This window comes from Vibrio sp. R10-SG3-ISO10 (assembly GCF_059834185.1).
In genome coordinates this window covers 1-57,671 of record NZ_JCBDHG010000007.1, presented here as the reverse complement: position 1 = coordinate 57,671, position 57,671 = coordinate 1, and the positions used below count along the sequence as shown (strand labels likewise).

The following is a 57,671-nucleotide window of genomic DNA, read 5'->3' as shown; positions in this document are numbered from 1 at the left end:
ATCGAGCAGTTTATTTGCATCCAACCAATTTTCATCTTGCGAAGTGAGTGACCACTTATCGCCGTCAATAGATAGCGTAAGCACAGGGAGAGGCGTGTCATTACGCTGACCATTAAGTAAAATCGACAAGCGCAAGATACGTATCAAACCGACGATGTGTTTCTTCTTAAACAGGGTAAACTCTTCCATCTCATGCAGTTTGAGTGCTTTTCTTTGAAAACGAACCAACATGGCTAACACGCGTTGTTGCTCGCGGTTAAAGCCTGGCATGTATGTATTACGGAGAATGTAAGCGGAATGACGGTGAAAAGCCTGTAAGCTGATGCTTAAACCCACCTCATGTAGCAGTGCGCTCCACTCTAATAAGTCGAACAGCTCTGAGCTTTTTTTGATGCCGAGATCTTTATGGACTTGCTGCAAAAATTCGGTCGCTTGGCCTTTGATTTTTGCAGCGTGCTCTAAGTCTACAAGATGTTTATTGGCGAGGTTCTCAGTGGTTCGCATACGAATATCAGAACGTTTAAAGCTGTCTTCCATTTCAAACAGTAGACCTTCACGTAATGCGCCCTCTGAAAAGTGTATCTCAGTAACTTTGAGGCTGTTTACTATCGCGGATAAGATAGCAACGCCGGCAGCAAAGACGGGTTTGCGTTCTGGGGTGAGCCCACCAAGCTCGATCTCTTCGATTGTTTCCCAATCGCACAAGACACTGATGAGTTTATCGAGACGTTTGCCAGTGATAAGCCCATCCTCGAAACCTAACCCAATCAATACCTCTCGAATCGCTTTGATGGTCCCCGATGAACCAAAAGCAATATCCCAACCTCTCTTCTTGTAGCGATAGGCCAAAGACTCCATCTTCTGCTCGGCGGCGAGCATGGCTTTAGCGAAATTCTTTTTCGATAGTTTACCGTTAGCGAAGAAACGTTTGGTGTAACTGACACAGCCCATCTGTTTACTGTTGATCAGTTCTGGCTCAAAGCCACCGCCAATAATCATTTCGGTACTACCACCACCAATATCGACCACTAGTTTTGAGTCTGATTCGGGTTGGGTGTGAGCCACACCAAGGTAAATTAAGCGCGCCTCTTCAATGCCGGGAATAATTTCAATCGGAAAAGGGAGGACTTCCCGAGCGCGCTGCAAAAAGATATGTGCATTATTGGCTTGGCGAAGCGTGTGAGTTGCTGCAATACGAACGTTTTGTTGGTCAAAGCCTTGTAAGCGCTCAGCAAAAATTGCAAGGCATTCTAATCCGCGTTCAATAGCGGCATTGTCTAGGTTTTTTTGTGCGTCGAGACCAGCAGCTAGCCGAACTCGCTGCTTATGGCGACTGACAAGTTGTAAGTCTTGGTCAATGACTTTTGCTACCACCATATGGAAGCTATTGGAGCCCAAATCTATAGCGGCAACGTCACGAATGTCCGAGGTCATGTTGTATTAACGGCTCTTTACGTTTCTGATTCTTAGTTTGTTTTTCTATATTTTTAAGATAGTCGTAAATGGCAATTTGTGAGCGAACTTTCTTACGGTTTCCGCGCGCTACGTAGCTATTACTCATTTCTTTATCGATCCATCTCGCCTTCACTGTATCGGTAAAGTGGATGTTAATGATATCAATAATGCGCTGTTTAAGACGTTCGTCACGAATAGGGGCTGCGACCTCAATGCGATGGTCAATATTACGTGTCATCCAATCTGCTGAAGAAATGTAAACCTGTGGGTCACCGTTATTGTGAGTAATCATAACCCTTGGATGCTCTAAGAATCGATCAACAATACTGATGATCTTGATGTTGTCACTAACGCCTTCGACTCCAGGAACTAAAGAGCACATCCCGCGAATGATCATGCGAATGTTGACCCCAGCTCCACTGGCTTCGTAGAGTTTATTGACTAAGCCTTTGTCGACTAAGTTATTGGCTTTGAGGGTGAACTCTGCTTTTAGGCCTTGTTCTGCGTTGGCAATTTCATCGTCAATTAAACGATAGAGTTGTTTGCGAGAGTTGCGTGGTGAGACGATCAAGTGGTGGAATTTTATCGGCCGATAAGGGTTCTCAATGTAGTTGAAGACCCCACGAACTTCGTTGGTGAGCTCTGAGTCCGCGGTAAGCAGAGAAAAGTCGGTATAGATTCGCGCATTTTTTTCGTGAAAATTACCGGTTCCAATGTGCGCGTAGCGAACAATCTCATCATTTTCTCGGCGGCTAATCAGCAATAGTTTGGAGTGAATCTTAAGCCCCGGAACACCAAATATGACATGAACTCCGGCTTCGGTGAGTACTTTTGACCACTCGATATTCGCCTCTTCATCAAAGCGCGCTTGCAGCTCAACGACAACGGTCACTGCTTTGCCATTGTGAACAGCATCAATTAGCGAGTTCATTAGGCGTGAGTCTTTAGCAACACGATAGATATTGATCTTAATACTCAGTACCTTAGGGTCGAACGAAGCTTGGCGGACCCATTCACTGATATGCTCAAAAGTGTGGTAGGGGTAGTGCAACAAGATGTCCTGCGCCTTGATGGCGTCAAATTTATTGGCATATCCGTAAAAGTCGGCGCATGCCATCGGTGGTAAAGGTTTGTTTTCTAAGTAGTCTCTTCCTACGTTAGGAAAGTCGATAAAGTCTTTAAAGTTATGGTAACGACCGCCTGGAATTAAGCTGTCATAATTGGATACTTTGAGTTTTTTGCACAGAAAGTCGAGCATATCTTGCGGCATTTCTCGCTCGTAGATAAACCTGACAGGCATCGCGGTTAAACGTTGGTTTACCCCTTCAGACATTTGCTCAATTAAGCTGTGTTCGACTTCATAATTAAGATCGTATTCAGCATCGCGTGTCATCTTCATCGCATAGCCGTTGAGCTCGTCATATTCGAAGAATCCACTGAACAACTCATCTAAGCAATAACGAATGATATTATCGAGTAAGATGATCGTTTTGCGATGCTTGCGCTTTTGCTCAGGAACCATCACAAAGCGAGGCAGGTGATCGGTTGGGACTTCTATCAATGCATATTGACTTTGTTCACCGCTGCGCAAATTAACCGCAATGTAGGCATATTCATCTTTCAGAAATTGCAGCACATCAATATCATCACGCATCATTAATGGGGTAATGTGAGGCAGTACTTGTTTGCGGAAGTATTTTTTTACCCAGTTTTGTTGAGTTTCGTTGAGCTGGGTTTCATTGACTAAAAAGATTCTATGCCTTGCCATATCACGGATAAGCTCAGCGTATAGCTCGTCAAAACGTTCATTGAGTCTTAGCGCTTTGGTCTGCATCTTGGTTAACAAGTGTTTGGAATTATCGTTGATCCCACGTTCTTGGTTGATCAGGATGCGACGCTTCACATCCGCAAAGCGAACTTTATAAAACTCATCTAAGTTATTGGAAAATATGCCAAGAAAACGGATCCTTTCGATTATAGGTACGCTTTTATCTGCGGCTTCTTGTAAGACACGCTCATTGAAAGAGAGCCAACTTAATTCTTTTTCAATATACAGTTTCTCTGCGCTCATGATCTCACCCTTAACCGAAATGACGAAGTAAATTACTGAGAAAACTCTCAGATGAATAGCAACTTAAGGTGCTGAGATGACAGTTTTATTGCAAATTTTTATTGCATTGTTTTCAGTTGTTTATTGCGATCTGTAATATAATTGTCACCTAATAGAAATATTATACCCTCGGACGAAAATAGGTAAGAGAAACAGATGGGCCAAGCAGAATTCTCATTGCGAGAGCGAGATCAAAAGCGACTAATCAAAGATCGATTAGTTCGACTCGCTGTATCTGCTGGTGGCGTGGGTGTGTTGGCAGCGCTGGTTCTGATCTTCGTCTACCTTGCCATGATGGTATTGCCACTGTTTAGTGATGCGAAGATAACCCCCAATGTTCGTTCAGTTCCCGTTTCAGTTTCTCAGCCCATCGCTTTAGGGGTGGATGATGTGGGTGAAAGCGCTTTTGTCATTTCAGCACAAGGCAAGATAGATTTTTGGTCACTCACGCATCCGACTCGCCAACCGGTATTATCTCAGCAGATTGGTCAGCCTAATGACTTGTTTGCTCAATCACTGGCATCCGATGGGCTATATGGCTTTGCTACGCCAGAAGGGCAAGTACAAATCATCAAGCCAAACTTAGACTCTGAAATGAATCAAGGCGTTAGAGTTTTAACCCCGAGTGTCACTGAACTCAAGCGACCGTTTGATTTACGTACTGATAAGCACAAGTTAGTTAAATTTGCTTTTGCTACCCAAGACAGTATGGCGTTGGCGGGTTGGTATGATGATGGTTTTGTCAGAGTTCGTTGGCTAGAGCAGGAGCAAGCCCACCATTTTACCTTTGCAGAGCCGTTACCAGAGTTAGAACAATTAATATTGACGCCTGATGGAAACACGCTGTATTTGCGCTCTGGCTCTGAACTTATCATCGCGCTAAAAAACGAAAATCGATTTGAGGTACGTGAGGTGGTGGATTTGAGCCAAGGTCGCTCAGAACACGCTGTTACCGATATTGATTTGTTGCCGGGAGCATACTCTGTTTTGGTGACCCACCAAGACGGTCTTGTTTCTCAATGGTTTGATGTTCTGACAGATGGAGAACGATACTTAACTCATATTCGCCAGTTCAAGCTTGCTTCCGAGCTCCAGTTCCTATTGCCTGATACCTACCGTAAAGGGTTCTACAGTTTTTATATTAATGGCACTGTTCAAAGTCATTACACCACCAGTGAAAAGTTGGTGATGTTCGAGCGTGCCTACACTAAAGCCCCGTTGCTAGCGGCGATGTCGAATAACGAATCGTATTTATTAGCTGTCGATAACAATACATTAAATCTCGCAGTGATTGATAACCCGTTCCCAGAAGTTTCTCTTTCCTCGCTTTGGCAGAAAGTTTGGTATGAAGGCTATCCAGAACCCGAGTTTGTTTGGCAAACCACGTCCGCTAGCGATGAATTTGAGGCTAAGTTCAGTTTAATCCCAATCGCATTTGGAACCTTGAAAGCTGCGGCGTTCGCCATGTTATTCGCGATTCCTATCGCGGTTTTAGGTGCCATTTACACAGCCTACTTTATGACGCCGAAAATGCGCAGGGTAGTCAAACCTTCTATTGAACTGATGGAAGCGCTACCTACGGTTATCATAGGTTTCCTCGCTGGATTATGGTTTGCGCCGATTGTAGAAAGCCATCTAGCAGCGGTCGTCGCCCTGATGCTGTTTTTACCACTATCAACGATAATGGTGGGGTTTGTTTGGCATAGTGCTTCAAAGCAATGGTCTGGGCAGCTTTCAAATGGTTGGCATGCTGCGATTTTGATGCCAATTATTGTGGTTATTACTGTGGTGATCTTGTCGCAGAGTGGCAACATTGAAGCCTTATTCTTTAATGGTGATGTCAGGGTTTATCTAGCTGAACACGGCATCGATTTTGATCAACGTAATGCGCTAGTAGTTGGTTTTGCGATGGGATTTGCGGTTATCCCCACGATCTTCACTATTGCAGAAGATGCTATTTTCTCAGTACCTAAGCATTTGTCTGATGGTTCACTCGCTTTAGGGGCGACGCCATGGCAAACGCTGATTCATGTTGTTCTATTAACAGCCAGTCCAGGTATCTTTTCTGCGATTATGATGGGACTCGGACGTGCGGTGGGTGAAACCATGATTGTGTTAATGGCAACAGGTAACACCCCTATTATGGATTGGAACATCCTTGAAGGGATGCGTACTCTATCCGCTACGATTGCGGTAGAAATGCCAGAGTCAGCAGTCGGTAGCTCTCACTATCGAATCTTGTTCTTAGCAGCCTTGTTGTTGCTAGTTTTTACCTTTGCGGTTAACTCTTTAGCTGAGTGGGTACGTGAGCGTTTACGCGCTAAGTATCGCTCGCTGTAAATCAGAATTATTAGGAAACCTTCTAAGTGTTTAAGTGGTTAAAGTCAGGCTCTCCTTGGATATGGTTAACGGGCGGTGCAGTCAGTATCAGCTTGTTGTCTGTGTTAGGGCTTTTGCTGCTTATTGGCTGGAAAGGGCTTTCTTACTTCTGGCCTGCCCCCTTGTATCAGTGGCAAACAAAGCAAGGCGACATTCTGGTTGGTCAAGTCTACTCGCAAGAGTACGTCCCTATCAGTCACTTGCGAGAGATGGATATTGAACTGCCGCATGACGTGGTAGAAAAAGGTCTGGTAAAGCGAGTGAGCATCAAGGTTGCCAACCGCGACTTATACTCTTCTGACTTTGTGTCGCTGTTAGAAATTGACCTTGATGAGCCAACGAAACCAGAAAACTGGGCGGTTATAGAGCGAACTCGTGGTGGGGATTTTTACGGTCATCCGGTTGGATACATGCATGCGGATGGACGTGTAAGTAGCGATATTCTTCAAGACTACACGCAAGGAATCGCATTTGCTGAAAACTTGCGAGACGAGATCGAAAATCTCATTGAGCGCGATGTGAGAGTGATTAATGCTCAAGCTGAGCGATTAAGGTTGGAGAGGAAAAAACGTAGCCTGAATGGCACGCTGGATGATGATTTCATTGCTTTGTATCAAAGCCAGAGTAACAAGTACACAGAGGCGTTAGCGGCAACAGAAGCTGAGTTAGACCGATTGCGTAACCAGTTGGTGAACCAAGGTTTGCTGGTTGAAGATATGACTGGTCAGCAGGTAACGATTCCGCTGAGTGAGATTCTGGATTTATGGTACCCGAACCAAATGAACCTAGTAGAGAAAACTGCTAGATGGGGTAAGCAGGCGTGGAAGTTCTTATCCGATGATCCTCGCGAGTCTAACTCTGAGGGCGGTGTGTTCCCTGCGATGTTTGGTACAGTGCTACTGGTGCTGATCATGTCGGTTATCGTGATGCCACTCGGTGTGATTGCGGCTATCTATCTTCACGAATACGCTAAGAACAATGCGTTCACCCGCTTAATTCGAGTGGCAGTGATTAATCTGGCAGGTGTGCCTTCCATTGTGTACGGTGTATTTGGACTAGGGTTCTTTGTTTACACGCTAGGCGGCTCAATCGACTCGCTATTCTATGCAGAGAAACTGCCAACCCCGACCTTTGGTACTCCCGGTCTGTTATGGTCAGCATTAACGCTTGCAGTGCTAACGCTTCCGGTGGTGATTGTGGCTACCGAAGAAGGCTTAACTCGAATTCCGAGCTCAGTTCGTCACGGTTCTTTGGCGTTAGGTGCGACTCAGTTTGAGACCATGTGGCGAATTGTCTTGCCAATGGCGAGCCCGGCGATTATTACGGGTTTGATTCTTGCGGTCGCGCGTGCGGCGGGTGAGGTGGCTCCGTTAATGTTAGTCGGTGCAGTGAAATTGGCCTCGAGCTTGCCTGTCGATAGCCAGTTTCCGTTTTTGCATTTAGAGCGTAAGTTCATGCATTTAGGTTTCCATATCTATGATGTTGGCTTCCAAACCACTAATATTGAAACAGCAAGACCTTTGGTTTACGCCACGTCATTTTTACTTGTAACTGTGATTGTTGGCCTGAACTTAACCGCGATCAGTATTCGTAATAATTTGCGCGAGAAGTACCGAACTCTAGGACAAGATTAACCATGTTTTCAGTCAATCAAACACTCGGCTACCAGACCCCCTTAGATGTGAATAATCTGAGCGATGAGCAAACCGCAATTGCTATCGAAGGGTTAAACTTGTACTACCAGAACAGTCAGGCATTAAGTGATATTTCAATGCGAATTCCAAAAGGGCAGGTTACCGCTTTTATCGGTCCGTCTGGTTGTGGGAAGTCGACATTGCTTCGCTGTATTAACCGTATGAACGACCTTGTTGATGGCTGTCGTGTTGAAGGCAAGGTTAAGCTACATGGTAAAAATGTTTACCATCCAAAAGTCGATGTTGCTACGCTTCGTCGCCGAGTAGGAATGGTGTTCCAGCGCCCGAATCCATTTCCTAAGTCCATCTACGAAAATGTGGTGTATGGCTTGCGTCTGCAAGGAATCAAAAATAGCCGTGCTCTCGATGATGCTGTCGAGCGTTCATTGCGTGCTTCTGCGCTATGGGATGAAGTTAAAGATCGCTTACATGAAAATGCATTTGGATTGTCAGGTGGTCAACAGCAACGTTTGGTTATCGCGCGTGCAATAGCGATTGAGCCTGAGGTACTGTTGCTTGATGAACCTACCTCAGCACTTGATCCTATTTCCACTTTAACCATTGAAGAGCTGATCAACGACCTGAAAACCAAATATACTGTAGTTATCGTTACCCATAACATGCAGCAGGCAGCGCGAGTGAGCGATCACACAGCCTTTATCCATATGGGTAAGTTGATCGAGTACTCAGATACCGACTCAATTTTTACGTCGCCATTGAAAAAACAGACTGAAGATTATATTACGGGTCGATACGGCTAACTCGTCGTATTAGAATTTTTACTTATCCATTGGGAGATTAACGTTAACTATGAATTTTGGACGCCACATATCAGGTCAGTTTAATGTCGAGTTAGAGTCGATCCGAACCCACGTATTGACGATGGGTGGTTTGGTCGAGCAGCAGTTGTCGTTTGCGATGCAGGCGCTACACAAAGAAGACATCGAACTGGCGAGAAAAGTGGTGCGCGATGATCATAAAGTTAACGCGATGGAAGTCTCAATCGATGAAGCCTGCACTCGTATCATTGCCAAACGTCAGCCGACAGCTAAAGATTTGCGCCTGATTATGGCAATCATCAAAACGATTACCGATTTAGAACGCATTGGTGATGTTGCAACCAAAATTGCTTATGTGGCGATAGAAAGTCCGTCTTCAAAAGAGCGCCAGTTCCATGTTTCATTAGAACCGCTTTGCCGTCAAGCAATTAGCATGCTGCACCAAGTGCTCGATGCCTTTGCACGTATGGATGTTGACGCGGCAGCAGAAGTATACAAACTCGACGATAAGATTGATGCTGAGTACGAAGCGGTGATCCGCCAGTTGATGACCTATATGATGGAAGACCCGAAAAATATTCCCAATATTCTTCAGGTCATGTGGTCTGCTCGCGCGATAGAGCGAGTTGGAGATCGTTGCCAGAATATCTGTGAGTACATCATCTACTTTGTCAAAGGCAAAGACGTTCGCCACTTGGGTGAACAAAGCATTGATGATGCACTTCGCTAGAAGTGCAAGATCACCCCAGTTGATAGAGTGGCTGACCAGTTTGAACTAAGCAGAGTTTTATTCTTGTCGATATAGTTGAAATCGCCACCTAGTCTAAAGCCAATATTGTCAGTGGCAAAAATGACCCAAGCCGCTGAAAAGCTTGCCCCAGAACCTTCAGCATACCGAGTTTCATTCGAGAAGATATTATCTCGACTACCTTCGTATTCAACCAAGCCGGCTTCGAGTTGTAGACCAAACTTAACCGGTTGTTCCATAAAGTGGTATTGCCCACCAATTCGGTAAGTTTTTAGCCTATCCTTATCCCACAAAATCTCTGCTGATGTGTGTGAATAACTCAAATACAGCGCATCAAGACCCAGTACATCTGTCACCCCAAGTTGCAGGCCACCACCGGATAGGCCAGCATCAAGGTAAGGTCCCATTTTGATTTCTGGTGAAATATGTAACCCAGTTGCTGAGGCAGTAAATGGCGTTAAAAGGGTGAGCGCTAAAAGGTGTTTTTTCATTGTTTGAAGACCATTGTCAAAGTGATTACCGCTTTCCTTGAAATAATTCTGTCCTGAGGTCGCTATCCTATGGATTATTTTTAATAAGAACCAATTAATGGCCCTTATATCTTCAATAATCAAATCTTATCAAGTTGCTTTTATTTGAATGAGAATGTTCCATTGATGGAAAATGTCACGTTTGAGTTTGTAAGCCCATAGTAGGTGCCGTTAGGATCAAAGACACTGACTTTGACGTAGGGGAAAAACTTGAATATTGAATGCATTGATCCAAGTGAAAGCTCCCAGACGTTTGCGTGACCCTGATTAAAATCTTCCATATCGGACTGATCAATCGCCATGTAGTGCTCATATTTCGCAGCAACGTAGACATGCTCAAAGTAACGAGTTGCGCCTACGTATGCCGAGTATTTGTTAACATCATCAACCGTTAACCATGTAAAACCATTACGAATATATTCAGCGGTTGCGCCAACTTTAAGAGAAGTGTGTTCCAAATACCGCGTCACTGAAAGATCGATTTGGTGGCTTGTTGTTTTGACACCATCAATGCCAACTTCATGCATCAACCAATCGTCGTACAGCCCATATTCATAGTAGGCATCCATCCGCCATTGGTGATTAAAGTTGTGGCGATATCCAGTACCTACACCGAGCCAGCCATCGGTATCAGCACCAACAAACAGAAATGAGTTATCGGTCAAAGAGGCATAGAGACCAAGTTCAAAGAAGTCCTTTTCAATAGAGACAGTCACGTCGGCATATGACGCTGCGCTTAACATGGTCGCTAAGCAGGCTATTGAAAGTTTTTTCATAGTCGGAAACTTAAATGAGAGCCCTTAAGAAATAAGGGCTCTGAAAAGGGAAGGTTAGCCGTTTAGACGAGAACGTAGAGCGTCACGGACCTTGTTGCGATCGATAGAGTTGATCGCTGGTGATACTTCTGGGTTTGTGTCTACGCCAAAGCTTGGATCAACAGGCTCAGGACGGTCGACTGGTGAATCTAAGCCCCATTCTGGCGTGTCACCCATATCTGGTGTTGGGCGATCAGGTGCGTTATCCACTGGCGGTTGAGTCGGTACAGCGACGCCGAAGTCAGGATCTGTTGGCTCTGGTCGGTCTGGTGCATTACCCATATCTAGCCCCCAGTCAGGAGTATCACCCATATCTGGTGTCGGACGGTCTGGTGCATTATCAACTGGTGGTTGAGATGGTACTGCAACGCCAAAACCAGGATCGACAGGCTCAGGACGGCTAGGTAGGTTACCGGTATCTAAGCCCCACTCTGGAGAGTTATCAATGTCAGGAATAGTTGGCGATTGAGAGTCACCGGCAACACCACCTGACGAAGAACAACCAGCAAGCACCAATGAACCTGCCACTACTAAAGCGATAAGAGATTTTTTCATAATTGACTACCTTAAAGTCTGACAAATTTTAGACTGGCGAGATAAATGTGATTACTGCCAGGTGTTATTGAGCTGCCAGTTCCTTAGGCGAGGGCGAAGAGAATCTAAGGCTTGAGACGAACGTAAATAGCTGCGTCAAAGCAACACCCATCAGCAAATTCCGATGCTGAGCAAAACTGCTGGTGGCTATTATTGTTAATAAGCACTGCTTCATCTAATGGAATGAGCTTATATCAAAGATAAGTAATGCTTATTACTTTTGGTCAGACTGCTAGAATGGATTCGCTTTTATTGACTTGATGGTTGAGTGCGGTCTGTATTTCACTGTGTAGCCAGTGGATGAGAGGGTTGTTGCGATTCTTTATGTGATACTGGCTGAACACGGGCATGGATTTGTCTTGCTCGTCCATCACAATATCGATCGCGCGAAGATTAGGGTAGAGGTCAATCGGGAATAGATTAGAGTGCGGCATAAACATATCTGTGTGTTGTACTACATCGATGATTGCCATGATTAACTCTGATCGGAACGCGACTCTGGTTTTCAGGCCACGATTTTTCATCATCTGTTCAGCGACGCTAAAACTGTCATTCCAACCTGGTGTTATTGATGATGCGATTTCATAGCCGTCAAAGTCTTCTAAGTTTGCTATCGGACCTTTAATAGGGTGTCCTTGGCGGACAAAAACTCTGCCTTTTAGCTCAATAAGAGGCTTTAAGTAAATTTCTTTTGGGGCGCTAATATCGTAATTGACGCCAAATAGTATCTCCCCTTTACTGATGCTTGATAACGTATTATGCGTCCAACCGACGAGTTCGATGTCTGCTTGCGGTGCGTGCTCTCGCAACTGATGAAACAAGGTTCCCGATAAGCAAGCGAGAACCATAGGCGAGAGTGCAATTTTTAACTTGGTATCGATCATTTTAGGATCGAATTCTTGAGATCTGTTCAGTGCTGTAGCCAATCCATCTAAATGGGGAGTTATAGCTTCTGCTAGTTCTATAGAAAATGAGGTAGGCTCTAACCCAGAAGACACTTTGACAAACAAATCATCATTGAAATGATTACGCAGTTTTTTAAGTGACTGGCTGATCGCAGGCTGAGAGACGAATAGACGCTGAGAAGCCTTGCGCATATTGAGTTCTTGAGATAAAACCAGAAAGGTTCTCAGTAGGTTTAAATCTAAGTTGGAAAACAGATCTTTTGCCATGTGCGGATAACCTTAATACTTTTGCGAAACAAAGGTTTGTTCTTCAAGTGGAGCTCGAATATAACCTTCTTTGTTGAGCTCTGGTAGTTCGATCTCTGGGTAGGTAATATCCTGATACTCAATTTGTTCAAGTAGATGGCTAATGCAGTTTAGGCGAGCACGTTTTTTATCATCTGAAGGGACTACCCACCATGGGCACTGCTTGGTGTCTGTATAGGCAAACATCTTATCTTTGGCCTCAGAGTATTCAGCCCAGCGGTTGCGCGATTCTAAGTCCATTGGGCTGAACTTCCAGCGCTTGATGGGAGTTTTGATTCGCTCTAAAAAGCGTTTTTCCTGTTCTTCATCGGAGACGGAAAACCAATATTTGAGCAAGATGATGCCAGAACGCTGCAACATACGCTCAAATTCAGGGCAAGATCGCAGAAATTCATCGTACTGCTCATCAGAGCAAAAGCCCATCACCTTTTCAACACCCGCTCGGTTGTACCAACTACGGTCAAAAAGGACTATTTCACCAGCGGCAGGTAGGTGTGCAACGTAACGTTGGAAGTACCACTGGGTTTTCTCTTTTTCAGTAGGGGCGGGTAATGCAGCGATTCTACAAATGCGAGGGTTGAGTTTTTCTGTGATGCGTTTAATAACGCCACCTTTGCCAGCGGCGTCACGTCCTTCAAAGATCACAACGACTTTGAGGCCTTCCTGTTTTACCCACTCTTGCAGCTTTACCAACTCAATTTGAAGGCGTTGAAGTTCCTTTTCGTAAAACTTCTTATCCAGTTTGCTCTTAGCCATAGCGCACTCCTTTGTTATCAAAAGGTTAGCACTTGTGGAGTAGGGATGAGAGTTTTATCACTGAGAACTGAGAGCCTCTACGACCTTTTCGATGGCAGAGCTATTGGTCACTGGAATCATGAAATCGTCGATGTTCTGATTACCCATTTTGGCTTCTTCGCTGATGTTAGTCATATAGCTTGAGCGGGCACTCTTACCTGATAGATGAACTTCTCTGACGCCAGTGTGTTGAACGATGCTTTGAACATTGTCGGCTGTTAGTCCAGCACCGGCCATGATTGAGATTCTACCGTCAGCCACTTTGACCATCTGTTGCAGAACCTCTTTTCCTTGTCCTACATTGGCAGCCAAACCTGAAGTGAGGATACGCTCGCAGCCTAATGAAATTATCTGTTCAAGAGCTTGCTGCCAGTTGCTGCTTTGGTCAATGGCACGGTGGAACGTGATACCTAAATTATACAACTTGGCGCGTTGAGTCAGCTGTTCGGCTAACCGCATATCGATATGTCCATCGGCACTCAGCACCCCCAGCACTACGCCTGCTAATCCCGCCTCTGCTGCCGCTTCGATATCGAGTAACATTGCCTCAATATCATCTTGGTCGTACAAGAAGTCGCCTTGCCTTGGGCGAATCATAGCGTAGACAGGGATAGGGGATATTTGAGCTGCTTTTTTCATAAAACCAAAGCTGGGCGTTAATCCACCAAGCGCTAGAGATGAGCATAGCTCGATGCGTGTTGCGCCACCTGTAATCGCATTATGCAGTGATTCAAGATTATCGATACAAACTTCAACGTGGTACTTCATAAGTAAAGCTCTCTGAGGATAAAGTTGGCGTTATTTTAGCAGTCGAAGAGAAAGATATTAGGGTAAAGGTCGAAGATTTGATTTCCTCAAAAATGAGTGGGAGAAAATAAAAAACCTCAGCATGAGCTGAGGTTTAAGATCTTGAGCAGGAGCTAGATTAAGCTGCGTCGTCTTGTGCTGGTTCAGCGTCTTCGACTGCTTCAACCTTTTTAGGCTTCTTAGGTGCAGGTTTGCGTTTTGCACCCAGTGCGTAGAGCACTTCTTCTTTGTTTTGCGCTAGGAACATAGCCAAGTCTTCTTTCTTGCCTTCGTCTTCTAGCAGTTCACTTTTACCTAGTAGCTCAAAAAGCTCATCAGCCATATCAAGCATCTTGTCATATGCGTCAGCTTCCGCTTTAGAGGTAAAAGTCATTTTCTCTTCTCCGTTGCGTTCTACCACGTACTTGACGATTACAGCCATGGTTGGTCCTCTAACTCAAATTATCAAAAATATTTACTGTCTGTTTATACAGCTTATTGATGGCAAAGTCTAGGTAGCACAGGCGATCATGAGGTTGAGATCGGCAAAAATTTGATAACGCTCTGTTCGTTATTGAGAAGATAACGGTAAGCAGAACTGGAAAAGGTGTTCCGCCGCTATCTTGGCAACACTTTCTAGCATCTCTGGCGGAGGATTATCTATCGAGTGAATCTGCAATCCATCGAGCATGGTCACAGCATAATGTGTCATGACTTGAATGTCGGCATTTTGCACGAGTTGACCATCATTGGCGGCTCTTTCAAAACGATTTTGAATGAGCTGAATGAATTCTGCACGCATCTTCAAAGCGGATATTTTAACCACACTAGATTCATCGCTACAGGCCAGAGAACTCTGGATCATCAAGCAACCTTTGTTCTTCTCGTTGCTGCATTTTGCTTCGGCAGTTCGGGAAAAAATAGTCTCAATCACATCGCGAATTTGAGGCTGCTCCAATGCACTAAAGAATGGTGCGCCTTCACGATTCTTATACATCTCTACCGCTTGAAAATAGAGTTGCTCTTTATTGCCAAACGTTGCGTACATACTTGGTTTGTTGATACCCATCGCTTGGGTGAGATCTTTGAGTGACGCGCCGTCGTAACCTTGTGTCCAAAAGACATCCAAGGCTTTCTCTAGAGCGATTTCTTTATCAAAGCTTTTTGGGCGACCACAGGTTAAACGGACCATAACTTTATTCAACAACTTCTCAAATATAACACTCAAATGGTAAATCGCAGGCCGTGCGTTGTCCATATCGCAAATGTATTCATTTGGTAAATTTAACTTGATCAATGTCAAAAGTTAGGATTATTATACCGATCGGTACAAAATCAATGTAAGGATAGCGAGATGGTAGGTAAACACCTTAAAACACCCCTTCTACTTATCTCAATTGCAGCACCTTTGGTGTTGTCGGGATGTCAGGATTCACATGCAGAAGTGACTCAGTCTGCACCACCACCGCCAGGTGTTGAGGTGGCAGAAGTGCTGGTTGAAACCATCACTGAGCTTGATGAATATACGGGGCGTTTAGAATCACCTCAGACTGTATCGGTGATTCCGCGAGTGTCGGGCTATGTTGAACAAGTGCATTTTGAAGAAGGCACCATGGTTGAAGAAGGCGACGTTCTTTTCTCCATTGATGACCGAGCATTTGTTGCAGAGGTCGAGCGACTTGAAGCGGAACTGAGCAGCGCTAAAGCCAGTTACAACCAATCGATCAAAGATCACCAGCGCGCGCTTAAGCTCAATAAGAACAACGCTATTTCGCAAGAAACGGTGGATGCACGTTTTACCGCTAAGCAGCGCAGTGCGGCGAGTGTTGCTGCGATTAAAGCTTCGCTATCTCAAGCCAAATTAGATTTAGCCTTTACCAAAGTCACTGCGCCGATCACAGGCAAAGTCTCTAGGGCTGATATTACTGAGGGCAACTATGTATCAGCAGGTGATACTCAGTTAACTACGTTAGTGTCGACTGCTCATATGTACGCTTACTTCGATGTTGATGAAGTGACTTTCCTTAAGTACCAGAAGTTGAACAAGCTTAAAGCGGGTGAAGGTTACGCGAAGCAGCTAGTACAGCTTGGTTTAGCGAATGACGCGGCTTACCCACGAGTAGGGCACATCGACTTTGTTGATAACGCAATCAATCAAGCAACAGGAACAATTCGAGTTCGTGCTGTCTTCGACAATAAAGATCAGTCTTTATGGCCTGGTATGTTCGCGAAACTGCGTATTACTGGTTCAAGCAGCTACGAAGGTGTGTTGATAGATAATCGTGCAGTGGGCACAGACCTCAACAATAAGTACGTGTTGGTTCTTGATGAGAACAATATCGTTCAGTATCGCGCGGTTTCGCTAGGTGAAAAACTCAATGGTTTACGCATTGTGGCGGATGGCTTATTGCCGGGCGATAAAGTTGTGGTGAATGGTCTGCAACGTGTGCGTGCCAACATGCCAGTGACACCAAGTGAAGTCACGATGGCGAACGAATTGACCTTATCAATGTTGCGTGACCAACAAGATCTGATTGACCAACAGCGCCAATCTCTTACTACAGCGGCATTAAACGAGAAGGGATAACGGGATGTTTTCTCAGTATTTTATTCGTAGGCCGATATTTGCATCGGTCCTGTCGATACTCATTTTTATCGCAGGCGCACTGTCAGTGTGGCAGCTGCCTATCACTGAGTATCCAGAAGTTGTGCCTCCTACGGTCGTTGTTACGGCAACCTACCCAGGCGCAAACCCTAAAGTCATAGCCGATACAGTTGCATCTCCTCTCGAAGAGGAAATTAATGGTGTCGAAGATATGTTGTACATGTCTTCGCAAGCTACCTCAGATGGGATGATGACCTTAACGGTAACCTTTGAAATTGGGACTGACGCTGACAAAGCACAAACCTTAGTGCAAAGTCGCGTTGACCGCGCATTACCAAGGTTGCCAGAAGAGGTTCAGCGTTTAGGTGTGGTTACCGAGAAGTCTTCACCTGACTTGACCATGGTGGTTCACCTTTACTCTCCAGATGAACGCTACGATTTGCTCTACTTGGCAAACTATGCGGCGCTTAACGTGCGTGATGAAATAACCCGTATTGAAGGTGTTGGCGCGGTGCGTGTATTTGGTGGCGGCGAGTACAGCATGCGTATCTGGCTTGACCCTAATAAGGTCGCTGCACTGGGCTTAAACCCTACCGAAATCATTGCAGCAGTACGCGAGCAAAACCAACAAGCAGCGGCTGGTAGCCTAGGCGCGCAGCCAAGCGGAAATTCTGACTTCCAATTGCTCATCAATGTGAAAGGTCGTCTCACTGATGTTGAAGAGTTTGAAAACATCATCATCAAAGTTGGTGAAAACGGTCAGGTTAACCGCTTGAAAGATGTTGCTCGAATTGAGCTTGGTGCCGAAACCTACTCGCTACGTTCACTATTGGATAACCAAGATGCGGTAGCGATCGGTGTTTTCCAAGCTTCTGGTTCGAACGCGATTCAGATTTCTGAAGATGTTCGTAGCAAGATGGCTGAGCTTGAGCAGAGCTTCCCACAAGGTGTAGCATACGACATCGTTTATGACCCGACAGTCTTTGTTCGCGGCTCAATTGAAGCGGTTGTTCAAACGTTACTAGAGGCGGTATTGCTGGTCGTTTTGGTTGTAGTGTTATTCCTACAAACGTGGCGTGCTTCAATCATCCCGCTGGTGGCCGTTCCGGTTTCTTTGGTCGGTACCTTTGCTTTCATGCACTTGATGGGCTTTTCACTCAATGCGCTATCGCTGTTTGGTTTGGTACTGGCGATAGGTATCGTGGTCGATGATGCCATAGTGGTGGTGGAGAATGTTGAGCGAAACATAGCTGAAGGCTTGGCACCGATTCCCGCAACGGAAAAAGCGATGCGTGAAGTGACAGGGCCTATCGTCGCGACGACCTTAGTTCTTGCTGCAGTATTCATCCCAACCGCCTTTATGTCTGGTTTAACCGGGCAGTTTTATAAGCAGTTTGCGCTGACGATTACCATCTCGACCTTTATATCTGCGATTAACTCATTGACCTTGAGTCCGGCTTTATCGGCACTGTTATTAAAAGGTCATAATCAGCCTAAAGACTGGCTAACTCGAGTGATGGATTCACTGTTTGGACGCCTGATTTTTGCGCCGTTTAATAAGTTGTTTAACAAAGGTGCTAGTGCCTACGGTTACGTGGTGAAGAAAACCATCCGTCTCGGAGCCTTGATTGGTGTTATCTATGTTGGATTACTTGGCTTAACGGCTTATCAGTTTGATCAAACGCCAACAGGTTATGTACCAGGGCAAGATAAGCAGTATTTAGTCGCTTTTGCTCAGTTACCTGATGCGGCTTCCCTTGAGCGTACCGATGCGGTGATTCGTGAAATGTCTGAGATTGCACTTGCTCAACCGGGCGTTGAGCACTCGGTGGCTTTCCCGGGATTAAGCATCAATGGATTTACCAACAGCCCTAACAGCGGCATTGTTTTCACGCCATTGTCTGATTTTGAAGACCGACAAGATCCTAGCTTGAGTGCTGGTGCAATCGCGATGCAACTTAACCAGAAGTTTGCTGCGATTCCCGATGCTTTTATTGCCATCTTCCCACCGCCACCGGTTCAAGGTCTGGGTACGATTGGTGGCTTTAGGCTACAAATCCAAGATAGGGGTAATCACGGCTATGAGGCTTTGTATCAGGTCACTCAACAAGTGATCATGAAGGCTTGGGCTGATCCTGCTTTGACAGGCGTATTCTCAAGCTATCAGGTTAATGTGCCACAACTAGAGCTAGACGTAGATCGTACTAAAGCGTTGAAACAGAATGTCTCTTTAGACGATGTCTTTGCAACGCTGCAATCTTACATGGGCTCAACTTACGTCAACGACATCAACCGATTTGGTCGCACTTATCAGGTGAATGTTCAGGCTGATGAAGCGTTTCGTCAGAACCCAGAGCAGATCCGCCAACTTAAGGTAAGGAATGCCGATGGCGAAATGATCCCACTTGGCTCATTTGTGAATGTTGATAACGTCGCAGGTCCTGACCGCGTCATGCACTACAACGCCTATAAGACCGCAGAAATTAACGGTAGCCCAATGCCGGGCGTAAGCTCTGGTGAAGCGCAGGCAGCGATTGAAAAGATTCTCGCTGAGACTTTGCCAATCGGCATGACTTACGAATGGACGGAGCTTACTTATCAGCAAAAACTTGCAGGTAATACAGCCACCTTAATCTATCCATTGGTGATTCTATTGGTGTTCTTAGTACTGGCTGCACAGTACGAGAGTGTGCGTTTACCTATGGCGATTATCTTGATTATTCCAATGACGCTGTTGTCAGCGATCAGTGGTGTGATCTTATGGGGAAGTGACAACAACATCTTCACCCAAATAGGTTTGATTGTATTGGTTGGTTTGGCGACTAAGAACGCAATTTTAATTGTTGAGTTTGCCAAGGAATTACAAGATAGAGGTCGTACAGTTATGGAGGCAATCTTAGAGGCATCTCGCCTACGTTTGCGCCCGATTCTGATGACATCTATCGCCTTTATTATGGGCGTGGTTCCTATGGTGTTCTCAACTGGCGCAGGTGCCGAAATGAGACAAGCGATGGGCATTGCCGTCTTTTCCGGCATGATTGGTGTCACTGTGTTTGGGCTACTGCTAACACCGCTGTTCTACTACGTACTGGCAAAACGTGGCCAACAGAAGAAACAAGCAGCTGAGCACAATATTGCACTTGAACCTGCAAATGAATCCACTGTCTGATCCCGCTAATTAGGATTCGTAGGGCAACTCTGGTTATTGGAGTTGCCCTTTTTTTAATCCCATTGATGGCAATATTCGATAAAGGATTTGAGCAATGGACTCTGATACTTTTCTTTATGCACCAGCAACCAGTAGCGCCTTTTCATATCCAAAGAGAGTTTAAGCTCTACCACTCTACCATCGGTTAACGCCGGCTGAGCCGCGAGTCTTGATAAGCAACCCAATCCGAGCCCAGCAGAGACACTGTTAATTAAAGCTTCTGTGGTGTTGAGCTGAAATGATTCATGCCACTGTTCAATACGAGGAGCAATTGCGCGAAGGAAAAACTCTCTCGAGCCTGAACCCGGCTCGCGCAATATCCACTCACTCTCTTCTAAATCACCAACACTAAACCTTTGTTTATTTGCCAGTGGTGAATCAGGGGAGCAGATCACGCACATCTCGTCTTGGCTGAATTGTGTGGAAATAAGTTCAGGGTGCAGTGTTTTTCCTTCAATAAGTGCAAGATCGAGCTCATAGTCGACCAACTTCTGACAGATCAATGCAGAGTTGGAGATAAACAAGCTTTGAGAGTGGTGATTGGTATGGCGGCGAAAATCACTAATTAGATAAGGTGCAACTTGATTACCTATGGTGTCACTAGCCCCAATTCTTAGTTCACCCGTTAATGTCTGGTCATTATCAAATAACTGTTCAATATCTTGCGCCCGCTCAATGAGTTCGTCCGCTAAAGGCAGTAGTTTCTGCCCTTCTTGATTGAGGATAAGTCGGTTATTGACTCTGTCGAACAATGAATGGCCGATTTGTTTTTCTAGCTCTGACAACGCCATGCTGACTGCCGCCTTGGACAAAAACAAGGCTTCTGACGCTGCTGTTAACGTGTCATGTTGCGTGATTGAGATAAACACTCTGAGCTGTTTTAGAGAAATATTCGTGGCCATAGCTTCGTTAAGATTGTCTGAACATGTGTTCTAAATAATTAGATATTATCGAACGCTTGGCAAGCGTAAACTAGCTCCATGGTAAGCAAACTAGGTAAATAAAGATGATTAAAGCAGCAAAAGCAAAAGTGATGGGTGCGCCTACTCCTATGGCAGGCTTAGCGCTTGGTATTGCCAGTTTAGGATGGTGTTGGGAAAATGCAGCCCCATTTGATGGTTATGCTCAGTGGAGTGGTGCGGCAATCGCCAGTGTGTTGCTGGCTGTTCTAGCGATAAAATTTCTCTTTCATAATCATCTATTGCGTGAAGATCTTGCTCACCCTGTTGTGGGTAGTGTTGTACCAACGTTTGCGATGGGCACTATGGTCGTTTCGAATTCTTTAGGGCACTTTTCCCCTTTAGCTGGCGATTTACTTTGGCTTTTTGCGGTTGGTCTTCACATTGTGTTTCTAGTCAGCTTTATCTACCACAGAGCGCAAGAGTTTGAATTGCACCATATGGTACCGAGTTGGTTTGTACCACCAGTAGGCATCATAGTGGCTGATGTATCTTTCTCAGGTAACCCTGTCTTGAGCCATATTGCAGATGGCGCGCTTTTGTTCGGAATGGTTGCCTATGCCGTGATGCTGCCAATGATGATCTATCGTTTTATGTTTACTCATGAGATTCCTGACGCAGCCAAACCAACCATGGCGATCATGGCAGCACCTGCCAGCCTATCGTTAGCGGGGTATTTAACGGTCACTGCTGACCCTTCACCTGTGATCATTGGTCTGCTGTTTGGCATTGCGATCTTGATGACAGCTATTATCTATCTGGCTTTCTTTAAATTACTCAGACTGCCATTTAGCCCAGGTTACGCAGCATTTACCTTCCCGATGGTGATTGGTGCAACAGCACTATTTAAACTTGCCGCATGGATGGAAACCATCGGTGTCGCAAACAAGTATATTGTGCAAGTGCAATGGATAGCCGCTATTGAACTGGTTGTGGCGACCTTAGTCGTTAGCTACGTGGCCTTAAGATATCTCACCTTCTACAAGCCTGTGAGCAATGCATTGGGCTTAGCATCAAATTAACGCAGTCCTTGCTCTCTCAGCCGTTTATACAAGGTGTTGCGGCTGATATTCAAATCTTTCGCGGTCGCAGAAACATTGCGGCCGTTTTGCTCATAAACGCTCAGCCAGTCTCCTTGATCTAACTCGGCTTGATTGGGAGGAGTCAGCAGACTGATATTGGTTGTTGCCATCGCGATTGGCTCTGGTTGCTGTGCTTCAAGGTCGTGCAGTTCAAGATCATGCAGAAAGTCATCAGGAAGGTGTTCGACACAGATAGTCTCATCGCCAGCCATTGCAATCGCAATTTGAATCACACTAACCATCTGCCTGATATTACCCGGCCAAGGGTGTGACTTAAACATGGCTAGTACTTCTAAGCTGATGTTGGGCGTTTCCTCATCAAGCGCGTATTTGGCTAGTAAGAACTTCACTAATGCTTCTTTGTCTGTTCTCTCCCTCAGAGCAGGCAGAGATAGGTTGAGTCCAGTGACTCGGTAGTATAAATCTTGGCGAAATGTCCCTCGCTCTACATCCTGTTTTAAATTCCTGTTTGTCGCAGAAACTAATTTAAAGTCAACAGGATATGATGTGGTTGAACCGAGTGGCGTTACTTTACGTTCTTGCAAGACGCGCAGTAGTCTAGCCTGAACATTCATTGGCATATCGCCTAATTCATCTAAGAACAAGGTGCCTTTGTCTGCCTTGCGGATTAATCCGATATAGCCTTTGTTGTTCGCTCCGGTGAAAGCGCCTTTTTCGTATCCGAATAGCTCTGATTCTACTAACTCGGCCGGAATTGCTGCGCAGTTTACTGCAATCATAGGAGCGTGTTTTCGTTCACTAGATAGGTGTAGAGCGTTGACGAACACCTCTTTACCTACGCCTGTTTCGCCGTGAATCAAGATAGGAATGTCGGTATTTAGAATCCGACTTGCCTGAGTAATGGCCTTTGCCAATCTAGGATCGCCCATGTTCAAGCGCTCCAAATCCAGCGGTGCTTTTGCGTCTTTTAAGTTGGTCTTAGGAATCGATTTACGGTAGTCAATTTGCCTTCCTTGAGGCACCTTAGGTGGGGTAATAATGCCAAAAAAACTAAAGCGTGAATGGGTGCTAATTGCCGTCGGATTGAAAGGAGGATGAGACAACAGCTGTTCAAGCTTAATATCAAAAATCTGTTCCAGTCTTTGCAAAGCCAGATCTTGTCCGAGTACGACTTCTGCACGTCGATTAGCTGAAACGATCACACCTTGTTCATTGAACACCAGCAAAGATGACCATTGGCTATCAATGTTTTCAGGGGAAGTGTTAAACCACAGTAGATAGTGATCAGATTGAAATTTAGAGGCGATGAGTTGGTTCTCAATCGCTTGTGACATCAACTTCACCATACCCAAGGTATGAGCCGTCGGCATGTAGGCATCGCTAGAAATAGACAATACACCAGCCATCTTTCTATCGGCATCAAATAGTGGCGCAGCTGAACCCGTCATAAATCGATTGGATGTCAAAAAGTGTTCATCGTGAAACACCTGAACAATAGACCCCGTTTCAAGGGCGGTACCTATCGCGTTAGTACCGATAAGTCCTTCTTGCCAATGCACACCGTTTTGGAAAACCTGTGGTTGCCTTTGCGAGAAAAAGCGTTGTTCACCCCAGCTGTTCAGCACCTGACCATTCGTATTTGCTAGCGTGATCAAGCAATTGCTATTTGAAAGTAAGCTGTCATAGAAAGGCAAGACCTTTTGCTGAGTTGTCGTCAGCAACCCTGAGTGTTCTTCGAGAGTGTGAGAAAAGGCTTGTCCTGTTTCCATCTCTATTATCGGGTTGCTGTTGTGAACTAGCCCAGCGTCCCGACAGCGTTGCCAAGAGCTCTCGATCATTGATTGATGTTTTTTGTCCATAGTGTTGGCCAATAGCAGCGATACAAAGTCATTTTTAAGTAATTATTCTAATTGTTCGTATGTGAACGTTAATGATCACAAACGCTCACTTAACATATCACTCATCTGAACACCTTGAACATGTTTTGAACACATTTTATTAACAAATGTTACGGTGGTCTCATATGTGGAATGAGTATGAAATCTAGGTCCTTACTGAGTTTTTAGTCACAATATCCTTATGTTTAAAGGGCTGGAAAACTGTATTGTAAAATAATTGTTTCAAATTTTGTAAGTTGGCATGACTCTCGCTCTACCGAACAATATCGAAAAAGATTATTGTTCGAATGGTAAGGAGTTTTTAGTGTCACTAACACTTGAGCAGGTAAGCAAATACGTTGACGGTGAGATGCATATCTCAGACGTTAACCTCACCTTTGAGCCTGGTTCGTTCAATGTGTTGCTAGGACGCACATTGGCAGGAAAGACCTCATTGATGCGACTTATCGCAGGTCTAGACAAACCAACATCAGGGAAGATTCTGGTAAACGGCGTGGATGTCACGGGAGTCTCCGTAAGGGAGCGTAACATCTCGATGGTGTACCAGCAGTTCATTAACTATCCCAACCTAAGCGTGTTTGAAAACGTGGCTTCACCACTACGCTTGGCGGGCATGCCAGAGAAAGAAATTCAAGAGCGTGTTCACGCAACCGCAGAAATGTTGCGCATTACTGAACACTTGAAGAAACATCCATTAGAGCTTTCTGGCGGTCAGCAGCAGCGTACTGCGATGGCTCGCGCTTTAGTTAAAGATGCGGAAATCATTCTTTTTGATGAACCGCTCGTAAACCTCGACTACAAGCTACGTGAAGAGTTGCGTCAAGAAATGCGTGAGCTATTCCAAACCAGACACACCATTGCGATTTACGCGACAACGGAGCCGAATGAAGCGCTTGCGCTTGGCGGTACAACCACCATTCTGCATGAAGGTCAGGTGATTCAATCTGGCCCGACTGCCTCGGTTTATCACCAACCAGATAATGTTGATTCAGCAACCTTGTTTAGTGAACCACCTATTAACCTGATCTCAGGTGCAGTAACCAGCAATGAAGTGACGTTTGATAAGAGTGCGCATTTCCCACTTAATCAGTCACTGAGTAAGTTGGATATAGGGGAGTATCAATTTGGTATTCGCCCGAGCCATCTGAGCTTACTGCCAAAAAATGACGACGATGTAGAGCTAACCGTTCAGGTAGAAGTCGCAGAGATTAGTGGCTCTGAGACGTTTCTCCATGTACGTAATACGCACCTCGATATGGTGCTGCACTTACCAGGCGTGCATACCTACGATGTGGATGAGACGATCAAAATCTATATTCCAATCCACAAATTCTATGTCTTTGGTATGGATCAGAACCTTATCCATGCCCCGATTCGTGATGTTAGGGGGTAGTCGTCATGGTTCAAATTACACTCAATTCACTCGCCCATACTTATGACAAGAAACCAACGGCTTCATCGCCTTATGCGATTAAAGAGATGAATCACGTTTGGAAGCAGGGCGGTGCATACGCTCTATTGGGGCCTTCGGGCTGTGGTAAGTCGACACTGTTGAACATTATTTCTGGATTGATGAGCCCATCTCAAGGAGACGTGATGTTTGATGATATGCGAGTCAACGAGCTTCGCCCGCAAGACCGTAATATCGCTCAGGTTTTCCAGTTTCCAGTTATCTACGACACCATGTCTGTCTACGACAACTTGGCGTTTCCACTACGCAACATGAAGGTACACAAAGCAAAGGTTCACTCCAAAGTGACCGAAATTGCTGAAATCTTAGAGCTGACCAATGTGCTGTCGAAAAAAGCACAACACCTTACCGCAGATGAAAAGCAGAAAGTGTCGATGGGGCGCGGTCTGGTGCGAGATGATGTGTCGGCGATTTTGTTCGATGAACCGCTCACCGTTATCGATCCGCAGTTGAAGTGGAAACTGCGCCGCAAGCTAAAGCAAATCCATCAGCAGTTCAATATCACTATGGTGTACGTCACACACGATCAGCTTGAAGCGTCGACGTTCGCTGATGAAATTGCCGTGATGTACAACGGCCAGATTGTTCAATTTGGTACCCCAAGAGAGCTGTTTGAAAGACCGAATCACACCTTTGTTGGTTACTTCATTGGCAGTCCAGGCATGAACTTAATGGAGGTGACGCCAACGGATAATGGCGTGATGTTCGATGGTGTGGAAGTTCCGTTATCTGAGTCCTACCGTCATGCCGTTGCTCAAGCTGGTAGCAACAACATCAAGATCGGTATTCGACCTGAATTTGTCCATGTGTGGGAGAAGGGCAATGAGTCTGCGCTGCGTTGTGAAGTGTTGCACGTTGAAGACTTAGGTACCTACAAGATTGTCACACTGCAATTGGGTAACAAACAAATCAAAGCTCGTCTTCAAGAGGATCAACCTGTTCCAGAGAAAGAGGCTTACATCAGCTTCCCTGAACAATGGACCATGCTGTATGTCGATGAATTCTTAGTCAATGTAGGGGAAGAGTAATGGATAAGGTAGCAAACAATAAAGCGTGGTTCCTCGTTCTACCCGTCTTCATGTTGGTCGCCTTCAGTGCGATTGTGCCCTTAATGACCGTAGTGAACTATTCGCTACAGGATATCTTTGATGCTAATACCGCATACTTTGTTGGCACCGAGTGGTATCGAGAAATCCTCAATGATGATCGATTACATGGCGCGCTGCTTCGTCAGTTTGGTTTTACTTTCACTATTTTGCTTATCGAAGTTCCGCTGGGGATCATTGTCGCCCTGACAATGCCAACCAAAGGTAAGTGGTCTGCATTTTGTCTGATTGTGTTAGCGATTCCATTGCTAATTCCACTTAACGTAGTCGGCACGATTTGGCAGATCTTTGGTCGAGCAGATATCGGTTTGTTTGGTTGGGCACTCAATGGCATGGGGATTGACTACAACTACGCGGGCAACCCAATTGATGCATGGCTAACGGTTATTCTGATGGATGTCTGGCACTGGACATCGTTAATCGCGTTGCTGTGTTATTCAGGCTTACGCGCTATTCCTGACGCTTACTATCAGGCGGCGAACATCGACCGCGCTTCTACTTGGTCAATCATTCGTTACATTCAGCTGCCGAAGCTAAAGAGTGTGTTGTTAATCGGCATTCTTATCCGTTTTATGGACAGCTTCATGATTTACACCGAACCGTTTGTTTTGACGGGTGGTGGTCCGGGTAACTCAACGACCTTCCTCAGCCAAACGCTGACCAAAATGGCTATCGGCCAGTTCGATATTGGTCCTGCAGCCGCTTTCTCAATTATCTATTTCCTAATCATCTTGTTGGTGAGTTGGGTGTTCTATACCGCAATGACGCATGGTGAAAACAAGTAAGGAAACTACAATGGCGATGACAAAATCAAAATACACCCGCTATACACAAATTGTCGGGTTAGCGTTCTACATCATCTGTTTGATGCTGCCGATTTACTGGTTACTCAACATGTCTTTTAAGGAGAACCAAGAAATCTTAGGTGGGCTGAGCTTCCTGCCAGAGACTTGGACGCTGAAAAACTATGCGACCATCTTCTCTGATTCAAGCTGGTACATGGGGTACGTGAATTCCATCATTTACGTAGTCATGAACATGGTTATTACCCTAACAGTGGCACTGCCAGCCGCATACGCTTTCTCGCGTTTTAAGTTTATTGGCGACAACCACCTGTTCTTTTGGCTGTTGACCAACAAAATGGCGCCGCCAGCGGTATTCCTGCTGCCATTCTTCCAGCTTTACTCGTCGGTTGGTCTTTTCGATACCCATATTGCGGTCGCGCTTGCGCACTGTTTGTTCAATGTCCCTTTAGCGGTATGGATTCTTGAAGGCTTTATGTCGAGTGTGCCACGTGAAATCGATGAGACCGCTTACATTGACGGTTACAGCTTTCCGAAGTTTTTCGTGAAAATCTTTTTGCCGATGATCCGTTCGGGGATTGGGGTCTCGGCTTTTTTCTGCTTCATGTTCAGCTGGGTAGAGTTACTACTCGCACGTACGCTGACCTCTATTGATGCCAAGCCTATATCAGCGGTTATGACCCGTACTGTCAGTGCGTCTGGTATTGACTGGGGCGTATTGGCGGCTGCCGGTGTGCTGACCATTTTGCCAGGTATTTTGGTTATCTGGTTCGTGAGAAACCATGTTGCGAAAGGCTTCGCACTGGGTCGAGTTTAAGGAGATAAATCATGGCTTGGATGGCATGGACAACACCTTCAGCACTGTTCTTTCTGGGGATTGCGCTGATCTTACTCACAATGACGATTCGAGAAATTCGTACGCCATGTATTGAGCGTAAAGGGTTTCTTCCTATCACGACCACACGTGGCGATCGTCTGTTTATCGGCTTATTAAGCTCCGCATTTATCCATCTTGGATTTGTAGGGCTGACTGAATTATCGATTTGGGTGCCATTTACGCTTTGCGTGATCTGGCTGGGTACAGTTTTGAAATGGGGATAAATACAACTGACTGACATGTGCTCATTACCAGTCTGACAGGATGCCATAGTCGCTAGGTAATGAGTGTAATCAATAACGTAAGAGACAGAATACTCATAACTGGAGTTACACAATAATGAAAAAGGATATCAAAAAGTCTTACCTTGCACGTAGCTTAGCACTGACCTTTGCGCTTGCTGCAATCTCTCCTGCTGCGCTAGCTGACATGGCGGCGGCAAAAAAATGGATGAGTGAAGAGTTTACTCCGACGACCTTGTCACAGGATGAACAAACGCAAGAGATGCAGTGGTTTATCGATGCTGCTAAGCCTTACCAAGGTATGGAAATCAATGTTGCTTCTGAAACCATTACTACGCACGAGTACGAAGCGAAAGTATTGGCAAAGGCATTCTATGAAATCACAGGGATCAAGGTAAATCATGACCTGATTCAAGAAGGTGATGTAGTAGAAAAGCTACAAACTCAGATGCAAACAGGGCGTAACATCTACGACGCCTACATTAACGATTCCGACTTGATTGGTACTCACGTTCGTTACGGTAAAGTTGTACCTATTTCAGACTTCATGGAAGGTGAAGGGAAAAGCGTAACTAACCCATACTTAGACCTGCAAGACTTTATTGGCTTGGACTTCACGACAGGCCCTGACGGTAAGCTCTATCAACTTCCTGACCAACAGTTCGCGAACCTGTACTGGTTCCGCGCAGACTGGTTTGAACGCGAAGATTTGAAAGCTAAGTTCAAGAAAGAGTATGGCTATGAGCTTGGTGTACCTTTGAACTGGTCAGCGTATGAAGATATCGCCGAGTTCTTTACCGATAAAGTTAAGACCATTGATGGCGAGCCTGTATACGGTCACATGGATTACGGTAAGAAAGATCCTTCGCTAGGTTGGCGTTTCACGGACTCGTGGTTCTCAATGGCGGGTGCGGGTGACAAAGGTATTCCAAACGGCCTACCTGTTGATGAATGGGGTATTCGTATCGAAGGTTGTAAGCCAGTTGGCTCAGATGTCGCTCGTGGCGGTGCAACCAACGGCCCAGCAGCGGTTTATGCAACGACCAAATATGTGGATTGGCTTAAGCAATATGCGCCACCAGAAGCTCAGGGTATGACATTTGGTGAAGCAGGCCCAGTTCCAGCTCAAGGTTCTATCGCGCAGCAAATCTTCTGGTATACCGCCTTTACTGCTGATATGACCAAGCCAGGTCTTCCTGTTGTTAATGAAGACGGCACACCTAAATGGCGTATGGCTCCGTCACCACGTGGTCCATACTGGGAAGACGGTATGAAGCTAGGTTACCAAGATGCGGGCTCGTGGACATTCCTCAACAGTACACCTGTTGAACGTCGTCAGGCTGCATGGTTATACGCTCAGTTTGTGGTTTCTAAATCAGTCAGCTTGAAGAAAACTCTGGTTGGCCTAACGCCAATTCGTGAGTCGGATATCAACTCAGACGCGATGACGGAAGCGGCGCCAAAACTAGGTGGCTTGGTTGAGTTCTACCGCAGTGATGCTCGTAAACAATGGACACCAACAGGAACCAACGTGCCAGATTATCCAAAACTGGCTCAGCTTTGGTGGCAATACGTTTCTGAAGCAGCAAGCGGTGAGAAAACACCTCAAGAAGCACTGGATGGTTTAGCAAAAGCCCAAGACCGAGTATTGCAACGTCTAGAGCGTAGTGGCGCACAAGGTGAGTGTGGTCCTCAGCTGAATCCGAAGAAAGACCCTGAACACTGGTTATCTCAGCTAGGTGCTCCAAAAGCGAAACTGGCTAACGAGAAGCCACAAGGTAAGACTATCGCTTACAAAGATCTCATCGCTCAATAAGGTTTTATCGCCTTAATTGATGATTTCTCCCTCCTACCCGCTCTTGTCTGTTTAAGGCTTGAGCGGGTATTTTGATTCGAGCCAAATCATACGCTTATAACGCTCTCGAAATTGATCAGCTTGTGCTAGTCTCACCCTAGTTGCGGCAATATTAGTGTGAGTGCATTTTGTTTACTGTCTACCATTCCAACCAAGTCGATGTCTTAAAGTCACTGCTTGTTGAGCTCGTTCGTCTCAATCCATTAGAAAACCCTTTCGATAAAGAGCAGATCTTGGTGCAAAGCCCGGGTATGTCTCAGTGGTTGAAGATGGAACTGGCTAAAGAGTTTGGCGTAGCGGCGAACATTGATTTTCCTCTGCCAGCGACATTTATCTGGAATATGTTCACAGAGGTATTGCCAGATGTACCTAAGCGTAGCGCCTTTAACAAAGAGTCGATGACGTGGAAGCTGATGCACATCTTGCCTGGGCTTTTGGGTCAGCCAGAGTTCGAGCCGCTTAAACGCTATCTAGAGCAAGACGAAGATAGCTCCAAGCTTTATCAATTATCAGAGAAAATTGCCGATATCTTTGATGGTTATCTGGTTTATCGACCAGAGTGGATTGCCAGTTGGGAAGCGGGCCAAGCGGTACTGGAATTGGAAGATGAGCACCCTTGGCAGCCGATTTTATGGCAAGCGCTTTACGATCATACCGTTGCCTTAGGTCAATCACCTTATCATCGCGCCAACTTGTACGAACACTTTATCGATACCTTAGAAAACTTTCAGGGCAGTTTTGAACATTTGCCTCAGCGCTTGTTTGTGTTCGGAATTACTTCACTGCCGCCACGTTATATGGATGCGCTTAAAGCCATTGGTGAGCACATTGATGTCCACCTGATGTTTACCAACCCTTGTCGTTACTACTGGGGCGAGGTAAGAGACAGAAAGTTCTTAGCACGTTTAGCGGCAAAACACCGTAAACATGTAGTGTGGAATCAAGACCACTCAGAGCAACAGGGCGAGAGTGAGCAACTAAAAGGCTCGATTGAAGATAACGTACTTGATGAGCTACATACCGATGCGGTGGGTAATAGCTTACTCGCTTCAATGGGTAAGTTGGGACGCGACAACATGTATCTTCTTTCGCAGCTAGAGTCCCATGAGATTGAAGCCTTTGTTGATGTCGAGCGAGACTCATTGCTCCATCAACTTCAAGCAGACATTCTCAATCTTGAAGAGCATCAAGATGATCATCAGTTAGAAACCAGCTCGCATAAGCAAGTGGTGCAATTAGGCGATAAGTCCCTCACGCTACACGCTTGCCATAGCCCGATGCGTGAAGTGGAAGTCTTACATGATCAGCTTTTGGCGATGTTCGATGCCGATCCAAGTTTAAAGCCACGCGATATTATTGTCATGGTGGCGGACATCAATGCCTACAGCCCAGCCATTCAAGCCGTGTTTGGCAACGCTCCCGGTGAGCGATTTATCCCTTACTCTATTTCTGACCGTACCGCCGACCAAGAAAGCCCAATCCTTAATGCATTTATGCAGTTGGTTAACCTGCCAAATACCCGTTGTTTAGCGTCTGAGTTACTCGAACTGCTTGAAACTCCGGCGATCTTAGCTCGATTCGGGTTAACGGAAGATGAGTTTATTTTAGCTAAACAGTGGGTCGAAGAGTCGGGTATTCGCTGGGGATTGAATTCGACCACAGGACAAGAGTTTGATTTACCTGAAACCGCGCAAAATACTTGGCAGTTTGGTATTGAGCGCATGTTGCTTGGCTACGCCATGCCAGAATCAGCAGGGCTGTTTGAATCTAAGTCAGGGGCGCTGTCACCTTACAATGAAGTGCAAGGAATGGGTGCGGAGTTAGCGGGCAAGCTGGCGCACTTTATTGAAACGATCAGCGATTACCGACACAAACTGGTACAAACTCAATCAATCGATAGTTGGCGCGAAATACTTACCTTGCTGCTGGATGATTTCTTTAGTGTCGAACTGGAAGGTGAGGCGGCGCTGAAGTCGATTCGTGACACCTTAGCCAACTTAAAAGAGCAACTGACTGACGCTGCTTTCGAGCAGTCATTATCTCCGGCGATTATTATCACCTATTTGAACAACAAGCTGTCGGGGACGCGGATCAGCCAACGCTTCCTTGCTGGACAAGTGAACTTCTGTACCTTGATGCCGATGCGTTCTATTCCATTTAGAACGGTTTGCTTACTGGGTATGAATGATGGGGTCTATCCACGTTCTATGCCGCCAGAGGGCTTCGATCTGATGAATGGGCGAACCAAACCAGGGGATCGCTCTCGCCGAGATGATGACAGATACCTATTCTTAGAGGCTATGCTGTCTGCGCAGCAAACGCTATACATCAGCTATGTTGGCCGCTCAATCCAAGACAATACAGAGCGTGTGCCATCGGTGCTGGTTTCTGAGCTGATGGAGTATTGCCACCAAAACTACCGCCTAGATGGAGACGAGGTGTTGGCGAGTGATGAGTCTGGAGAAAAACTGCTATCAGAACTTATCTCTCATCACTCTATGGTGCCGTTTAGTACGACAGCGTTTGTTGGCGAGCATCCAAGTTATGCTAAAGAGTGGTTACCTGCAGTAAATAGATTAGGCCAGGTAAGCGGTGAATTTAATCGACAGCTGCAAGATTACTTACTCGATGCTACCTACCCATTAGAGCTGGATCTGGTTGAGTTGCAACGCTTCTGGCGTTTGCCGGTGCAATACTTTTTCAATCGCCGCTTAAAAGTGATGTTTGAGCCACCGCTACCGGTTATGGAAGATGACGAGCCTTTTGTACTTAATGGCTTAGAAAGCTATCAAATGCGCGACAGTTTATTGGATAGCTTACTCAAACAGCAGCTTTCTGGTGGTCAAGATAGCAAGGGTGTGATTGAAAGCTTTGTTAAGCAGCAACGGGCGCAAGGGAGATTACCGGTTGGCGCATTTGGGGATATTGAATTTGAAACTAACCGAGTTCAAGCTCAAGAGTTAGTGGAAAAACTAACCTTCTTATGTGGCAGCGAAGCTAATGACCTCGAAGTAAAACTGACATTTGATATCTTAGGCGAGGATAAAAAGGTCAACCTAACTGGCTGGCTGACACAGTATTATCAGTCAGGCTTAATTCGTTTTCGCAGCGGTAAGATTCGCTCACAAGACTATCTGTCCGCGTGGATAGACCACCTAGCGATGTCGGCGATGGGCATTAGTAAGCGCACCCATATGATTGGTTATGATCGCAAGGAAGGGGTTGTTCATCTTATCTACCCTGAAATTGCAGATGCTAGCTACGCTCATAGTTTGTTGGCTGAGCTGGTTCGTTTGTTCTACCAAGGTATGACCGAACCCTTGTGCTATTTCCCGAAAACCGCATTAGCGGGTGTTGAAGCGGGATTCAACCGCGGGAGCTGGGCAGATGATGAAGAGAAATCACTTAAGAAAATGGCCGATACATTTAACGATAGTTTTATGGCAGCAGGTGAAGGCAATAACCCTTACATCTCGCGTATCTGGCCAAGTTGGAACGACAACTTAGCAGCGCAGGCACGCACCATCACAGCATTGGTACTGCAAACCCCTCGACTAGAGGCAAAGAGCAGTGAAGACATGCAATAGATCAGCTTAGTGGAAAACGGGTTGAAGGAAAGTAGGTGGCCGCCAGTAAATCATTATAGTGTAGGGCGTTCGCTGTACGGCCACAGGTCAGAGGGACCATTATTCTGTCGGTTTGTTGCAACTTGGCTGTTTAGACAAGCTCAGAGTTGCTCAACACATGGCGCGCATAGTAGCGGTTAGGTAACAAGCCTGCCGTGAGAAAGATCTCATAAAGTCCCAAGTTTTTAGGGATTTATATTAATAACAATCGTTTTTAAGTCTGGATCACATTTGGATCTCGGGTTTTCATAAAAAGGGCAAATATTTTATGACAGCAACGTCAATGGTTACTCCGCTTAATGCCATGACTTTTCCCTTGCACGGTGCACGATTAATTGAGGCATCGGCGGGTACGGGTAAAACCTTTACTATCGCTGGCTTATACCTGAGATTGCTTCTCGGTCACGGTACATCCGAGACCAAACATCAGGTGCCGTTGACTGTCGACCAGATTTTAGTGGTGACATTTACTGAAGCGGCAACTGCAGAGCTTAGAGACCGAATCCGCGCTCGTATTCATGATGCTCGTCTTGCCTTTGCCCGAGGTAAAAGTAGCGACCCTGTGATTGAGCCTTTACTTGATGAGTTCAGTGACCACAAACAAGCCGCGGAGATCCTTTTGCAAGCGGAAAGGCAAATGGATGAAGCCGCGGTTTATACCATCCACGGCTTTTGCCAACGTATGCTAACCCAAAATGCATTTGAATCAGGCAGTCGCTTTAACAACGAATTTGTGACCGATGAGAGTCATCTTAAAGCGCAGATTGTAGCTGATTACTGGCGACGTAATTTCTATCCTTTGCCGCTTAATTTAGCAGGGGAAGTGCGCCGAATCTGGAATGCCCCCTCTGATTTACTGCGCGATGTGACAAACAATCTGACAGGAGCACCACTGAGCCTTTCTGTAGCAGCGATGAGTGGAAGTTTAGCGGACTTACACCAACAAAATCTAAAGCGTATCGATGAATTGAAATCGTTATGGCGAGAGCATCAGGATGACTTTTTTGCCCTGATTAGTGACTCTGACGTCAACAAGCGCAGTTACACCAAAAAGTCGCTACCGACTTGGCTCGAAGCGGTCAATGTGTGGGCGGCAACAGAAACGACGGGCTATGACTATCCAGACAAACTGGAGAAGTTTGCCCAGAATATCTTGGTTGAGAAAACACCGAAAGGCACCGCGCCGCAGCACCTTGTTTTTGAAGCGATTGATGCATTCCTTGCTGCGCCAATCAGTCTCAAAGCGCCTATTCTTGCCCATGCGATTGAACATTGTCGCGAGATGTTGGCAAACGCCAAGCAGCAGAAACAGTGGCTCTCTTTTGATGACTTGCTGACTAATCTTTCTGCCGCCATTGATAGTGATGAATCAGAACAACTCGTAGAAACTGTACGGGGACAATATCCGGTCGCTATGATTGATGAGTTCCAAGATACCGATCCCCTCCAATACAGCATTTTTAGCCGTATCTATTTGAACAATCCTGAATGTGGTTTGTTTATGATCGGTGATCCCAAGCAGGCAATTTACGGTTTCCGTGGCGCAGATATTTTTACTTACATCAAAGCGCGTAATCAGGTTTCGTCGCACTTCACTCTAGGTACTAACTGGCGTTCTAGCGCGGATATGGTCAGTGCGGTAAACCAGATTTTTGAGTTGCCTTCGAGCCCGTTTATTTACGATAAAGATATTCCATTCTTGCCTGTCGACTCTAGCCCCAATGCGGATAAACGCGTTTGGACTATCGGTGGTCAAAAGCAACCCGCGCTCACTTATTGGTTGCAAGATGCCGACGAGAAGCCATTACCGAAGGGGGAGTACTTAGAGGCGATGTCTAAGGCTACCGCGGATCAAATCCAAACCATTCTCACTGCGGCGCAAAACGAGCAAGCTTTCTTTAAAGATGGTAAAGGAGAGCATTCGATTCAAGCGGGAGATATTGCAGTACTGGTTCGAACCGGTAATGAAGGTCGTATAGTCAAAGAGGCACTCGCCAAACAAGGTATTGCGAGTGTTTATCTATCAAACCGAGACAGTGTGTTTACCTCGCTTGTCGCTCAAGATATTCAGCGTTTATTGCAAGCGGTACTGACGCCGGAAAATGATCGTGCCTTACGAGCAAGCTTGGCTTCTGAAATGTTTGCTCTCGATGCGGGCAGTTTAGACAAACTCAACAACGATGAAAATGAGTGGGAAAACGCAATCAATGAGTTTAAAGAGTACCGTAAACTCTGGACTCAGCGAGGTGTGCTCCCTATGTTGCGCAGTGTTATGAGCAAGCGACATATTGCCGAGCGTTTACTAGAAGAAGAAGGTGGAGAGCGTGCACTGACGGATTTGATGCACATCGGTGAGCTGCTACAGCAAGCAAGTCAGGAGCTCGATAGTGACCATGGTTTACTGCGTTGGTTGGCTCAAGCAATCAGTGATGCACAAAATGGTTTAGGTGGCAGCGAAGACCAAATCCAACGCTTGGAATCAGAGCGTAATTTGGTGCAAATCGTAACAATCCACAAATCGAAAGGTCTGGAATATGATCTGGTGTTCTTGCCTTTTGTTCTCAGCTATCGCGAGGCTAGCGAAGCAAAATACTATGATGAGCAACAAGACAAAACCATTTTAGATATTACTGGGCAAGATGCTTCTTTAGCGCAAGCTGATAAAGAGCGCCTTGCTGAAGATTTACGCCTAATCTACGTAGCGCTTACCCGTGCCGTTTATAGCTGTTTTGTCGGGGCTGCACCACTAAGAAATGGTCGTTCTACTAAAGAACCAACCGGTGTTCATCACAGTGCGATGGGGTATTTGCTACAAGATGGTAAAGAAGGGGGGATCAATGATCTCACTAATGCTATCCAACAGCATGTTGATGGGCTTGAAAGTGTGCGATTAAGCGACTTACCAGAGCCACAAGGAGAGGTCTTCGTTGCCCATACTTCGCAGCAGCAAGATTTAACCGCAAGCGAGCTGAAAAGTGTGATTGATAGAGATTGGCGAATCACCAGTTATTCTGGATTGGTAAAACAGGGCTCTCATCATAGCTCAGATGCCTTTACCGACTTAATGCATCTTGATATTGATTCTTCCGATGAGCACGATGAAGATGAGTTAGTTGAACCAGAGCAATCCATCTTCACTTTCCCGCGCGGCGCTAGACCCGGTACTTTCCTGCATACGTTATTCGAAGAAGTCGAGTTTACCGAGCCAAGTACTAGCGAAGCGAATACTGAGATAATCACTCATCTTCTCGACAGTGAGCAGTTAGACCCAAACTGGCTACCGATTTTACAGCAGTTGATTGATACCGTGTTAGCCACGCCACTGGATGGCAAATCTTTGCTGCTTAACCAGAAAGGGCCAAGCCAACGTTTAGTTGAGATGGAGTTCTTGCTACCGATTGAGGTACTGGCGGCACCGGCATTAAATCGCGTCATCCAACGTCATGATCCTTTATCTGCAAAGGCTGGTGACCTAGGCTTCTATACCGTTCAAGGTATGTTGAAGGGCTTTATTGATTTGGTGTTTGAGCATCAAGGTAAATATTATGTCCTTGACTGGAAATCGAATCATCTTGGTGATGAGGTCGGTTTCTATCACGGAGAAGCGCTAAAATCTGCCATGGCAGATCATCGTTATGACCTGCAGTATCAAATCTATGCCTTAGCGCTACATCGCTTCTTACGCAGTCGAATTGCAGATTATGACTACGATCAGCACTTTGGCGGTGTCTACTACCTATTCCTTAGAGGGATGGATGGAGAAAGCGAGCATGGTATTTTTTCTGCCAAACCAAGCCTAGAGTTTCTTACCGATATGGACAGACTCATTGATGGGCAAAGTGTCGATGCGAAAACGAATCAAGCTGGCCAGATGGAGCTACTGTAATCATGACCACTCTTATTTCCGTGCTTAAACAACTGGCAAACAAATCCAGCATCAGACAACTTGATTATCAGTTTGCCCGCTTTATCGCTAGCCAGTCTCAGGATGATCAGCTCGCTTTTATTGCAGGAGTCGTCAGCCACGAACTTGGCAAAGGCCATATTTGTCTACCGCTGTTTGATGCAGAAGGGCAGCCTGTCGATCTCGCTGCTAAGCTGGGATTGTTTGGCGAAGCAGCGTTAGAGTTAAATCAAACGCTGGTGGCGATTGACTGGGTATTCTTGCTCAATAGCTCTTGTTTGGTTGCCAAAAACTCAGCCGACGAGGGGGAGGCTCTACCGCTGATATTTGATGGCGAGCGACTCTATTTACACCGCTATTGGCACTATGAAGTGACCTTGGCTGAGTGTTTGAATAGCTTTGGGTCACCTATGATCCTAAAGCCTAATGAAGTCCAAAAACTTTCCAATCTTCTTGATCATCTATTTGCTCGAAACTATCGCTATCTATTTGAAGCAATTAATAAATCTCAGCAAGAAGGTGACTCTACCCCTGTGATGCGTCAGCGTATGGTTTGTGACCATCTAGACGTCGTGGCAGAGGATAAATTGGATTGGCCTACCATAGACCAAAAGCTCCTAGCCGCTAAAAACATTGAGCAACTTTCGGTGCTGGACGAGTTAGTTCCTTTATCTGCGTGTGTGAATTGGCAGAAAGTCGCAGCTGCGGTTGCACTGAGTAAAAGGTTTGCCGTGATCTCTGGTGGTCCGGGAACAGGTAAAACGACCACCGTAACCAAGCTACTTGCCGCTTTGATTGAGCAAGCTCAAAGCTCATCGCAACAAAACGCTCAAGCTGAGCAGCCAACGATTAAGTTGGTCGCACCGACGGGCAAAGCGGCAGCAAGATTAACTGAGTCGATTGGTAAAGCCGTGGCAGAGTTACCTGTAGCGCCTGAACTAAAACAGGCTATTCCAACTGATGCCAGTACATTACATCGCTTGCTCGGTGCATTGCCTAACAGCTCAGAGTTTCGACACAACAGAGATAATCCACTCCACCTAGATATGCTGGTGGTCGATGAAGCTTCTATGGTCGATTTGCCTATGATGTATAAATTGGTCGATGCGTTACCTAAGCATGCCAGATTGATTCTGCTGGGTGACAAAGACCAGTTGGCGTCAGTAGAAGCGGGGGCGGTGCTGGGGGACATTTGTTCTTTCAGCCAGCTAGGTTTTAGTCATGGTCAAGCGGCTCAAATTGCTCGCTTAACTGGTTTTGAAACACTGGCTCACACGACGAACATGCAGCCCTCTATTGCTGATAGCTTATGTATGCTGAAGAAGAGCTATCGATTTGATGCTCGCTCTGGGATCGGTCAATTAGCTCAAGCCATTAACGCTGGTTCAGCGCAAAAAGTTGATTGGGTTTGGCAGAAAGATTTCTCTGATATCGCTAAGTTTCCGATCGATAGCCAGCACTACAATCAAATGGTGCAGACTTTGCTAGCTGAATATAGCCATTACCTTAAGCGAATTGATGTGCAGCAACTTGATTCTGCAACAGGCGAAGTCGAAACCATGGCGAAGCGGGCCAAAGCGGTATTGGATCAGTTTGCGCGTTGTCGTTTGTTGTGCGCTATTCGTGAGGGTGACTTTGGTGTTACTGGGCTTAATCAGCGTATTGAACGTGCACTGGCGGCTAAAAAGTTGATTCAAACCCAAGACGAGCTTTGGTATCACGGTAGACCTGTGATGGTGGCGAGAAATGACCATGCACTAGGTTTGTATAACGGTGATATCGGCATTTGCATGCTGGATGACTCGGAAAGCGAGTCAAGATTGAAGGTCTTCTTCGAACTGCCAGATGGCAGCGTCAAGTCAGTGTTGCCAAGCCGTGTACCAGAACACGAAACCGCTTATGCGATGACGATTCATAAATCCCAGGGGAGCGAATTTGAGCATACGCTGATGATTTTACCACCAGACTTTACGCCGATTCTGACACGCGAGTTGATCTACACAGGGATAACTCGGGCGAAGAAACGCTTGAGTTTATATATTGATGAGCGAGTGATGAAGCGTGGAATTAAAGTTCGAACTGAGCGAGCGAGTGGATTGATACATAGGTTGCAGCGAAGGGGATAACCATCCGTGGCTACCGTATTAAACGATTAAAGTGCTTTAGAGAAAGAGATACTGCGAATGCGGTACTTTTTCTGATAGTTCAGAATGAACGCCTTTAAGCCTTCTGTCACTGGGAAGACACAATGAACGTCTAGATCTTCTAGTAGTTCATTATCAGCCATATCCCAAAAACTCTGTACAGAGTTACAGATAATTTTCTTCATCGATAGTTTGCTCTTAGTGACGTAGTCAGTAACCTCAAGCAATCCTTGCGACTCAACTGAGTAAAAAGTTAAGTAGAGAAGTGAATCCTATCTAGCTCCTCACTAGAGGTGAGGAGCTGAAATATTAACCAATTGGAAATATGAAATAAAGCTTATAGTGTAAGAAAAATAAGCAATTTGATCGCAAGTGTAAGAATTACAATCGCTTAGAGAAGAAGCGCCAAGATCTTCGATTTTCGTTGATAATTGTATAAGTTTTGCTTCTGGGAAGGTAAGAAATCGACCCCCATTTCATGGAAACCTTGCTCTCTAAACCAGTGGAGGCTATGAGTGGTTAAAACAAAGATGTGTTCAATACCCTGAGCCTTAGATTGTAAGCGCATATGGTTAAGCAGCAGTAAGCCTCTGTTGCCGTCACGATACTCAGGATGAATCGCAACACAGGCCATCTCTGCCATCTTTTCATCTGGATAAGGATACAGAGCAGCGCAGCCAATGATCAGTCCATCTTTTTCTATGATGGTGAATTGATGCAGCTCTTGCTCCAGTTGTTCACGTGAGCGCCTAACTAGCACGCCTTGTTCTTCTAATGGCTGAATCAGATCTAAGATGCCACCAATATCATCAATGTCGGCAACGCGAACTTGCTCAGCACTGGCTTTCACCACTTGGGTCCCGATACCATCGAGTGAAAACAGTTCTTGAATCAGAGCACCATCAACTTTATAGCTCACTAGGTGGCTGCGAGGAACTCCAGCGCGGCATGCCGCAGTCGCTGCACGCAAGAACCTTAGTGTGCCTGAGGAGTTATCAACGCCTTCGATTCGGTCTGTTTCAAGTCTGGATAAAATTCTTTCCGCATCTTTTGGGAACAGTTCAGCAACGACGTCACCATTTTCGTCGATGATGCCTTGCTCGGAACAAAAGCCGATTAGTTTGTCTGCATTGAGCTTAATGGCGACCTGAGTAGCCACTTCTTCGGAAAGTAGATTAAACGACTCTCCAGTAACAGAACTCGCTATCGGGCCAAGGAGAACAATTGAACCCTGATCCAACATGCGATTGATCCCTTCAACATCGATGCGTCGAATCCTGCCACTGTGACAATAGTCGATGCCATCATCTACCCCGAGAGGTTGAGAGGTAATGAAGTTGCCGCTGACGACATTTAACTGAGTTCCAGCCATAGGCGTATTGCTTAAGCTCATCGACAGCTGGGCAGTGATGGTCAGCTGTAATTGCCCGGCAGCTTGCATGACGTAATTAAGGGATGTCTCATCCGTAACGCGGATTCCTTTGTGGTATGGGCTATCATACTGATTTTGCTGAAGAAGGTGATTAATTTGTGGTCGTGCTCCATGAACGAGAACAATTTTGACTCCCAAGCTATGCAATAGAGCCAGATCACTGATAATATTCGAAAAATTGCCGTCAGCCACGGCTTCTCCACCCAGCATAATAACTATGGTTTTATCTCGGTGAGCGTTGACGTAAGGAGCTGATTGTCTAAACCCTTTGACTAGGGCAGTGCTTCGAATCTTCACAATATCTTCCGTGAATTGAATTTATATACACTGATATTGCAATTTTATTCGTTATTCAGCAAGCGTTTTTTCAATGTGATGCAGTGCTTCTTTATGCTTTCGGTGTAACGAGCGAATTTCGACTTTGAGACTTGGAGTCATTGAGCGCGTCAAAATGGTTTTGTAATTCGCGGTAAACACATTTTTGGTTAACACTTAATGGTGATGTTATCAGTAATGCATTGGTGATAAAGAAAGTGAGCGGTAAGAAAAAACTTCTTGAGCGATCGATAGTGTTAGGTGCAATCATTGCGGCGGTTTTAGCCATAATGATGGCGAGCAGTTTGTATCAGCTTTATTTGGAAAAGATCTACCCTAAATCGAATGTTTATGGCACCTGGGTTGAGCAAAACGTCGCATCTTATGCGGCGGAAGAGTTCGTTGTTAGCTCGTCGGGTATTTCGATCAACGGTGGTATTGTTGATACTCAGTATAGTTGGGACGGCTCCCATTTGGAGTATCGCCTTGGCGATAAGGTACGTAAGTTTAAAGCGCTCAATGAGGAATTTACCGAGCTGCAGTTAGTGTCAGAGCCCAACTACCAACCCGTGTATCGATTGTCAGAAAAAGTTAAAAATAACATTCATTAACGATGACTCGATTGCGAATTCCTAACAAGTTTGTCATGCTCATGGCATAGCTTGTTAGGGATAAAATCAGTGTTTAAAAAATATCTTCCTCTCGCAGCCGCCAGCGTCTTGTTTGGCTGTGCTCAACCTACTGACCGCGCTCAGCAATATGTCGATGATGAATTCAATTCAATTTTGAATAAATCTTCAGTTGTCGAATCGACCAAACCGCGCGATTTTACCGAGTTTCATCGTCAGGCTGAACAAGTCGTTGATAACTCTCCGTCGATGGCAAAGATCTATCAGCCCCTATATGACAAGTTAAATGAATGGGTATTACAAAGCGGTGAACCAACCGACTTAGCCAGCTTTGGCATTCAAGCGGCTCAACTGGGTGGTGGCGACAAACAAGGTAATGTTTTATTTACCGGCTACTTTTCTCCGGTGATGGAACTGCGCCATGAACCCAATGAAAAATTTAAATACCCAGTTTATGCCAAACCTGAGTGTGATAGCGATTGCCCGACCCGAGCTCAAATCTATGATGGTACGCTAGAAGGTCAAGGTCTGGAGCTAGGTTACGCATCAAATAGGATCGACCCGTTTTTGATGGAAGTTCAGGGTAGTGGTTTTGTCCATTTCGAAGATGACGATACTTTGGAGTACTTCGCCTACGGAGGCAAAAACAACAAGGCGTATGTCAGCATCGGTAAGGTGTTAATAGAAAGAGACTTAGTGCCTAGAGCAAAAATGTCGATGAAAGCGATCAAAGAATGGGTAATGGAAAATGATGAAGCGACCGTACGTGAGCTTCTTGAACAGAATCCTTCTTTTGTTTTCTTTGAGCCTCGTGCTGACGCGCCAGTAACTGGCTCGGCCGGTATTCCACTTTTACCTATGGCATCTGTCGCAGGCGATCGCTCGATATTCCCAATGGGGACACCAATCCTTGCTGAAGTACCACTGCTTAATCCTGATGGTTCATGGAGTGGTGCGCATCAGCTGCGTCTATTGATAGTGCTCGATACTGGCGGCGCTGTAAAACAGAACCATCTCGACCTTTACCATGGTATGGGGCCGCGAGCAGGCACAGAAGCTGGTCATTACAAACATTTCGGTCGAGTCTGGAAATTGGGGCTCGAAGGAAGTGCGACACAAGCGCCTTGGGCATTGCCTCCAGAAAAGCTACAATAGCTTCATCTAGACTTTTTAATTAAGAGTGCGTATAAATCGCACTCTTTGTTTTTGTACCCTGCGGAAAACCCATATGCGTGAACTCGACACTCCTGCTTCTGAAAATTACAACCAACGTTTTGGTGGCACACGCCGTCTTTACGGTAACAGTGAAGTTGAGATTTTACGCGCTGCGCATGTCTGCGTTATTGGTATTGGTGGTGTTGGCTCGTGGGCCGTTGAGGCTCTGGCAAGAACGGGAATCGGTGAGCTAACCCTGATCGATATGGATGATGTGTGTGTGACGAATATAAACCGTCAGATTCACGCAATGAGCGGAACGGTTGGTCAGAGCAAGATCGAAGTGATGGCGGAAAGGGTTAAGCTGATTAACCCTGAGTGTAAAGTTAATCTTATCGATGATTTCATTACACCAGATAACCAGCATGAGTATTTAAGCAAAGAATACGACTATGTGCTGGATGCCATTGATAGTGTCAAAGCAAAAGCGTCACTACTTGCTTACTGTCGCAGCAACAAAATCAAAGTCATTACGACGGGCGGGGCTGGTGGTCAGGTTGACCCAACGCAAATTAAAGTCGCAGACCTGACAAAGACGATCCAAGACCCACTAGCGAAGAAGATCAAAGATACGCTACGTCGTCATCATAACTTTCCAACCAATCCGGCGCGCAAGTTCGGAATTGAGTGTGTCTTTTCCACAGAACAACTGAAATACCCTCAGCCGGATGGCAGCGTGTGTGGAGTCAAATCAACCGCTGAAGGGCCAAAACGTATGGATTGTGCCAGTGGTTTTGGTGCGGCTACCGTAGTAACAGCGACCTTTGGTTTTGTGGCGGTATCACGTATTGTTGAAAAGCTTATCCAGAAGTACAGCAAGTAAATTAGGTTAGAGAAAAGAATGTCACCGTTTCCTCAATCGCCGTTTGGCACTGAAATTACTGCCGAAGAAATTGCCCAAGCCATGCAAGGTTTCAAAGGCTGGGAAGATCGCTATCGTCAGGTTATCCAATGGGGTAAAAAACTGCCGAAGATGCCTGAAGAATTAAAGTCTGAACAAGTGACGGTCTCAGGTTGTGAAAGCACGGTATGGCTAGTCAGTCAAAAGTCAGATGGATTATGGCATTTCTGTGCTGATTCTGACGCACGTATTGTGCGTGGTCTGATTGCTTTAGTGATGGCAGCCTTTGATGGTAAATCTTCACAACAGATTCAATCTTTCGATATTGATGCTTATTTTGACAAGCTGGGTTTGATTGCTCATTTGAGTCCTTCGCGAGGCAATGGCTTAAAAGCAATTGTTGAGCAAATTAAGCAAACGACGGCTGAGTAAGCTAACCATCTTTGACTAGTTTGCTATTCCCGAGAGCGAAAAATAAGCGCTATCGGGAATCTTTCCACCATTTATATGCTCTCTTATAGGCCTGGTTAATAAATAACCGCTTTGATATTAACGCCTTAGTAAATACAGGGCTTTACAGGTCTTGTTGTCGCTGCGTAAAGGCTGTACAATTCGCGCCCTTAATTAATGTTCCGTCGCTTGAGAGGCCACATGACCACTGAAAAAATCAATCTACTCGACTTTGATCGTCAAGGTTTGCGTAAGTTTTTTGCCGATGAGCTTGGTGAAAAAGCATTCCGTGCAGATCAGGTGATGAAGTGGATCTACCATTTCGGTGTCGATAACTTCGATAATATGACCAACATTAATAAGAAGTTACGTGAAAAGCTGCAACATCGTTGTGAAATTAAAGCACCAACCGTAGCGGAAGCTCAGCACTCGTCAGATGGTACGATTAAGTGGGCAATGAAGGTTGGCGACCAAGACGTAGAAACGGTGTATATCCCAGAAGATGACCGAGCTACCTTGTGTGTTTCTTCACAAGTAGGTTGTGCGCTAGAGTGTAAATTCTGCTCAACTGCTCAACAAGGCTTCAACCGCAATCTAAAAGTCTCTGAAATTATTGGTCAAGTATGGCGTGCTGCGCGTGAGATCGGTTTAGAAAAAGAGACGGGCCGTCGTCCAATTACTAACGTAGTAATGATGGGGATGGGTGAGCCGCTGCTTAACATGAAGAACCTTATTCCTGCGCTTGAGCTAATGCTTGATGATCTAGGTTTTGGTTTGTCAAAGCGCCGTGTGACGGTATCAACATCTGGTGTCGTCTCTGGTCTTGATCAGATGACTGGTAAGATTGACGTTGCACTGGCAATCTCATTGCATGCGCCTAACGATAAGCTGCGTAGTGAAATTATGCCAATCAATGATCGTTGGGATATAGAAGATTTCTTAGCATCAGTTCGTCGTTATATTCAGTCTTCTAACGCAAACCGCGGCAAGGTAACGGTCGAGTATGTTCTGCTTGACCATGTCAATGATGATATGGACCACGCACGTGAGCTTGCTGAGCTGTTAAAAGACACGCCTTGTAAGATCAACTTGATTCCGTTTAACCCGTACCCTGGATCGCCATACAAGAAGCCAAGCAACTCTCGTATCGACCGCTTCCAGAAGACCTTGATGCAATATGAGCACACGGTAACAGTGCGTAAAACTCGTGGTGATGATATCGATGCAGCATGTGGTCAGCTAGTTGGCGACGTGATCGACCGTACTAAACGTACGGCGACCATTAAAGCGGCCAAAGGTGAAACAATCCAAGTTAAAGCAGTTTCATAAAGCGTGCTAAATTTGCCAAAGCCAGAGCCTAGCTCTGGCTTTTTTGTTACATCTGGTAGCGATCTCTCTGTCAAAATAACGAAAAACCTTGAGCTGCTTGTAAATTATGCGCTTTGTTTGTGTTGTTTCATCTATGATATCTATTAGAATTGAAGGTTAACGCTTTCGGGGTAAATTCCCCTGTCTATTGAGTGGGGCGTTAATTTAGAGTAATTGAGGTTAATCCTCGACATAATTCAGAGTTTGGTTATTTGCGCGCAACGAAAAATAAATAATTAAGCGGCGATATGACGAAACTTAAACGAGAAGAGAATTTTTAGAATCATGACAGCTGAACAACAACTTCAAGCGAGCGACGAGAACGTAGAAAAAGTAGAAGCAGGGACTCTGCTTAAAAATAAACGTGAGTCTCTTGGCCTGAGTCAAAAGCAAATTGCCGATCGTTTGCGTTTGCGTCTCTCTATCATCGAAAACATCGAAGCCAATAACTTTGCCTCTGATCAGGTTGCTACATTCACCCGTGGTTACTTACGCTCTTATGCTCGAGCGGTTGGGATAGCTGAATCAGAAGTGTTGTGTGCGCTTGACAGTTGTAAAGAGACTCAACCTGAAGAGCAAGAAATGAAAAGCTTCTCGCATAAAACCAAGCGTGAAGCTCATGATAGCCGCATAATGACTCTAACGATGGGCATCGTAATTGTCGTGTTAGGCATTTCATCCGTTTGGTGGTGGCAAAACCAAGAAAAAAGCATGGAGTCACTAACGACAGAAACGGATCAAGAGCTGCTGTTAGAAGAACAGCCGACAGAGAATCAGCCTCTGGACTTTACAACTCTTACAGAGGCTGGTACCGAGATAGAGCCACAGTCTGGCGAAGACGCCATTCAAGCTGTTGATTCAGTTGTGAATCAGCCAAGCGCACAAAGCACGTCTTCTGATGTGGTAGAAACCGAAATTGTTGCAGAGTCTCAGGAGTTACCAGAGACCCCGCCGCAGCAACCAAGCGTTAGTGAAGAGCAAGTAGAACCGACAGCTGTAGCTGAGGCACCAAAAGCTGAACAGCCTGCCGCATCTGAAAACCTGTTGGTTATGTCATTCAGCGATGACTGCTGGATTCAAGTCAAAGACGCTTCAGGAAAAACCCTTTCTACTGGAGTGAAGAAAGCAGGACAGAGCCTCAATTTAAGCGGCAATTTGCCTTATAGTGTCATTTTAGGTGCACCTGAAAACGTTTCAATGACATTAGCGAGTGAACCTGTCGACCTTTCTGGGTATACTTCAGGCAAAGTAGCAAGATTCAACTTACCTTAAAAAATTACTATGCAATACGAATCTCCTATCAAACGTCGCCCATCGACTCGTATCTATGTGGGCGACGTACCTATTGGTGACGGCGCACCGATTGCTGTGCAGTCGATGACTAATACTAGAACAACAGACGTTGAAGCGACTGTTGCTCAAATTAAATCACTGGAAAATGTCGGTGCTGATATCGTTCGCGTATCGGTACCAACTATGGATGCAGCAGAGGCATTCAAGCAAATTAAACAGCAAGTCAATATCCCTCTCGTAGCGGATATTCATTTTGACTATCGTATCGCGCTAAAAGTGGCAGAGTACGGTGTGGACTGTTTACGCATCAACCCTGGCAATATCGGTAATGAAGACCGTATCCGCTCAGTGGTTGACTGCGCACGCGACAAAAACATTCCGATTCGTATTGGTGTGAATGGTGGCTCGTTAGAGAAAGACATTCAGATGAAATACGGCGAACCAACTCCAGAGGCGTTGGTGGAGTCTGCGATGCGTCATGTCGATATTCTTGATCGACTTAACTTCGACCAATTTAAAGTAAGTGTGAAAGCCTCAGATGTTTTCCTTGCTGTCGATTCCTATCGTTTACTAGCGAAGAAGATCGATCAGCCGCTTCACTTAGGTATTACTGAAGCAGGCGGCGCACGAGCTGGCGCAGTGAAATCTTCAGTTGGTCTCGGGATGTTGTTGGCAGAAGGGATTGGCGACACGCTGCGTATCTCTCTTGCGGCGGATCCAGTTGAAGAGATCAAAGTCGGTTTTGATATCCTAAAGTCGTTACGTATTCGCTCTCGCGGTATTAACTTTATTGCTTGCCCAAGCTGTTCGCGCCAAGAATTTGATGTGATTGGTACAGTGAATGCACTGGAGCAGCGTTTAGAAGACGTGATTACACCAATGGATGTGTCCATTATCGGCTGTGTGGTCAATGGTCCGGGTGAAGCAGAAGTGTCTCATTTAGGCTTAGCAGGAAGTAACAAGAAGAGCGCATTCTACGAAGACGGTAAACGTCAGAAAGAGCGTTTTGACAATAACGACCTTGTTGACCAGCTAGAAGCTAAAATTCGTGCAAAAGCTTCAACATTAGACGAAGCAAACCGCATCGACGTTAAAGTACAAGATTAATCTCAACGTAACCCAAATTACGGTAACTATTTTTTACGGTAGATAACTGTGGCAAAGAAAATCCAAGCAATTCGAGGCATGAACGACTGCCTTCCAACTCAATCACCACTGTGGCAGAAACTTGAAAACACAGTGAAGAACGTAATCAGCGCCTACGGTTACAACGAAGTGCGCATGCCAATCGTTGAGATGACTCATCTATTCAGTCGCGCTATCGGTGAAGTGACCGACGTGGTTGAAAAAGAGATGTACACTTTTGAAGACCGTAACGGCGACAGCTTAACCCTTCGTCCAGAAGGCACGGCTGGCTGTGTACGTTCTTGTATTGAAAACAGCCTGATCAACCGTGATGAACAGCGCCTATGGTACATGGGTCCAATGTTCCGCCACGAGCGTCCGCAAAAAGGTCGCTACCGTCAGTTCCACCAATGTGGTGTTGAGGTATTTGGTCTCGATGGCCCAGATGTTGATGCAGAACTTATCATGATGACGGCTCGTCTATGGCGTGAACTTGGTATTGATAAGCACGTTCGTCTAGAGCTGAACTCAATTGGTTCACTGGAAGACCGTGCGAATTACCGTACTGCACTGATTGCCTTCCTAGAGCAGCACATTGATATTCTGGATGATGATTGTAAACGTCGTATGCACACTAACCCGCTGCGTGTACTGGATACTAAGAACCCAGATGTACAAGCGATTCTAGGTGATGCACCACGTTTATCTGATTACCTTGGCGAAGAGTCAAAGCAACATTTTGCAGGTCTTTGTGAACTTCTTGACGCGGCAGGTATCGAATACACAGTTAACGAGCGTTTAGTTCGTGGTCTGGATTACTACAACCGTACTGTATTTGAGTGGATTACTGAAAGCTTAGGTGCTCAAGGCACCGTATGTGGTGGTGGTCGTTACGATGGTCTAGTCGAACAGCTAGGCGGTAAAGCTACACCAGCAGTGGGCTTTGCGATGGGTCTTGAGCGTCTGGTTCTTATGCTAGAAACTCTTGAGCTAACAGAAGTTCGTCGTAGTGTTGATGTTTACATGGTAACGGCAGGCGAAGGCACAATGCTCGCGGGTATGAAGCTAGCAGAGACACTACGTGAACAAGTCCCTGGACTACGTGTTATGAGTCACTTCGGTGGTGGTAACTTTAAGAAGCAGTTCAAGCGCGCAGACAAAGTAGGCGCAGCTGTGGCTCTAGTACTTGGTGAAAACGAAGTCGCTGACAACACAGTGGTATTGAAGGATCTGATTGGCGGTACTCAAGATACGCTGAGCCAAGCAGATGTTATCGCTAAGCTAGCAGAGCTCGTTTAATATTAATGAATTTTGAGTGGCAGTTTCGGCTGCCATTTTGATGTAAGAGGACAGGAAGTGGAACTCTACGATACTGAAGAACAACAAGTAGAAGCGATCAAAGATTGGTGGAAAGAGAACGGCAAAGCAGTGATTTTAGGTGCTGTCGTTGGTCTAGGCGGTCTGTTTGGCTGGCGTTATTACCAAGATTCAGTGACTGCGGCTCAAGAAGCGGCGTCTGAAAGCTACACTAAAGCGGTTCAAGCACTCGCTGAAAAAGGCGCATCTGCAGAAGGCGATATTCAAGCTTTCATCGATGCAAACAAAGAAACTGAATACTCAGTGTTAGCCGCGCTGCAATTGGCCAAAGTCCAAGTTGAAGCCGGTAACCTTGATGAAGCTTTGGCTCAACTAGAGTGGGCTAAGTCAGCAACGAAAGATGCAGCGGTTTCTGCGGTACTTGATTACCGTTTGGCACGTGTTAAAGCGGAGCAAGGCGAATTTGATGCAGCTGTTGCTCAGCTGGCTAACATTACAGACGAAAGCTGGGCTGGTCGTGTTGCCGAGCTAAAAGGTGACATCCTTCTGCGTAAAGGTGATGCACAAGCGGCGTATGCAGCATACACCGAAGCACAGCAGTCAGGTGATGCGAGCCAGACTCTACAGATGAAACTGGATGATCTAGCCAAGTAAGGGCGTCGCATGAAGAATATGCTGAAAAAAGCACTCACAACGGCGATGTTCGTTGGTGTTCTTGCGGGCTGTGCCGGCGAAGAAGATACCATCATTATGTCACCTGTACCGCAAGTTGACAGTGAGTTCACTCCGTCAAGCCAATGGAGCACTTCTGTCGGTAATGGTGTTGGTCAATACTACTCTAAGCTCACTCCTGAGTACGCTTATGGCAAAGTTTTTGTCGCAAGCCGTGACGGTGTCGTTAAAGCTTTGGATCCCGAAAATGGTAAAACCTTGTGGGAAACCGAGATTGAAGCGGATGTGTCTGCTCGTCTAGCGGGTGGTATTACTGCAGGTTACAGCCAAATCTTTATTGGTAGCGAAAACGGCCAAGTGATCGCCTTCAATGAAGAAACTGGTGAAGTGAATTGGCAAGTCGAGGTTGACGGCGAAGTGCTAACGGCACCAGCAACAGACAACAACTTTGTCATTGTTCACACCAACAGCGGTATGTTAGTGGCGCTAGACCAAGAGACTGGCGAAACTAAATGGACCATCAGTACGGAAGTGCCAAACCTAACTTTGCGTGGTAATAGTACACCTGTTACTGCTTCTGGTGGTGTTTTCTGGGGCACGGCAAACGGTCGACTAGCGGCAGCGATTGTTGAGCGTGGACAGCTCATTTGGCAACAACCAATCGGTATGCCACAAGGCGCCACTGAGATTGATCGCCTAGTTGATGTCGATGCAGCACCGCTGATTTTGGGTAGTTCTCTCTATATCGTAGGTTACAACGGACAGCTAACAGCAATTGACCTGCGTTCTGGCAAACCAGCTTGGAAACGTAGTTACTCTTCAGCGACCGATCTTGCTAGCGACGGCAGTCGTCTGTACTTAGTGACAGAAAAAGATCATCTTGTTGCTGTTGACGCTCGAAGTGGTACTGAGCTGTGGACCAATGACCAGCTTGAGCACCGACTACTGACAGCGCCAGTAATGATTGATGAGTACGTTGTGGTTGGAGATAGCGAAGGCTATTTGTACTGGATCGATCGCAGCAGTGGCGAATTTGTTTCAATGCAGCAAGTGAACAGTACTGGCTTTGCTGTAGCACCGATTGCAGTGCCTGGTGGCTACGTGCTGATGACTCGCAATGGCGATGTAAAGAAACTGACGATCAACGAGTAATCGTGTGATATAATTCACATTCGGCTCCTAGCTGGTAACAGTTGGGAGCCGTTTGTTTGTTTTAGAACCCATAGTTACATGTGGTTATAGGTAAAGCGCTCAAAATGTGGACTCTGCCGAGTTGTTACCTATAACTACATAAAGAAAAGAATATTGTAGAGGTTGTTATGGTACCTGTTGTTGCTCTGGTAGGGCGTCCAAACGTTGGTAAATCAACGTTGTTTAACCGATTGACTCGTACTCGCGACGCGTTGGTTGCGGATTTCCCTGGCTTAACTCGTGACCGTAAATATGGCCAAGCGAAGCTTGGTGAGCATGAATTTATCGTGATTGATACCGGCGGTATCGATGGTACGGAAGAAGGCGTTGAAACTAAAATGGCTGAACAGTCATTGGCAGCTATTGACGAAGCTGATGTCGTGCTGTTTATGGTCGATGGCCGTGCTGGTCTTACGCCGTCTGATATTGCGATTTCTAATCACCTACGCAAAATTGAAAAACCTTCAATGCTTGTGGTGAACAAGGTTGATGGTATTGATGCTGACGCTGCATCTGCTGACTTCTGGCAATTGGGTGTTGAAAACATGTACCAGATTGCTGCTGCTCATGGCCGTGGTGTTGGTGCACTGATCGACCGAGCTCTGAATCCATTTGCTGAAAAAATGGCGGAAGAAGCGCAAGGTGAAATCGAAGACTTAACTGAATTCGTTGACGAAGAAGAAGAGAAACTCGACTACACCGAAGAAGAAGCGGAAGAAGAGTTCAAACGTCTACAAGATCAGCCGATCAAACTGGCGATTATTGGTCGTCCTAACGTAGGTAAATCTACCCTGACTAACCGTATTCTCGGTGAAGAGCGCGTGGTGGTTTACGATATGCCAGGCACGACTCGTGACTCTATCTACATTCCTATGGAGCGTGATGGTCGTGAATACGTTCTTATCGATACAGCGGGTGTACGTCGTCGTAAGCGTATCAACGAAACTGTTGAAAAGTTCTCTGTAGTTAAAACGTTGAAGGCTGTGGAAGACGCTAACGTAGTTCTACTGGTTATCGATGCTCGTGAAAACATCTCAGATCAAGATCTAAGTCTACTTGGCTTTGCACTTAACGCTGGTCGTTCAATTGTGCTTGCAGTGAACAAGTGGGACGGTCTGGATATGGACGTAAAAGAGCACGTTAAGAAAGAGCTTGATCGTCGCTTAGGTTTCGTCGACTTTGCTCGAATTCACTTTATCTCTGCACTTCACGGTACAGGTGTTGGTCACTTATTTGAGTCTGTTCAAGAGGCATACAAATCAGCGACAACTCGTGTAGGGACTTCTGTGCTGACGCGTATCATGAAAATGGCAACTGATGATCACCAACCGCCACTAGTGCGCGGTCGTCGTGTTAAACTCAAATACGCGCACGCTGGTGGTTACAACCCACCGATCGTTGTGATTCACGGTAACCAAGTAAATGAACTACCAGATTCGTACAAACGTTATCTGATGAACTACTACCGTAAGTCATTGGAAATCATGGGTACACCGATTCGTATCCAGTTCCAAAGCAGCGATAACCCATTTGAGGGTAAATCGAACAAAATGACTATGTCTCAAGAGCGCAAACGTAAACGCCTAATGAGCATGATGAAAAATCGTAAGAAGTAACTCTGCTTCCTAACGGTAGAAACGACTAATTTCGACAAAAGCGCCTGATAATCTCGGCGCTTTTTTTATACCAGTTGGAATGAATCGGTGATCCGCGATGTTCACTAGCAAGAATGACCAGATGTTTATTCTGGTTAGTATGATATGGAAAGAATAGAAAGATGCACATTACACCCACCATTACACAATTCTGTCATCAGACTTGGCAGCTAGAAGCCAGTATTCAACTGACCAAGTTAACCGAAGAGCACTTTTATGTCGTAACCGATACCACGCCTTTTCATCCAGTGAGCCATATTTGGCCTGATCACCCAGCAGATAAAGGCACACTGAATGGTCATGTTGTACAAGATTGCCAAGTGGGTGCTGTCGATACTGAAAGCGGTGAACTCTATGTTGGACAAGCGATTCCGGTTAAACGCGATGAAGCTGGATGGGTGTTTGTCACAGTGCATTGTTTATCAGCAGATTGTTCTGATTTAACCACAGGGCAGAGCGTGAACTTATCTGTTGATAAAGATTACCAATTGGCACTCAGTCGAGGCCATAGTGCAGGCCACTTATCCTATCTTGCGTTAAATAAGGTCCTGACCGAACAAGGCTATTGGCGCAAAGATGCTGATCGCAAAGACCCTCACGGAAACTATGATTTCAACAGTTATGCTCAAGTGACCAGCTTTGTTACCCCAGATAAGTGCTTAGATACCTATCGATTAGGGAAAACACTACGTAAACGAGGTTTAAATAGCGCTGATATGCTTTCGGATTTAAGTCACATTGAGCAGCTAGTTAACGTGCAGTTGATCAAGTGGCTTGAGCTCAATTCTGACATCAAAGTTAAGTGTGATGGCGAGGCTTTGACCGATTCTCGATACTGGCAATGTGACTTAAATGAATCTGTGGTGGCAGTCATTCCGTGCGGCGGCACACATGCCAACTCACTGGATGAATATCTTGCTATTGAGGTAAGTTTACGTAGTGTCGATGAACAAAATATTGAAATGCACACCAATGTAAAACCGGCTTAATGGAATCTGATCTTTTTATTAAATGCTAAAAGTTGGATTTAAAGTTGCATTCATGAAGTTTTATGCTTTTTAAAATCCAAATGCAGCACATGTAACTTATGCTTTCGGTATGTGGTTATATAAATGTTCTTTTTGGGGCAGATCGCTGATCACTTTGGATTTTGCCGACGATCAGACTTGGATCTTTTATCATCTTAACGGTTTTGGTAGTAAAGATTAATTGCTCGTGATTATTAATGAGCTAGAGATCGGCTAAAAAGCTCAAACTTTATGCTAGTGTTCGAGGTGAAAAACTAAAACAAATAAAGTAGTCGCCTTATGAGTCACCTTGAACTTCTCACAGCTCACAGAGAAGTAAATAAGCTGCTCGCAAAACTAGCCTTAGGAATGGGAAAAGAAGAACTCAATCGAAGAGTTGTCGATCTTTCTGAAAGTTGGTTTGGCGAGCGCAGAGCATCAATTCTTCGTTTAGAACAGAACACTGCGAAACTATATTTAGAGTATGCCCCTAGTTTGCCAAAGTTGTACAACGATGCCATAGAAGGGGTTGAAATAGGGGCTAATGTTGGCTCTTGTGGTGCAGCTGCATATCTAAAGCAGACAGTGGTCGTCGAGGATATCAACCTTCACCCTAATTGGGCACCATTTCTTTCAATAACGGCTCAAGCCAATTTGAGAGCTTGCTGGTCGGTGCCTATCTTATCAAGCGAAGACACCGCAATGGGGACATTTGCAATCTATAGCTCAACACCATCTGCTCCCGCGGCTCATGAGCTCGAAGTACTTGAGATGTTAGCCTCATTGTATGCGGTTGCCTGGGAAAAATATCAGCTTGAAGAACAGCTTTATTATCATGCGCGGTATGATTCGCTAACCAAGTGCTTAAATCGCTCTGCATTGCTAGACCAAGTCGCTGATTGCTTAAACACCGATCTTCAGTATGTCTCTTGCTTCTTCGCCGATATAGACCAGTTTAAGTTGATTAATGATCGTTTTGGTCATGAAGTCGGTGATAAAGTACTGTCTACAGTTGGAGCGCTGCTTAACCAAACCTTTAAAGGTTGCAGTCTAAAAGGCCGCTATGGCGGAGACGAGTTTGTTGTGTTTTCCTTCTCGAATAGTAGAGAAGTGTTCACAGAGCTCGAAGAAATGTTTAATCAACAGCTGAAGAATGTCTCCCCAATAGAAGGTTTAACGATCAAAGTGAGTGTGGGTAAGGCCGTATGCGAAGTAAGCCGAGTGACATCACTACAAAGCTTGATAAAGCTTGCTGATCAGCAGATGTATAAGGTTAAACACCAGCGCAGGCATGACAAAGATCAAGGCAAACTTACCGCAGAATATTAAAGTGAATGTAAGTTGTGAAAGATTGTTGAGTGCCCGTATGAACGATAACATTTGCCCTGTATGCGAAGACGAACTCGAGTGGACAGGCAAATACCACTGTTCTGCTTGTGATGAGAGTTATATTAAGGTGGGCTTTTGCCCTGATTGTGAAGCCGAGTTAGAAAAGCTCCAAGCATGTGGAGCAGCGAACTACTTTTGCAATAACTGCAATGAACTGAAATCTAAATCTCGTGTTCGATTCGAGTTTCAACCAAGCTAGTTCTCTAGTTCTCTAGTTCTCTAGTTCTCTAGTTCTCTAGTTCACGATTGAACGAACTTCGCCATCAGAAAGACGGGTGACCAAAGTGTCACCTGTTTTTACTTGTGAGGATTGAGTCACTACTTTACCTTGTTCGGTCTGGGTGATCGAATAACCGCGTTTGAGCGTGGCTAGTGGGCTTACTGTCTCAAGCTTTTCCGCTGCCATTGCAAGTTGGTGGCGAGTATTGAGCAGTTTTCGATCCATCGCATCCAATAGCTTTTGCTCCAGTCTTTGTAATGAAGCATTTTGCTCGGCTAGTCGTTTGATTGGAGAATTGAGCTGAATTTTGTGCTGCTGACGTTCAATCTTCTGATTGCGCAGAGAGATAAATTGCCCCATAGCACGGTGCAATCTAGCCTCAAGGTCGTCTAACTGTTGGCTTTGACGCTGCAGTTGATAATTAGGATGGTGGCGCTCGATGCGATGAAGTAAAGAAGTGGTCGTTCTTTTTTTCTCAGCCAAGTAGTAGCGCATTGAGCTAATCAGTTTGTGCTGGCGAGTGGTGAGCGCTTGCTCTTTGTGACTGTTATCTCGACTAACTAATTCGGCTGCGGCTGATGGAGTAGGAGCACGCATATCCGCAACAAAGTCGGCAATCGTCACATCGACTTCATGGCCGACTGCGCTGATGATCGGGATTTGGCTCGCGGCAATGGTGCGCGCCAGTATTTCATTGTTAAAACACCACAAGTCTTCCAGTGAGCCACCACCACGTCCAACAATTAAAACGTCACACTCATTGCGGCTATTTGCACAGCCAATGGCTTGTGCTATTTGGATAGCGGCTTCTTCTCCCTGAACCATGGTTGGATAAACAACCACAGGAAGGGAAGGATCACGACGCTTAAGTACATCGAGGATATCGAACAGAGCCGCGCCCGTTTTTGACGTGACAACTCCGACGCGCTTAGGGTGCTCTGGTAACGGCTGTTTACTGGTTTGAGCGAATAAACCTTCCCCCGCCAGTTTCATCTTCAGCTCTTCAAATTGCTGTTGAAGTCTGCCATCACCTTCGGGCTGCATACTTTCAATGATCAACTGATAGTCACCGCGAGGCTCATAAAGAGATAAACGTGCTTTGACTAAGACTTGATTGCCGTTTTGCGGTTTGAAAGTAACGCGACGATTGTTACCACGAAACATGGCACATTTAACTTGAGCGCGAGAGTCTTTTAGAGTGAGGTACCAGTGCCCAGAAACAGGCGCGGAGAAATTAGAGATTTCTCCTACTAACCAAACAATGCCCATTTCATTTTCTAGTAACAGACGGACTTCAGCATTAAGACGAGAAACGGTGAAGATGTTTTGATTGGTCAGAGAAGACACAGCTAATCCCGTGGACGTGGGTATGGAAATTAGCGGCAATATAATACATAGCAAGGGGGTAAATGCAAGAAAAAAATTAAAAAATTTGTGGTCAAGCGATTGCGTTAGCCGTATAATCCGTCCGCAATATCTAATCCAAATGCAGCCAAGCATCTCCGCTTACTGCCCTCATTATGCGAAACGATGAGATTGGATTGTTCTTTTTACTCCTCTAATTGTGAGATATTGCAAATGCTAAGAATTGCCAAAGAAGCGCTGACATTCGATGACGTACTACTTGTGCCAGCACACTCCACTGTTCTCCCAAACACAGCTGATCTTCGCACTCAGCTAACTAAGAACATCACCCTAAACATCCCAATGATTTCGGCGTCTATGGACACCGTTACTGAAGCGCGCCTAGCAATTGCACTAGCGCAAGAGGGTGGCATTGGCTTTATCCACAAGAACATGTCGATTGAGCAGCAAGCAGAAATGGTTCATCAGGTTAAGATTTACGAAGCAGGTGTGGTTTCTCACCCTGTGACAGTTAGCCCTGATGCATCAATTGCTGATGTGGTTGCTCTTA

46 protein-coding genes (1 of these 46 running past the window's edge) are annotated in these 57,671 nt (G+C 45.6%); 31 read left to right on the top strand and 15 right to left on the bottom strand.

Annotated features, from left to right (window positions below):
• Together ppx and ppk1 are read right to left on the bottom strand one after the other, a co-directional pair.
• Positions 1 to 1,434 carry the 5' portion of an exopolyphosphatase gene (ppx, locus tag AC6R16_RS04030; protein WP_500673683.1) on the bottom strand. It extends 60 nt beyond the left edge of the window, so only the first 1,434 of its 1,494 coding nucleotides appear in the window; its start codon is at positions 1,432 to 1,434; its stop codon lies off the left edge, out of view.
• A complete protein-coding gene (gene ppk1 / locus AC6R16_RS04025) occupies positions 1,415 to 3,526 on the bottom strand; it encodes a polyphosphate kinase 1 (protein ID WP_500673682.1) in 2,112 nt (703 codons plus the stop codon). Before ppk1 ends, ppx begins: the two co-directional genes overlap by 20 nt.
• Before the next feature lie 195 nt (positions 3,527 to 3,721).
• On the opposite strand from ppk1, the gene AC6R16_RS04020 reads away from it, so the two are divergent.
• From AC6R16_RS04020 to phoU, 4 genes are read left to right on the top strand one after another with little or no spacing between them, the layout of a single operon-like run.
• A complete protein-coding gene (locus AC6R16_RS04020; RefSeq protein ID WP_500673681.1) occupies positions 3,722 to 5,905 on the top strand; it encodes an ABC transporter permease subunit in 2,184 nt (727 codons plus the stop codon).
• Positions 5,906 to 5,931: 26 nt separating this feature from the next.
• Positions 5,932 to 7,578 (top strand): phosphate ABC transporter permease PstA, encoded by a 1,647-nt coding sequence (pstA, locus tag AC6R16_RS04015; RefSeq protein WP_500673680.1) that lies wholly within the window; start codon positions 5,932 to 5,934, stop codon positions 7,576 to 7,578.
• Between the two features lie 2 nt (positions 7,579 to 7,580).
• Positions 7,581 to 8,399, top strand: a complete 819-nt coding sequence (pstB, locus tag AC6R16_RS04010; protein ID WP_171382644.1) for a phosphate ABC transporter ATP-binding protein PstB — start codon at positions 7,581 to 7,583, stop codon at positions 8,397 to 8,399.
• Positions 8,400 to 8,448: 49 nt separating this feature from the next.
• Positions 8,449 to 9,147 (top strand): phosphate signaling complex protein PhoU, encoded by a 699-nt coding sequence (gene phoU, locus AC6R16_RS04005; protein WP_004747942.1) that lies wholly within the window; start codon positions 8,449 to 8,451, stop codon positions 9,145 to 9,147.
• Here the strand turns inward: phoU and AC6R16_RS04000 are convergent.
• The 8 genes from AC6R16_RS04000 to AC6R16_RS03965 form a co-directional block, all read right to left on the bottom strand.
• On the bottom strand, positions 9,144 to 9,656 hold the full coding sequence (locus tag AC6R16_RS04000; protein ID WP_500673679.1) for a hypothetical protein: 513 nt from the start codon (positions 9,654 to 9,656) through the stop codon (positions 9,144 to 9,146). The genes phoU and AC6R16_RS04000 overlap by 4 nt on opposite strands.
• A 140-nt stretch (positions 9,657 to 9,796) precedes the next feature.
• Positions 9,797 to 10,471 carry a hypothetical protein gene (locus AC6R16_RS03995; RefSeq protein WP_500673678.1) on the bottom strand — a complete coding sequence of 225 codons (675 nt, stop codon included), beginning with the start codon at positions 10,469 to 10,471 and terminating at the stop codon, positions 9,797 to 9,799.
• Between the two features lie 54 nt (positions 10,472 to 10,525).
• A complete protein-coding gene (locus AC6R16_RS03990) occupies positions 10,526 to 11,065 on the bottom strand; it encodes a hypothetical protein (protein WP_500639430.1) in 540 nt (179 codons plus the stop codon).
• A gap of 263 nt (positions 11,066 to 11,328) precedes the next feature.
• Entirely contained in the window at positions 11,329 to 12,276 is a 948-nt protein-coding gene (locus AC6R16_RS03985; protein WP_500639431.1) for a LysR family transcriptional regulator, read from the bottom strand.
• Positions 12,277 to 12,288: 12 nt separating this feature from the next.
• Complete coding sequence (gene ppk2, locus AC6R16_RS03980; protein WP_500639432.1) at positions 12,289 to 13,071, bottom strand: polyphosphate kinase 2; 783 nt, start codon at positions 13,069 to 13,071, stop codon at positions 12,289 to 12,291.
• Positions 13,072 to 13,128: 57 nt separating this feature from the next.
• On the bottom strand, positions 13,129 to 13,878 hold the full coding sequence (locus AC6R16_RS03975; protein ID WP_500639433.1) for a copper homeostasis protein CutC: 750 nt from the start codon (positions 13,876 to 13,878) through the stop codon (positions 13,129 to 13,131).
• A gap of 157 nt (positions 13,879 to 14,035) precedes the next feature.
• On the bottom strand, positions 14,036 to 14,338 hold the full coding sequence (locus AC6R16_RS03970) for a YebG family protein (protein ID WP_004747950.1): 303 nt from the start codon (positions 14,336 to 14,338) through the stop codon (positions 14,036 to 14,038).
• 129 nt (positions 14,339 to 14,467) lie between these two features.
• Positions 14,468 to 15,100: a TetR/AcrR family transcriptional regulator gene (locus AC6R16_RS03965; protein WP_500673677.1), complete on the bottom strand. Its 633-nt coding sequence runs from the start codon at positions 15,098 to 15,100 to the stop codon at positions 14,468 to 14,470.
• A 150-nt stretch (positions 15,101 to 15,250) separates the two neighbouring features.
• On the opposite strand from AC6R16_RS03965, the gene AC6R16_RS03960 reads away from it, so the two are divergent.
• Positions 15,251 to 16,483, top strand: coding sequence for an efflux RND transporter periplasmic adaptor subunit (locus AC6R16_RS03960; RefSeq protein ID WP_500673676.1), 1,233 nt, complete (start codon positions 15,251 to 15,253; stop codon positions 16,481 to 16,483).
• Between the two features lie 4 nt (positions 16,484 to 16,487).
• A complete protein-coding gene (locus AC6R16_RS03955; protein WP_500673675.1) occupies positions 16,488 to 19,670 on the top strand; it encodes an efflux RND transporter permease subunit in 3,183 nt (1,060 codons plus the stop codon).
• 53 nt (positions 19,671 to 19,723) lie between these two features.
• On the opposite strand, the gene AC6R16_RS03950 is transcribed toward AC6R16_RS03955, so the two are convergent.
• A complete protein-coding gene (locus AC6R16_RS03950) occupies positions 19,724 to 20,611 on the bottom strand; it encodes a LysR substrate-binding domain-containing protein (protein WP_500673674.1) in 888 nt (295 codons plus the stop codon).
• Between the two features lie 104 nt (positions 20,612 to 20,715).
• Between AC6R16_RS03950 and AC6R16_RS03945 the strand changes: the two genes are divergently transcribed.
• Positions 20,716 to 21,690 carry a TDT family transporter gene (locus tag AC6R16_RS03945; protein ID WP_500673673.1) on the top strand — a complete coding sequence of 325 codons (975 nt, stop codon included), beginning with the start codon at positions 20,716 to 20,718 and terminating at the stop codon, positions 21,688 to 21,690.
• Here the strand turns inward: AC6R16_RS03945 and AC6R16_RS03940 are convergent.
• The gene (locus tag AC6R16_RS03940) at positions 21,687 to 23,570 is read right to left on the bottom strand and encodes a sigma-54-dependent Fis family transcriptional regulator (RefSeq protein WP_500673672.1); all 1,884 of its coding nucleotides are present in this window, start codon (positions 23,568 to 23,570) and stop codon (positions 21,687 to 21,689) included. The genes AC6R16_RS03945 and AC6R16_RS03940 overlap by 4 nt on opposite strands.
• A 343-nt stretch (positions 23,571 to 23,913) precedes the next feature.
• On the opposite strand from AC6R16_RS03940, the gene AC6R16_RS03935 reads away from it, so the two are divergent.
• The 9 genes from AC6R16_RS03935 (at position 23,914) to recD (ending at position 39,619) form a co-directional block, all read left to right on the top strand.
• Positions 23,914 to 25,002, top strand: coding sequence for an ABC transporter ATP-binding protein (locus tag AC6R16_RS03935; protein WP_500673671.1), 1,089 nt, complete (start codon positions 23,914 to 23,916; stop codon positions 25,000 to 25,002).
• A 5-nt stretch (positions 25,003 to 25,007) separates the two neighbouring features.
• The gene (locus AC6R16_RS03930) at positions 25,008 to 26,108 is read left to right on the top strand and encodes an ABC transporter ATP-binding protein (RefSeq protein ID WP_171322221.1); all 1,101 of its coding nucleotides are present in this window, start codon (positions 25,008 to 25,010) and stop codon (positions 26,106 to 26,108) included.
• Positions 26,108 to 26,971 carry a carbohydrate ABC transporter permease gene (locus AC6R16_RS03925; protein WP_500673670.1) on the top strand — a complete coding sequence of 288 codons (864 nt, stop codon included), beginning with the start codon at positions 26,108 to 26,110 and terminating at the stop codon, positions 26,969 to 26,971. Before AC6R16_RS03930 ends, AC6R16_RS03925 begins: the two co-directional genes overlap by 1 nt.
• Before the next feature lie 16 nt (positions 26,972 to 26,987).
• Complete coding sequence (locus AC6R16_RS03920) at positions 26,988 to 27,806, top strand: carbohydrate ABC transporter permease (RefSeq protein WP_004746260.1); 819 nt, start codon at positions 26,988 to 26,990, stop codon at positions 27,804 to 27,806.
• Positions 27,807 to 27,817: 11 nt separating this feature from the next.
• Positions 27,818 to 28,090: a DUF2160 domain-containing protein gene (locus AC6R16_RS03915; RefSeq protein WP_004746261.1), complete on the top strand. Its 273-nt coding sequence runs from the start codon at positions 27,818 to 27,820 to the stop codon at positions 28,088 to 28,090.
• A 115-nt stretch (positions 28,091 to 28,205) separates the two neighbouring features.
• Entirely contained in the window at positions 28,206 to 29,924 is a 1,719-nt protein-coding gene (locus AC6R16_RS03910) for an ABC transporter substrate-binding protein (RefSeq protein WP_500673669.1), read from the top strand.
• Between the two features lie 167 nt (positions 29,925 to 30,091).
• The gene (gene recC, locus AC6R16_RS03905) at positions 30,092 to 33,550 is read left to right on the top strand and encodes an exodeoxyribonuclease V subunit gamma (RefSeq protein WP_500673668.1); all 3,459 of its coding nucleotides are present in this window, start codon (positions 30,092 to 30,094) and stop codon (positions 33,548 to 33,550) included.
• Positions 33,551 to 33,857: 307 nt separating this feature from the next.
• Complete coding sequence (recB, locus tag AC6R16_RS03900; protein ID WP_500673667.1) at positions 33,858 to 37,475, top strand: exodeoxyribonuclease V subunit beta; 3,618 nt, start codon at positions 33,858 to 33,860, stop codon at positions 37,473 to 37,475.
• Between the two features lie 2 nt (positions 37,476 to 37,477).
• Positions 37,478 to 39,619: an exodeoxyribonuclease V subunit alpha gene (recD, locus tag AC6R16_RS03895; protein ID WP_500673666.1), complete on the top strand. Its 2,142-nt coding sequence runs from the start codon at positions 37,478 to 37,480 to the stop codon at positions 39,617 to 39,619.
• A gap of 26 nt (positions 39,620 to 39,645) precedes the next feature.
• On the opposite strand, the gene AC6R16_RS03890 is transcribed toward recD, so the two are convergent.
• Complete coding sequence (locus AC6R16_RS03890; protein ID WP_004746266.1) at positions 39,646 to 39,822, bottom strand: hypothetical protein; 177 nt, start codon at positions 39,820 to 39,822, stop codon at positions 39,646 to 39,648.
• A 206-nt stretch (positions 39,823 to 40,028) separates the two neighbouring features.
• The gene (gene argA, locus AC6R16_RS03885) at positions 40,029 to 41,366 is read right to left on the bottom strand and encodes an amino-acid N-acetyltransferase (protein ID WP_500673665.1); all 1,338 of its coding nucleotides are present in this window, start codon (positions 41,364 to 41,366) and stop codon (positions 40,029 to 40,031) included.
• A 236-nt stretch (positions 41,367 to 41,602) separates the two neighbouring features.
• On the opposite strand from argA, the gene AC6R16_RS03880 reads away from it, so the two are divergent.
• From AC6R16_RS03880 to AC6R16_RS03815, 14 genes are all read left to right on the top strand, one after another.
• Positions 41,603 to 41,995, top strand: a complete 393-nt coding sequence (locus tag AC6R16_RS03880) for a DUF2850 domain-containing protein (RefSeq protein WP_500639443.1) — start codon at positions 41,603 to 41,605, stop codon at positions 41,993 to 41,995.
• 69 nt (positions 41,996 to 42,064) lie between these two features.
• Complete coding sequence (gene mltA, locus AC6R16_RS03875; RefSeq protein WP_500673664.1) at positions 42,065 to 43,168, top strand: murein transglycosylase A; 1,104 nt, start codon at positions 42,065 to 42,067, stop codon at positions 43,166 to 43,168.
• 73 nt (positions 43,169 to 43,241) lie between these two features.
• Entirely contained in the window at positions 43,242 to 44,051 is an 810-nt protein-coding gene (gene tcdA / locus AC6R16_RS03870) for a tRNA cyclic N6-threonylcarbamoyladenosine(37) synthase TcdA (RefSeq protein ID WP_500639445.1), read from the top strand.
• An 18-nt stretch (positions 44,052 to 44,069) separates the two neighbouring features.
• Complete coding sequence (csdE, locus tag AC6R16_RS03865) at positions 44,070 to 44,501, top strand: cysteine desulfurase sulfur acceptor subunit CsdE (protein WP_500673663.1); 432 nt, start codon at positions 44,070 to 44,072, stop codon at positions 44,499 to 44,501.
• A 219-nt stretch (positions 44,502 to 44,720) separates the two neighbouring features.
• Positions 44,721 to 45,848 carry a dual-specificity RNA methyltransferase RlmN gene (gene rlmN / locus AC6R16_RS03860; RefSeq protein WP_500639447.1) on the top strand — a complete coding sequence of 376 codons (1,128 nt, stop codon included), beginning with the start codon at positions 44,721 to 44,723 and terminating at the stop codon, positions 45,846 to 45,848.
• A gap of 324 nt (positions 45,849 to 46,172) precedes the next feature.
• The gene (gene rodZ / locus AC6R16_RS03855; protein WP_500673662.1) at positions 46,173 to 47,159 is read left to right on the top strand and encodes a cytoskeleton protein RodZ; all 987 of its coding nucleotides are present in this window, start codon (positions 46,173 to 46,175) and stop codon (positions 47,157 to 47,159) included.
• Positions 47,160 to 47,168: 9 nt separating this feature from the next.
• Entirely contained in the window at positions 47,169 to 48,287 is a 1,119-nt protein-coding gene (gene ispG, locus AC6R16_RS03850) for a flavodoxin-dependent (E)-4-hydroxy-3-methylbut-2-enyl-diphosphate synthase (RefSeq protein WP_004746274.1), read from the top strand.
• Positions 48,288 to 48,335: 48 nt separating this feature from the next.
• Positions 48,336 to 49,604 (top strand): histidine--tRNA ligase, encoded by a 1,269-nt coding sequence (hisS, locus tag AC6R16_RS03845; RefSeq protein WP_500673661.1) that lies wholly within the window; start codon positions 48,336 to 48,338, stop codon positions 49,602 to 49,604.
• A 57-nt stretch (positions 49,605 to 49,661) separates the two neighbouring features.
• Positions 49,662 to 50,276, top strand: a complete 615-nt coding sequence (locus tag AC6R16_RS03840) for a YfgM family protein (protein ID WP_004746277.1) — start codon at positions 49,662 to 49,664, stop codon at positions 50,274 to 50,276.
• A gap of 9 nt (positions 50,277 to 50,285) precedes the next feature.
• Positions 50,286 to 51,446: an outer membrane protein assembly factor BamB gene (bamB, locus tag AC6R16_RS03835; protein ID WP_239851015.1), complete on the top strand. Its 1,161-nt coding sequence runs from the start codon at positions 50,286 to 50,288 to the stop codon at positions 51,444 to 51,446.
• A gap of 167 nt (positions 51,447 to 51,613) precedes the next feature.
• Positions 51,614 to 53,101 (top strand): ribosome biogenesis GTPase Der, encoded by a 1,488-nt coding sequence (gene der, locus AC6R16_RS03830; RefSeq protein WP_004746279.1) that lies wholly within the window; start codon positions 51,614 to 51,616, stop codon positions 53,099 to 53,101.
• Positions 53,102 to 53,262: 161 nt separating this feature from the next.
• Positions 53,263 to 54,129, top strand: coding sequence for an alanyl-tRNA editing protein (locus AC6R16_RS03825; protein WP_500639452.1), 867 nt, complete (start codon positions 53,263 to 53,265; stop codon positions 54,127 to 54,129).
• A 318-nt stretch (positions 54,130 to 54,447) separates the two neighbouring features.
• Entirely contained in the window at positions 54,448 to 55,476 is a 1,029-nt protein-coding gene (locus AC6R16_RS03820) for a sensor domain-containing diguanylate cyclase (RefSeq protein ID WP_500639453.1), read from the top strand.
• Positions 55,477 to 55,513: 37 nt separating this feature from the next.
• The gene (locus tag AC6R16_RS03815; RefSeq protein WP_004746282.1) at positions 55,514 to 55,735 is read left to right on the top strand and encodes a zinc ribbon domain-containing protein; all 222 of its coding nucleotides are present in this window, start codon (positions 55,514 to 55,516) and stop codon (positions 55,733 to 55,735) included.
• A gap of 36 nt (positions 55,736 to 55,771) precedes the next feature.
• On the opposite strand, the gene xseA is transcribed toward AC6R16_RS03815, so the two are convergent.
• Positions 55,772 to 57,103 (bottom strand): exodeoxyribonuclease VII large subunit, encoded by a 1,332-nt coding sequence (xseA, locus tag AC6R16_RS03810; protein WP_500673660.1) that lies wholly within the window; start codon positions 57,101 to 57,103, stop codon positions 55,772 to 55,774.
• Between the two features lie 231 nt (positions 57,104 to 57,334).
• Here xseA and AC6R16_RS03805 point away from each other — a divergent pair.
• Positions 57,335 to 57,671, top strand: a 337-nt coding sequence (locus tag AC6R16_RS03805; protein WP_500673659.1) for an IMP dehydrogenase, incomplete at its 3' end; no start/stop codon positions are given.

Bases quoted from the DNA above. Each gene is read 5' to 3' on its own strand.
- AC6R16_RS03815 (WP_004746282.1), top strand. From the start codon at position 55,514: ATGAACGATAACATTTGCCCTGTATGCGAAGACGAACTCGAGTGGACA.
- AC6R16_RS03930 (WP_171322221.1), top strand. From the start codon at position 25,008: ATGGTTCAAATTACACTCAATTCACTCGCCCATACTTATGACAAGAAA.
- tcdA (WP_500639445.1), top strand. From the start codon at position 43,242: ATGCGTGAACTCGACACTCCTGCTTCTGAAAATTACAACCAACGTTTT.
- AC6R16_RS03890 (WP_004746266.1), bottom strand. From the start codon at position 39,822: ATGAAGAAAATTATCTGTAACTCTGTACAGAGTTTTTGGGATATGGCT.
- AC6R16_RS03955 (WP_500673675.1), top strand. From the start codon at position 16,488: ATGTTTTCTCAGTATTTTATTCGTAGGCCGATATTTGCATCGGTCCTG.
- recB (WP_500673667.1), top strand. From the start codon at position 33,858: ATGACAGCAACGTCAATGGTTACTCCGCTTAATGCCATGACTTTTCCC.
- ppk1 (WP_500673682.1), bottom strand. From the start codon at position 3,526: ATGAGCGCAGAGAAACTGTATATTGAAAAAGAATTAAGTTGGCTCTCT.
- AC6R16_RS03975 (WP_500639433.1), bottom strand. From the start codon at position 13,878: ATGAAGTACCACGTTGAAGTTTGTATCGATAATCTTGAATCACTGCAT.
- AC6R16_RS03820 (WP_500639453.1), top strand. From the start codon at position 54,448: ATGAGTCACCTTGAACTTCTCACAGCTCACAGAGAAGTAAATAAGCTG.
- AC6R16_RS03970 (WP_004747950.1), bottom strand. From the start codon at position 14,338: ATGGCTGTAATCGTCAAGTACGTGGTAGAACGCAACGGAGAAGAGAAA.
- AC6R16_RS03990 (WP_500639430.1), bottom strand. From the start codon at position 11,065: ATGAAAAAATCTCTTATCGCTTTAGTAGTGGCAGGTTCATTGGTGCTT.
- AC6R16_RS03940 (WP_500673672.1), bottom strand. From the start codon at position 23,570: ATGGACAAAAAACATCAATCAATGATCGAGAGCTCTTGGCAACGCTGT.
- recD (WP_500673666.1), top strand. From the start codon at position 37,478: ATGACCACTCTTATTTCCGTGCTTAAACAACTGGCAAACAAATCCAGC.
- AC6R16_RS04000 (WP_500673679.1), bottom strand. From the start codon at position 9,656: ATGAAAAAACACCTTTTAGCGCTCACCCTTTTAACGCCATTTACTGCC.
- der (WP_004746279.1), top strand. From the start codon at position 51,614: ATGGTACCTGTTGTTGCTCTGGTAGGGCGTCCAAACGTTGGTAAATCA.
- AC6R16_RS04020 (WP_500673681.1), top strand. From the start codon at position 3,722: ATGGGCCAAGCAGAATTCTCATTGCGAGAGCGAGATCAAAAGCGACTA.
- bamB (WP_239851015.1), top strand. From the start codon at position 50,286: ATGAAGAATATGCTGAAAAAAGCACTCACAACGGCGATGTTCGTTGGT.
- AC6R16_RS03985 (WP_500639431.1), bottom strand. From the start codon at position 12,276: ATGGCAAAAGATCTGTTTTCCAACTTAGATTTAAACCTACTGAGAACC.
- AC6R16_RS03945 (WP_500673673.1), top strand. From the start codon at position 20,716: ATGATTAAAGCAGCAAAAGCAAAAGTGATGGGTGCGCCTACTCCTATG.
- phoU (WP_004747942.1), top strand. From the start codon at position 8,449: ATGAATTTTGGACGCCACATATCAGGTCAGTTTAATGTCGAGTTAGAG.
- ppk2 (WP_500639432.1), bottom strand. From the start codon at position 13,071: ATGGCTAAGAGCAAACTGGATAAGAAGTTTTACGAAAAGGAACTTCAA.
- AC6R16_RS03950 (WP_500673674.1), bottom strand. From the start codon at position 20,611: ATGGCCACGAATATTTCTCTAAAACAGCTCAGAGTGTTTATCTCAATC.
- rodZ (WP_500673662.1), top strand. From the start codon at position 46,173: ATGACAGCTGAACAACAACTTCAAGCGAGCGACGAGAACGTAGAAAAA.
- AC6R16_RS03910 (WP_500673669.1), top strand. From the start codon at position 28,206: ATGAAAAAGGATATCAAAAAGTCTTACCTTGCACGTAGCTTAGCACTG.
- ispG (WP_004746274.1), top strand. From the start codon at position 47,169: ATGCAATACGAATCTCCTATCAAACGTCGCCCATCGACTCGTATCTAT.
- csdE (WP_500673663.1), top strand. From the start codon at position 44,070: ATGTCACCGTTTCCTCAATCGCCGTTTGGCACTGAAATTACTGCCGAA.
- AC6R16_RS03960 (WP_500673676.1), top strand. From the start codon at position 15,251: ATGGTAGGTAAACACCTTAAAACACCCCTTCTACTTATCTCAATTGCA.
- rlmN (WP_500639447.1), top strand. From the start codon at position 44,721: ATGACCACTGAAAAAATCAATCTACTCGACTTTGATCGTCAAGGTTTG.
- pstB (WP_171382644.1), top strand. From the start codon at position 7,581: ATGTTTTCAGTCAATCAAACACTCGGCTACCAGACCCCCTTAGATGTG.
- AC6R16_RS03995 (WP_500673678.1), bottom strand. From the start codon at position 10,471: ATGAAAAAACTTTCAATAGCCTGCTTAGCGACCATGTTAAGCGCAGCG.
- AC6R16_RS03825 (WP_500639452.1), top strand. From the start codon at position 53,263: ATGCACATTACACCCACCATTACACAATTCTGTCATCAGACTTGGCAG.
- AC6R16_RS03915 (WP_004746261.1), top strand. From the start codon at position 27,818: ATGGCTTGGATGGCATGGACAACACCTTCAGCACTGTTCTTTCTGGGG.
- AC6R16_RS03925 (WP_500673670.1), top strand. From the start codon at position 26,108: ATGGATAAGGTAGCAAACAATAAAGCGTGGTTCCTCGTTCTACCCGTC.
- AC6R16_RS03920 (WP_004746260.1), top strand. From the start codon at position 26,988: ATGACAAAATCAAAATACACCCGCTATACACAAATTGTCGGGTTAGCG.